Here is a 48,540-nt window from a genome sequence, read left to right on the forward strand (position 1 = left end):
CGCAAGGCGCGCAGCTCCTTGCCGCTGGCCACATCCCACAGCCGCGCCGTCTTGTCCCAGCTTGCGGTCAGCACCGTCTTGCCGTCGGCGGAAAACTGCGCACTGGTGACCACGTTTTCATGCCCGCGCAAGGCGCGCAGCTCCTTGCCGCTGGCCACATCCCACAGCCGCGCCGTCTTGTCCCAGCTTGCGGTCAGCACCGTCTTGCCGTCGGCGGAAAACTGCGCACTGGTGACCACGTTTTCATGCCCGCGCAAGGCGCGCAGCTCCTTGCCGCTGGCCACATCCCACAGCCGCGCCGTCTTGTCCCAGCTTGCGGTCAGCACCGTCTTGCCGTCGGCGGAAAACTGCGCACTGGTGACCACGTTTTCATGCCCGCGCAAGGCGCGCAGCTCCTTGCCGCTGGCCACATCCCACAGCCGCGCCGTCTTGTCCCAGCTTGCGGTCAGCACCGTCTTGCCGTCGGCGGAAAACTGCGCACTGGTGACCGGGCCCTCATGCCCGCGAATGACCAAACGGTAGGGGTAGGCAGTGTTTGCCGACCGAAGAAGCGCCTCCGCATTTGGCACTGGGTCGAATCGATGGGCCTCTAGCGCTAGTAGCAGGCTTTTGTCCGGATAGTCCTTCGCAAGGCTCTCTGCCGTTGCAGCAAGTTCCCCGGCTCGGGCGGTGGTGGCCAACGCTTCGGCGCGTTGCCGTTCTTGGTTGGCTGATATCCCGAACCACAGGATGACCGCGATCGCAATGCCGGCGGCGCTCCACAGCGAGGTGCGAACCAGCTTGCGACGCCCGGCGCTGGCGTTGATGAAGGCATATTCCCGCGTGGAGATGCCCTCACGCCGGCGCTGGAGCCAATCCCGTGCCTCGGCTAGGCGCAGCCCCTGCAACAACAGGCCGGCCTGGCGATGCTGCCTCTCCCATTCGATGACTTCGTCATCCAAGCGTTGCCGCCATCCCATAAACTGACGGTCTGCATCCACCCACTCGCGTAACCGCTTCCAATGGGTGATCAGCGCCTCGTGCGCGACCTCGACGGTTGGCGATTGATTGCCGATTTCGGCCGAGCTGACCAGCAGCCGCGCCTTCGCCAGTTGCTCCACCAGCTTGGTCGTCGGCGCGTCGAAGTCCTCCAACAAAGCGCGGCGACGGGTGTCCAATTCGCCTTCCCCGGGGCGCACCAGGCGCAGGACGATGGAGCGGATGCGCTGCTCGGCCTGGGGATCGCTGCGCGTCAGGTCGTCGTAGAGCGCGTCGGCGCGCTTGGCGATGGCGCCTTCGAGCTGCCCCATGGCGTCGTAGGCCGCGCGATGCATCACGCGACCCTGGCGCTGCTCCCACAGCTCGCGCAGCACGAATTCGAGTAGTGGCAGATTGCCGGGCTCGCCCACCGCGTGCTCGAGAATCAGCTCTACCAGGTTCGGCTCGAACTCCAATCCCACCTGCTTGGCCGGCTTGACGATGGCGCAGCGCAGCTCTTCCTTCGTCATCGGCCCAAGGTTGACCTGGGCGCCTTGTAGTCGGTCGGAGAGATCGCGCTGGCTGGTTACCGCTCGACCGAAGTAGTCGCCGCGCAGCGTCAGCACCACGTTCAGCGCCGAGGTCTGTGTGGCTTCGAGCAGGTTGTCGATGAAGCACTGGCGCTGCTCGGCGTTCTCGGTCAGCGTGAAGAGTTCTTCCCACTGGTCCACCACCAGCAGCAGGCGCTGCGTGCCCGGCTGCAGGTCAAGCAGGCGCTGGACCACATCGCGCAGCTTGGTTCGGCCGGCTTGGAGCTGGTCGGCCAAGCGCTGGATCTTGTCCAAGCGCGCGACTTCGTCCATTTCCGGCTCAAGCAGGGAAAGGAGGGCGGCCGACAGGTTGTACAGCGGCCGATCATCGGGAACCAGCGTCACGATCTCCCAGGCGTCGCCGCGCCGCCCGCGGAGCGTGGGCACCAGCCCCGCGCGCACCACCGACGACTTGCCGCTGCCGGACGCTCCCACCACGGCAACCAACCTGTGGCGGCCTACAGCCTCGACCAACTGCTTGGTGGCCGCTTCACGGCCGAAGAAGAAGGCCGCGTCCTCCTCGCGGAAGTAGTTCAGGCCGCGGTAGGGGCAGACCAGTGCCATCGACTGGGCGACGGCCTCTTGCAACTCCGGCCCCGGAGGCTCGCCCCGAATGGCCTTGGCCAGGATCGCCAGACGCTGCGCGTCGTCGGCGCGCTCGCGCAGATCGACCCAGGTGTTCTGGCGCAGGAAGCCCAGCGGGGCCTCGGCACCCGGCAGCAGCACCGGAATGACGGGAAAGACCTTGCCGTTCCGTTCGTCCCGCACCTGCCGGTCAAGTGCGACACCGGCCTCGCGTTGCTGCCAGGACCCCATCTCGCTGCCGGTGCAGATGGCCACGGCCCGGCAGCGGGCCAGGGTGGCCTCCAGGGTAAGCACCCAGCTTGTTCCCGGCGTCAGATACCAGCGATCGAGGAAGACGTGCAGCCCGGCACCGCGCAGCCGCTGCGCCAACGCATCCACCGCCGCGTGGTCGCGCCAGTGGTAGCTCAGGAATACGTCGAAGTCCTCCATCGCCTCCTCGCAGACACGCGAATTCGGAGCCCATATCGCCTTCGCATTGGGCGCGAGCTTATCGGGCAAGGCGCCTTGGGGAATTTACTGCCGATTCCAACGGACGTGTAGTGAACAGGTCCACCATCAGGTCAGGTTCCTGGCAGCGCCAGCCGTCGTGGGCAGACCGAACCGGCGCCGTTCGGCCTCAGTCAACTCACGACCGACTTTTCTGGCCACTTCGGGCGCGACCTCTTCGGCCGACCGGCACTCGGGACAATCCCAAACCCGCGCGGTCTTGTCGAAGCTTGCGGTCACCACTTTCTTGCCGTCGGCGGAGAACTGCGCGCTGGTCACGCCGCCCTCATGGCCGCGAAAGACGCGAAGCTCCTGGCCGCTGGACACATCCCACAGCCGCGCAGTGTGGTCATCGCAGGCGGTCACAACTGTCTTGCCGTCGGCGGAAAACTGCGCGCTGGTGATTGAGCGCCCATGCCCGTGCAAGACGCGCAGCTCCTGGCCGCTGACCACATCCCACAATCGCGCGGTCTCGTCTTGGCTTGCGGTCAGCACCGTCTTGCCGTCGGCGGAAAACTCCGCGTGTTCGATCTGATGCCCGCGCATGGCGCGCAGTTCCTTGCCGGTGGCCACATCCCACAGCCGCGCGGTCTTGTCCCAGCTCACGGTCAGCACCGTCTTGCCGTCAGCGGAAAACTGCGCGCTAGTGACCGTATCCTCATGCCCGCGCAAGACGCGCAGCTCCTTACCGCTGACCATATCCCACAGCTGCGCGGTGTGATCCCAGCTTGCGGTCAGCACCGTCTTGCCGTCGGCGGAAAATTGTGCGCTGCTGACCCAGCTCCCATGCCCACGCATGGCGCGCAGTTCCTTGCCGCTGGCCACTTCCCACAGCCGCGCAGTCTTGTCCTTGCTCGCAGTCAGCACTTTCTTGCCGTCGGCGGAAAACTGCGCGCTGATAACCTCGTCCTCATGCCCGCGAAGGGCGCGCAGCTCCTGGCCACTTTCCACATCCCACAGGCGCGCGGTCTTGTCTCGGCTTGCGGTCAGCACCGCCTTGCCATCGGGGGAAAACTGCGCGCGAGTGATTGAGCGCCCATGCCCGCGAAAGACATGTAGCTCCTTGCCGCTGGCCACATCCCACAGCCGCGCGCTGTCCGCGCTTGCGGTCAGCATCGCCTTGCCGTCGGCGGAAAACTGCGCACTGAAGACCTCGCGCTCATGTCCGCGCAAGGTATTCAGCGCGTTGCCGCTGGCCACATCCCACAGCCGCGCCGTCTTGTCCCAGCTTGCGGTCAGCACCGTCTTGCCGTCGGCGGAAAACTGCGCGCTGGTGACCTCGCCCTCATGCCCTCGCAACGCACGCAGCTCCTTGCCGCTGGCCACATCCCACAGCCGCGCCGTCTTGTCCCAGCTTGCGGTCAGCACCGTCTTGCCGTCGGCGGAAAACTGCGCGCTGATGACTACGTCCTCATGCCCGCGCAACGCGCGCAGCTCCTTGCCGCTGGCCACTTCCCAGAGCCGAGCAGTCTTGTCACTGCTTGCGGTCAGCACCGTCTTGCCGTCGGCGGAAAACTGCGCAATGTAGACCCCGCCCTCATGTCCGCGCAAGGCGCGCAGCTCCTTGCCGCTGGCCACTTCCCACAGCCGCACGGTCTTGTCCTCGCTTGCGGTCAGCACCGTCTTGCCGTCGGCGGAAAACTGCGCGCTGAAGACCACGTGCTCATGCCCGCGCAAGGTATTCAGCGCGTTGCCGCTGGTCACATCCCACAGCCGAGCAGTCTTGTCAAAGCTTGTGGTCAGCACCGTCTTGCCGTCGGCGGAAAACTGCGCGCTGGTGACCATTTCTGCATGCCCGCGCAAGGCGCGCAGCTCCTTGCCGCTGGCCACTTCCCACAGCCGCGCGGTCTTGTCCTCGCTTGCGGTCAGCACCGTCTTGCCGTCGGCGGAAAACTGCGCGCTGGTGACCATTTTTCCATGCCCGCGCAAGACGTACAGCTCCTTGCCGCTGGCCACTTCCCACAGCCGCGCGGTCTTGTCCTCGCTTGCGGTCAGCACCGTCTTGCCGTCGGCGGAAAACTGCGCCCTGCCGACCGCGTCCTCGTGCCCGCGCAAGACGTGCAGCTCCTTGCCGCTGGCCACATCCCACAGCCGAGCAGTCTTGTCATTGCTTGCGGTCAACACCGTCTTGCCGTCGGCGGAAAACTGCGCGATGTAGACCCTGCCCTCGTGCCCACGCAAGGCCGCGCGATAGGGATATGTGGCACTTGCCGCCCGGAGTAGCCCGTTCGCTTTCGGCACCGGGCTCGTACGACGCGCTTCCAGCGCCAACAGCAGGCTCTGGTCGGGAAAGCTCTTGGCCAGGCTCTCTGCAGTGGTGGCAATTTCGCCGGCCCGGGCGCGTTGCCGCTCGTTGTTCGCGTCAATGCCGAAAGCCGCGATCGCAACGACGGCGGCAATTGCCGCGCCAGCGAACGACCGTATGCGCACCTTGCGACGCATGGCGCTGACCTTGATGTAGGCACATTCCCGCTCGGAAAGGTCCTCGCGCCGGCGCTTGAGCCAGTCCCGCGCCTCGGCCAGGCGCAACCCCTGCAACAACAGGCCGGCCTTGTGTTGCTGCTTCTCCCACTCGGTCACCTCGTCATCCAGGCGTTGCCGCCAGGCCATGAACTGTCGGTCGGCGCCCACCCAGTCGCGCAACCGTTTCCACTGGGCGATCAGCGCTTCGTGCGCGACTTCGACGGTTGGCGATTGGCTTCCAACATCGGCCGAGCTGACCAGTAGCCGCGCCTTCCCCAGTTGCTCGACCAGCTTCTGCGTCGGCGCATCGAAGTCCTCCAGCAAGGCGCGGCGACGGGTGTCCAACTCGCCTTCTCCGGGGCGCACGAGCCGCAAAACGATCGAGCGGATGCGCTGCGCGGCTTGGGGATCGCTGCGCGTCAGCTCGTCGTAGAGAGCCTCTGCGCGCTTGGCGATGGCGCCTTCGAGTTGGCCCATGGCGTCGTAGGCCGCGCGGTGCATCACGCGGCCCTGGCGCTGCTCCCACAACTCGCGCAGTACGAACTCCAGCAGCGGCAGGTGGCCCGGCTCACCCACCGCGTGATCGAGGATCAGCTCCACCAGGTGGGGCTCGAATTCCAACCCCACTTGCCTGGCCGGCTCCTCGATGGCGCGGCGCAGTTTTTCCTCCGTCATCGGGCCGAGAAGAATGACCTGGTCGCCCTGCAGCCGGTCCGTGACGTTGCTTTGGCTGGTCAACGCGCGACCGACATAGTCGCCGCGCAGGGTAAGGACCACGTTCAGCGCCGAGGTCTGCGTGGCTTCGAGCAGGTTGTCGATGAAGCACTGGCGCTGCTCGGCGTTCTCGGTCAGCGTGAAGAGCTCCTCCCACTGGTCCACCACCAGCAGCAGGCGCTGCGTGCCCGGCTGCAGTTCAAGCACGCGCTGGACCACATCGCGAAGCTGTATCTCGCCGGCCTGGATCCGGTCGGCAAGCTTTTTCGTCTCCCCCAGCCGATCAACTTCGCTGACCCCCGGCTCAAGTAGGGGCAGCAGGGCGGCCGACAGGTTGTACAGCGGCCGATCATTGGGAACCAGCGTCACGATCTCCCAGGCGTCCTCGCGCCGTGCGCGAAGCGCAGGCACCAGCCCGGCGCGCACCACCGACGACTTGCCGCTGCCCGAGGCGCCCACCACGGCAACCAGCCTGTGGTGGCCCACCGCCTCGACCAACTGGGCAGTGGCCGCTTCACGGCCGAAGAAGAAGGCCGCATCCTCCTCGCGGAAGTAGTTCAGGCCGCGGTAGGGGCAGACGAGTGCCATCGACCGGGCAATGGCCTCTTGCAACTCCGGCCCCGGAGGCTCGCCCCGAATGGCCTTGGCCAGGATCGCCAGACGCTGCGCATCGTCGGCGCGCTCGCGCAGATCGACCCAGGTGTTCTGGCGCAGGAAGCCCAGCGGGGCCTCGGCACCCGGCAGCAGCACCGGAATGACGGGAAAGACCTTGCCGTTGCGTTTTTCCCTCACCTGCCGGTCCAGCGCGACACCGGCCTCGCGTTGCTGCCAGGACCCCATCTCGCTGCCGGTGCAGATGGCCACCGCGCGACAGCGGGCCAGGGTGTCCTCCAGGGTGCGCACCCAACTTGTTCCCGGTGTCAGGTACCAGCGATCGAGGAAGACGTGCAGCCCGGCACCGCGCAGCCGCTGCGCCAACGCCTCCACTGCCGCATGGTCACGCCAGTGGTAGCTCAGGAATACGTCGAAGTCCTCCATCGCCTCCTCGCAGACACGCGAAGTCGCAGTGGCTCATGCCCGACCGCGAGCGTATCGAGCAAGCCGCCGCAAGGCTAGTGAGTATTCACGACTGCGCCCTGCCGGGCGTCAACAAGGTTGGTGATTCGCCCATCGGCGGCAGGTTCGCCGCCGTGCTGTCCAGGGGTCGAGCTCGACGAGGCGTAGAGGATCAAGTGCGAAAAGGAACGGCTGTTCACGAGGCAAGGGGGAATTCACGATTGTTTCCGCCATGTATCACGCGGGCGCGTACGCGCGCGAGGCTTGAGTGCATCGCGGTCGCCACTTGCCGTTGCTATGCGCCCTCCAGCCCCTTCAGGTAGCTGGCGATCATGCTCACCGGGTCGATCACAGTGTCATCAGCCGCAATCCGATGCAACTCATCGACGATCCGCGTGCGGGTTGCAAGCTCGTGCTTCATCCCGTGGGCGTGGGCGATCTGGTTGATGCGGCGACGAAGTTCGCCGGAGATGGAGACGGTGAAGCGGGGGGATTTTTGAGGGGGCATTGGGGGATTCCTGAAATGTACGCATGCGTGCGTGTACGCGCGCGAGGCTGGAGTTGCCGGCGGGACCGTCTATGCCACTTTTCCCGGGCACAGTTCAGAGCCAGCGGGCGCGAGATCCAACAAAAGCGACATCTGCGTCGAATTTGTGCCGTGGTCGCCGGCCATGACTTCCGACGATTTCGGCGCGCGTTTGGGCAGGGACTTGCCTTGCGCGAGGCGCATATAGCGCCGCACCGAGTCGGCAGGCGCATGAATATTGCTTTCCAGCCATGCGAGCCACTCAGCGCGGGGCAGCGCGGCCTTGACCTCGTGCAGCAGTTGGCCAGCCTCCAAGGCGTGGTTGATGGAATCATTTGCCTTCGTGCAGGCCAGATCATGTTGCCGGTTGATGGCGGCGGCGAGTTTCATGTGGATGGTTTTCATGATTGCGTTCAATGCGGGGTTTGGGCTGCAGGAGATGGCATCTCTAGATGGTTTCCGTGAGACGGCGTAGAGAGTGGTTCAAAAGTGGTGCTGATAGCGCCGCGAGACGGCGTAGACGGGGACGCCTCTACACCGTGAGACGGTGCTATGCCGAGCCTTCCTGCACCGTGAGACGGTCTAAGGCTTGCATTTTTTAGGTTCGCGGCGCCCCGCTGGTACGCGCTGCGCTCGAAGCACTGCATGGCACCCTCGTCGTAGCCGCTCGATTTGTCCAACGCATGCCAGGTGACGGCATACCAACTGGCCTTGTTCGGCCGGCGCCCCTTGACCGTTTCAAAGATGAACCCGGCTTCCATCAACTCGCGCTTAGCGCGGGTGATCACGTCCGCGCTGTTCCAACCGCGCTTTGCGAGGTGTGCGCTGGAGGCCAGCAAGCGCCCGTTGTTGTCGCGGACGAACTGGCGCGCAATCTCCATGAGCAGCGAGCGTGCGGGGTGGCTGAGGGCGCGATAGGAGGCGCTGTCCGTGACGGACCAGGGCAGCGCGATGAAGCCGCCCGAATCGCGCCCGGAATCGCCCCTCTTGCGGGCGTTGCGGCCGTTAGCCATCGGCGCCAACCTCCTGATGGTGGCGGGGCGCGGGCGGCGAGGACAAGCAGCATTCCGGGGTGCTCATGCCGAGCCGCCGATCAGCAACTGGCCGAGGCCATCGAGCACCTTCTTGGCCGCCTGGTAACCCTCGCGGTGATCCTTCGAGTCTTCCATCGCCTTTGCGGCCAAGGTGTTCGCCACCACGAGCAGCGATCGCGTCGTTGCCCCCGCGATGCTGCGCTGGCCGGCTGCAACGCCCACCGCCTTGTTAACCAGCTTGTTCAGGTTCATGTGAAAGCAGCGTGGGTTCGTCGCCGCGGCTGCCAGCTCTTGGGCACGGTCGTGCAGTTGGTGGTAGCCAGGCAGGTACTCGTTGGCGGTGAGGTCTTGGCATGCGCGCGCTTGCTTGAACGACATGACCAAGTTCGCCTTCAGTTTCACCACATGATCGGAATTGCGAGAAAGGGCGAGAAGGAAGAACGACTGGTCTTCGTTGAGGAGGGCAAACTTTTGGGGTCGGCCGCCTTTGTCGTTGGGGGGTTGTTCCGTTTGAAACGGAAGAACCCCGAAGCGCTGAAGGTCGTCCGAGTAGCGTTCGATCAACTCGATCACGTTTTTGTGCTTGTTGCACAGGCCGGTCGCCAGCAAGCGCGAGTCAACGCGAGCCTCGCCCTTGTGCGCGACGAGCGCGAGGGCGGGCGTCGTATCGCGCGTGCCTGCGACCTTGACGCGACGCACGTTGCGGCGGCGGCCCTGCGTAGACTTGGGCTCGGTCGGAGCGCCAGGCGCTGCTTCGGTGGTGTCGGGCGCCAGATAAGGGTGGTCGGACGCGGCGGTCGTGGACTTGCTCCAGAGCAGGGTGGCCTCGGTCGCTGCAGCCTCGTGATGCACTTGCTCGGCCTGCTCGCGGAAGCGCACGGCGTAGGAGGCCGCAGCGCCGTCCTCCGGGTTGCCCTGGATCAGCTCGTGGCCCTTGAGCGTGTATTGCGCCGCCAGCGTGGCATACGCCTTGTTTTTGGTTTGTGCGGTCATGTTGCCGGCGCCCACGCTTGCGCCCGGCGTGACGCCGATCAAATTGCGTTGCATTTAAACCTCCTACTTGGCGGAGGCCAGTTCTGCAATCAGCTTGTCGATGTCGCTGGAGCGCCAGCAGGTGGTTTTCGGCCCCAGCTTGATGGCGGCCGGATACCGGCCTTCCTTCACGCCTTTCCACCAGGCGGCACGGGACACGGGCACGCGACCCAGGACAATGGGGAGACGGACAAGGGTGTCTTGTTCGGGAGGAAGGCTCGTGTTTTTGGACGGCATCAGGGGCTTTCAAAAAAATCAGAAAGTCCCGGGCCCCTGCAAATAGGTCAAGCATGTCAACGGCGCGTTGACGGTAGCTCGCCCTAACCGCTATCCTCTGCGACCTCTGCAACGAGTGACATCAGGGCTTTGGGGTCCGGGTGGTCAAGACGGGGTTCGTGATTTCTCAGATCACGGACCCCGTCGCCTTTTGTGGCCTACCAGATTCCTTCGCGGGCTGCTTGTTCATCCGGTTGTCCACTTGGACGGGGAAATCTTACCGGGTCCGGACTTCCCTGCATCTCCATCTGGGTGCGCTTTGAAGCGTTTTGGACGGCATTTGACGGCCGTTGTTAGCATGATGCTAAATTTGGGCCGCTGAGTGAGTTCCGCAGCAGTTCTTGGCGAGTTGCGGCAAGTTGGCGTCGCCATTGAAATTTTTCTATCGGCCTTATTGGTTTGTTAGATTCACGCTAACAAAGGCTCGGCGAACTTTCGGGGCAAATGTCTTAGTTACAAAATAATACAAATATTGATCCGCTCTGGACAGCGCGGCGGCGAGATCAGTGCGGCCGTCACGTTGCACGCAGTTGTTCCAAATAGTCGGCCCAGGACTGCAGCATCTTTCGGCGTTGCTCCATGAACTCGGTGCGGTTGTAGGCGCGGCCGAGGCTGTCAGTCACGCTGTGGGCAAGCTGCGCCTCGATCACGGGACGGTCGAAGCCCAATCGCTCGTCGAGGATCGTCCGGGCGGTCGCGCGGAACCCGTGCCCAGTGGCGTCGGTCTGCGTGTCGAAGCCCATGCGCCGGATAGCCGCATTCACCGTGTTCTCGCTCATGGCGCGCTCCTGGTTGCGCTCGCCCCGGAACACAAGCCCAGTCTGGCCGGTCAGCGGGTACAGATCGCGAAGGATCGTGACGGCTTGGGTCGGCAGCGGGACCGTGTGCGGATCGCCGTGCAACTTTCCGGCGCGCCCGCGCTTCATGCGCGCGGGTGCAATCGTCCAAGTGGCGGCGTCAAGGTCAAACTCTTCCCAGCGGGCGAACCTCAATTCGCCAGGCCGCAGCATGAGCATCGGCGCGAGTTGTAGCGCAGTGCGGACCACAGGCGTGCCGGCGTAACCGTGAATGGCTCGCAGCAGGCCGGCCAGCTTCACAGGGTTGGTGATGGCAGCGAAGTGCTTGACCACGGGTTTTCGCAGAGCCCCCTTCAGATCACGTGTCGGGTCGCTCTTGATCCTGCCGGTGGCCACGGCGTAGCGGAACACTTGTCCGCAGTTTTCCAAGGCGCGATGCGCCGTCTCGATGGCGCCGCGGGCTTCGATTCTCCGCAAGATGGTCAGCAGGGCAGGTGCGCCAATTTCGGCGATTGGCGTGCGACCCACGAACGGGAACACGTCAACTTCCATCCTGCGCAAGATCTTGTCGCCGTAACTGGGCGCCCATTCATCCTTCTTGTTGGCGAACCATTCGCGCGTGACGACCTCGAAGGAACTCGCTGCATCCACCTCCCGCGCCAGCTTGGCGGCCTTCTTGGATTCATTCGGGTTGATGCCATCGCGCCGTTGGCGGCGTGCATCCCGATGGCGCTCGCGGGCTTCTGCGAGTCCAACGTCAGGATACGCTCCGTAGCTCACGATCGTTTCGCCAGTGGGGGTCTTGATGCGCCACTGCCAGTACATCCCGCCCTTCGCCGTAACCCTGACATAAAGCCCATCGCCATCCGCATACTTGCCGGCCTCAGGCTTCGCCTTCAGTGCGCGCAGCTTCAATTCTTTCAGAGCCATTGCCCCCTCCCGAAAACGCAAAGGGGTAAATTATGGGGTAAAAGATCGTTGAAAAGTTCTAGCATCTAGGATTCATGCGGCCTGCAGCCAATCTTTCGATAGAGCCCCAGCCACCAGATCCAAAGCCCCTGATCCTTTATGGTCAGGGGCTTTTTAGCTTCTGGCTTCGCGCCCAGTGGGCGCTTTTCTGTCGACAAAAGATCATTCGATCAGAAGATGACCTTGTCGCCGATCTTGATGTCCCTGAACCAGGCCTTCTTGGCAGTGAGATTTCCGCTGCTGCCCAGCAAGAGCATCACCGCCGGCGTAGTCGTGGCAAGAGGAACTTCGGCATCCGGGTTCGGCCAGTTGTAGATGCACGCGTTCGGGTAGGCCTGGATAAAAGCCTGGAGGGATCCGCCGGTCGCCGTCTTGTTCGGCATCAACACAACCGTCGTGCCGTCGGTGGCATAGATCGGGTCCTTGAAGTTCGACGACTTCCAGGCCTTGCTGCCCGCCGAGATGTCGGCGGTGTAGGTGTAGTAGCCGTCGGCGTCGGGGCCCGTCGGGCTCATGTCACTCAGGTTGGTGATCAGATTGGCCCAGCCACTGACTACGCCGTCGCACTGCTTGCTAATGGAATAGTTGACGTAGGGAAAGCCTGCGCCAGTGTTCGGACCGGTGCCGTCGTCCTTCGACTTGAAGCTGATTCCGGCAAATTCCGATAGCTTCACGCCATGGAGGATATCCGTGCCCAGAATCGCCCGGTTGCCAGTGATCCCCGTGTGAAAGCTCTTCCGCGGGGCCGGTGATGTGCTGGTGAGCGTCTCGAGCAGGAGAGCGTTGGCGCCGCTGTCCTGGACGAGTGCGACCGATGCGCTGTTGTCCGAGAAATCCATCGCGCAGGCCGGTAGCTTCGTGCCGTCGGTGGAGCAATCGGCGTCTCGCCAGGTGGCGAGCGCCACGGTCACCGTCACGCTCGCCCGCGCGCTGTTCGCCTTGCCATCGTTCACGATGAGGCTGAACACATAGTCGCCGGGTACGTCGGCGCTGAACTCCGGCTTCGCAAGCCTGGGGGACGTCAGTGTCGCTGCGCTCGTGGCCGGCTTCGTCGCCAGGGTCCACTGGTAGGTGAGGACGTCGTTGTCGGCATCCGAACTGGCGCTGCCGTCGAGGTTGAACGGCTTGCCCGTGATCGTGCTCTGCGCGGTTCCGGCATTGCTCACAGGCGCGTTGTTGCTTGTCGCCGGACCTGGTGCCGGTGCTTGCGATTGCGCAACCGCGGGGCCTGCCGGTGCTTCCGCAGCCGGGGTCGGTGCCAAATCGGGAAAGGAACCTGAACCTCCCCCGCCGCATGCGGTGAGGGCGAAGGCTGCCGCGGTTGCGGCAAGTGCTTCGATCAGCGGTTTCGGGCAGGGGGTCAAGGGTAGTCTCATTGGAGCGGGCGATGTTGCAGTAAGTATTAACTGTAACTAAATCGTTTGCATTTCGTCCCATCGCCGCGCACTCCAGACCGTGACTTAGTGCGTAGAACTGCGCTCAACTTGGGGCATACCGGTCCCAATGCCAGTCAACTGGTCGTGTTTTTCGGCGTCGTCGGCAGAGTCTTCGCGAAAGTTCAGGCCTCTTTCATCGAGCGAGGGCTTCGACAATGGCGAAGCCTCCGGCATCGATCACGCCTGCTGCCTGCAATCCCGCCGGCCCCAGCAATGCCTCCAGCTCCTCACGCGTCCGCTCGCGCCCACCCGGTGCCACCAGCATGTTCAGGTCCGAGAATTTCGCATCGCGCCCCTCATTGGGTGGCGCGACGATCCGCTCCAGCATCAACACGCGGCCATCAGCCGCCATCGCCTTGCGCACGGTCGTGAGAATGCGAACCGCATCCACGTCCTCCCAGTCGTGGATCACTGCTCGCAGAACGTAGGCATCAGCCGCTTCAGGCACCCCCTCGAAGAAGCTTCCACCCACGATCCGGCATCGGTCGGCAACACCCGCACGCTCCATGAACGCACCCGCCGCCGCGACGACGTGCGGCTGATCGAACAGGGTGCCCTTGAGCCCAGGGTGCGCACCCAATATCGCCGCCAGCAACGCCCCCGTCCCGCCACCCACGTCAACCACCGTGCGAAAGCGACCGAAGTCGTAGGCGGCGATCAGCGCCGCACTCGATCGCCGCGAAAGCGCGGTCATCGCGCGATCGAAAAGCGCGCTCTCTTCGGGGCGGTTCGTGCGATAGCTCCATACATCGGCGCCATGAATGTGCTGAAACGCGTTCTCACCGGTGCGCACGCTGTGCAGGAGCCCGCTCCACGCCTGCCAATAGCCCGGACTGCCGACGAAGGCGGCCCAGTCCGCTATCGAACCCTCAACGTCCGATCGAAGAGCCTGCCCGAGCGGCGTGAGTTCGAACACGCCGTCATTGCCTTCGCGCAACACCTCGATGCTCGCCAACGCACGCAAAAGCCGATACAGCGTGGGCGCATGCGTGCCGGTTCCCGTTGCCAGTCGGTCGACGCTGCGGCCGCCGTCCGCCAGCAGGTCCGCAATGCCGAGTCTCGCGGCGACATGAATCGCCTGGGAAACCTGGTAGCCGTCGATCAGATGCCGCATGGTGATCGACGGATTCGAATCGCTTTGCATCGCATGTCCCCCATCCCGTTGGGCCGGGCAAACATTGTGAGCCTGGCGCGTCAGCAATTCGAGCCTCTGGCTGGAAGGCTGGAACATGGTGCAAGATGGCGCCTTCCTCGACTCGGTGCAACTCCATGCGTATTTCCTACCTGTGTATTGGCCCTGTTGCGGTCACCTTGTTGTGTGCCACGCAGGCGTTCGCCCAGCCGGCGCCAACGAAGGCCGAAGCCGATTGCTACGCGCAGCAAGCCGCGCTGGAGAAGGACATGCGGGCGGCGCGCTCCAGAGGGCAGATGCTGCGCCGGCGGCAGATCGAGGAGAACCTCCACGCCCTGCAGGCCCGTTGCGAGGAAGCCGCCAAGAAGGACACGCACGAAGCTCGCGTCATGCGCCAGAAGAACGCGGTGATGCAGCTGCGAATCGACCTCGACCGTGCCGAGGAAGACCTGCGCAAGCTGCTGGCCGAAAAGAAGAAGTAACCTCGGCGCGCCAGGGCGCCTTGGTGTGCCCCTGTGCCCGTGTGCCACGTGGGCTGCCACGGAACCGGCTCCGCCGGGCCGCAGGCAGCGCCCCCTGCAAGGGGGTAGGCGAAGCGACGCGAAGTGCGCGAAGCCTGGGGGTGTACTTAAAAGTCCACCAGCGCCAGCCCGATGTTGAACACCGTCCGCTTGCGGTTGTAGTCGACCAGCGTGTCGCCGTAGCCGTAGAAGAGCTGCGCCTGGAATCGCAGGTTGCTCTTGACCGGGTCGCCGATCACCTTGAGCCATTCGAGCCGCACGGCGCCCTTGCCGCCGTGCGCCGAGATGGCGACCTGGTTGAGCCGGTCGACCTGCCAGGCCGCCCGGATATCGGCGTTGCCCAGGTATTTGGTGATATCGGGGTTGTCGTCGTCGGCCCCGTTTTCGGAGATGCGCTTCCAGACGCGCGCGGTGACGACGAACGTGTCGCCGAGCTCCATGCCGCCCATCAGGTAGACGCGGTTCCAACTGCGCGAGTAAGGCAGATCCTGGCCGTTCGACTGGTGCGCCAGGCCAAGGCCGGTGTAGCGCACGCGCCAGCCGCCCGGCAGTTGGTAGTCCGTCGGGTAACTGTAGATCAGTTCCGGCTCGTGATCGGTGGTGCGGAAAGGCCGGGAGAGGTCTTCGTTGAAAACCTGCCAGGTGGAAGCCTGCGAGTACGCAAACCAGAGGCCGTCCTTCTTGATCGGGTCGTCCCCGGTGAGCATCCCCTGTGCGAGCTTGGTACGCACCGACAGGCCGATGCGCATGTCCTGGGCCTGATAGGGCCGGTCGACGCCGTTGCGGCCCGGTGCCGGCGACATCGCAGTTTGAGGATCGTGGGCCGCGACGCCGAGGCCGACGCTGAGCGGGCGGTAGCCGCGGAAGCTGAAGGTGCCGCAACTGCTGCCGGCTTCGAGTTCCCAGAAGCGCGACAGATGCGAATACTGCCGGTCGCGGCAGCCATCCTCGGTGGCGATGGTGACCACGCGCGTTGCCGGTATTTCGGCGTTGACGGGCGGCAGGGTCTCGGCAAGCACCGGCGGGGCGGGCGGCACTGCTGCGGCGGGCAAGGTCTGCTGCTGCGCCCAACGGTCGAAACAGGCGAGCCGCGCTTCGTTGTTGGCGCCGCCTGCGAGCTTTTGGCACTGCTGCCAGGTCAGGTCCGACTCGGCCAGGGGGCTCGGCGGCTTGTCCACGGCCTGGGCCTGGGCGCCGGTGGTGGCGCCGATTCCGGTGAAAAGAGCGGTGAAGAAAAGAGTGTGTCTGTTCATCGATCAGTTCCCGAGTTGCCAATCTTGTTCAACACGAAGGGATGGGTGCTGTCGCTCGCGGCGTCGCGCCAGATGCCGTTCCACTCCTTGCCGCACGATGAAGCCTGCAATTCGCCCAGCCAGACGCCGCTGATGGCTCGGCCGTCCAGCGATTCGTCCAGGCTCAGCATGCCCTCGTCGTCGATGTCGCCGGCCGCTTGGGCGACCGTGGCGGCGGCACCATCGCCGCCACGCGCGATTGTGCCGCGCACGCCGGCGTAATCCGGATGTTGACTGAGCTTGACAAGTGCAACGCCCTTCTGTCCGTCGATACGAGCCTCCCAGGTGCCGAACAGCGCTTCGAGCGGCATTTCGGTGCCGCGGGAGGGGCAGCCCGCGCCGGTCGACGCTTCCGGGCCGCCCGCGCCCACGGCGCAGGCGGACGCGACGCAGGCTGCGGCCAGGCAGGCCACCAGCGCGTGCTTCATGGCGCCGATGCGGCCGCCGCTGCAGCGGCGGCTGCGTTGTCCTGGGCCTTCTTGGCAAATTCCGCGCGCAGCGCCTTGAGCTTCTCGCGTGGGTCTTCCCTCATGGTCTTCTTGTCGAGCGCCATTTCGGCGATGAAACGGCTCGGCTGGGCCGCAATCATCTCGCGGCCCTTTTTCCGGCGCTTGGTCCAGCTCACGGCAAGGCTGCGCTGCGCGCGCGTGATGCCCACGTACATCAGCCGGCGTTCTTCCTGCAGGCGTTCCAGCGTGTTCTCGCTGACCTTCTCCTGCCGACCTTCGTCGTCGTCGAGCTTGAAAGGCAGCAAGCCCTCGGTCACGCCGACGAGCATCACGTGCGGCCACTCCAGGCCCTTGGATGCGTGCAGCGTCGACAGCGTGACCACGTTCTGGTCCTGCTCCCGCTCGCTGATGGTGGACAGCAGCGAGACGGTCTGCGCGACCTCGAGAAGACTCTTGCGTTCGTTCTCGACGGTGGCGCCCGACGCATCGTCGATCTGCCCGCCGCAGCGCTGCGACATCCAGTCGCAGAACTCCATGACGTTGGTCCACCGGCTCGCGGCGGCCTGCTCGCTGTCCTCGCCGTCGTAGAGGTGCTTCTCGTAGTCGATTTCCTTGAGCCATTCGGCCAGGAACGCTCGTGCGTCCTCGGCGCCCATGGTGCGACGGGCCCTGTACTCGAGATCATTGATATAGCGGCCGAACTCGTGCAGGCCTTCCTGCGCGCGCTTGGGCATCACGCTGGGCAGCGAGGGGCTGAACAAGGCCTCGAACAAGCTGAGCTTGTACTGGCTCGCAAACGTTCCGAGGCTGGCCAGCGTGGTGTGGCCGATACCGCGCTTGGGCGTCGTGACTGCGCGAAGGAACGCAGGATCGTCGTCGTTGTTGACCCACAGGCGGAACCAGCCGCAGAGGTCCTTGATCTCGGCGCGATCGAAGAAGCTCTGGCCGCCCGAGACCTTGTACGGAATCTGCGCCTTGCGCAGCGCCTGCTCGAACACACGCGCCTGGTGGTTGGCGCGGTAGAGGATCGCGAAGTCGCGGAACTCCTTGAACTGCGGGCCCTGTGTCGTGGCGTCGCCGGCGCGCAGGCTCTGGATGCGCGCGACGGTGCGCTCGGCTTCGTGCGCCTCGTTGTCGGCGTCGACGATGCGCACCGGCTCGCCTTCGCCGAGTTCGCTGAACAGCGTCTTCGGAAACAACTTGGGGTTGGGCCCGATCACGTTGTTGGCCGCGCGCAGGATCGCGCTCGTGCTGCGGTAGTTCTGCTCGAGCTTGATGACCTTGAGGCTCGGGAAGTCGATCGGCAGCTTGCGCAGGTTGTCGAGCGTGGCGCCGCGCCAGCCGTAGATCGACTGGTCATCGTCGCCCACGGCGGTGAAGCGGCCGCGTTCGCCGACCAGCGCCTTCAGCACCTCGTACTGCGTGGCGTTGGTGTCCTGGTATTCGTCGACCAGCACATGGCCCAGCGCGGCCTGCCACTTGCTGCGCACCTCGTCGTAATCGCGCAGCAGCTTGAGCGGCATGCCGATCAGGTCGTCGAAGTCCACGCTCTGGTAGGCCGCCAGCCGTTCTTCATAGCGGGCCATGATGCGGGCAGTGATGCGCTCGTTGTCGTCGGCAGCCTGCGCTTCCGCCTGCGCGGCGTTCCGGCCCATGTTCTTCCACTTGCTGATGGTCCACTGCCAGATGCGCGCGGTGGCCGCGTCGGTGGTGCCGCCCGCATCCTTCAGGATCTTCGTCACGTCGTCGCTGTCGAGGATGCTGAAGGCTGGCTTCAGGCCCAGCACGGCGCCGTCCTCGCGCATCATGCGCACGCCGAGCGCGTGGAAGGTGCAGACCACCACTTTCTTGGCGTCCCGCCCGATCAGGCCCTTGGCGCGTTCGCGCATTTCGGAAGCCGCCTTGTTGGTAAAGGTGATGGCCGCGATGCGCTGGGGCTCCAGCCCGGCCTGGATCAGGCGCGCGATCTTCTGGGTGATCACCCGGGTCTTGCCGGAGCCCGCGCCCGCGAGAACGAGACAGGGACCGTGCATGTAGTTGACGGCTTCTTGCTGCGCTAGATTGAGACCGGATGACATGGATGGGCGAACGGAGGCGCAAAGCGCGCAATGATACGGGGGCGCTGCGCGCGCCGAAGCCCGCCGATGTGCTAGGCAGGCGCAGATTGGCGTCCATTCGTCGATGTTGCGCGGCCAAGCACAATCGCCGCGTGCTCCAGATATTTCTTGTCACCGTCCCCTTCTTCGCATTGATCGCTGCCGGCTATGCCGCCGCCCGCAGCGGCGCGTTGCCCCTTGCGGCGATCCCGGGGCTCAATGTCTTCGTCCTGTACTTCGCGCTGCCTTGCATGCTGTTCCGCTTCGGCGCGGGCGCGCCGATCGACCAACTGCTGGATGGCGCCGTCGCGCTGATCTGGGGCGTCAGTGCGCTGATCGTCGTCGGGGCCACGGTGGCGTTGAGTCGCAATGAGCGCATCGGTTGGAACGACGCGGCCTTCGGCGCGCTGGTGGCGGCCTTCCCGAACACGGGCTTCATGGGCGTGCCCTTGCTCGTGGCGATCCTCGGCGCACAGGCGGCCTCGCCGACGATCATCAGCATCGCGTTCGACATGATCGCGACTTCATCGCTGTGCATCTTCCTGTCGCGCCTCGACGGTGCCGACGAGCACGGCGCGGCCAAAGCGGTGCGGCAGGCGCTGCGCGGCATCCTGCAGAACCCGATGCCCTGGGCCATCCTGCTGGGGGCCGCGGCGTCCGCCAGCCGGCTGTCGCTGCCGGGTCCGGTGGATCGCACGGTCACGATGCTGGCCGAGGCCGCGTCCCCGGTGGCCTTGTTCACGATCGGCGCCGTGCTGGCACGCTCGGCCCTGCTGGCGCGCGAGCATCGCGCCAGCGCAGTGGTCGCCGAGGCCATGGGCGGCGCAACGTCGCCGACCCGGCAGGCGCCGTTGCGCGACGTGCTGCCGGTGGTGGCGATCAAGCTAGTGGCGCATCCACTGCTGGTCTACGGCGTCGCGAAGGGCGCGATGGCGATGGGGCTGCCGCTGGAGCGACAGGCCCTGGTCACCATCGTGCTGGTGGCCGCATTGCCCAGCGCGAGCAATGTGTCAATGCTGGCCGAGCGCTTTGGCGCCGACAACGGACGGGTCGCCCGCATCATTCTCTGGACGACCGTCGCGGCTTTCTTCACCTTTCCGCTGGCGGTCGGCTGGCTGCAGTAGCGGCGGGCGCTACGGCGTCAGCACGCCGAGCTTGTAGGGGTCCGCGTCGGACAGCAGTTCGCAGCGCGACATGTCGCGGCCCTGCGTGCCATCGCAGTAGAAGCTGTTGTAGACGCGGCCGAAGAGCGTCGGCGTGGAGGTGAAGAGCACGCCCTGGTTCGGCTGCCAACGCTCCTTGGGGGCTGAGGCCGGCATGGCGGCGGGCGTCGCATCGGCGGCCCCGGAGGCAGGGGACTCGGCGGACACTGCGGAAGCACCCGCCGGCGCTGTGAAGTCGGCCAGCGTCCTCAAGCCATCCTCTCCGCTCCAGCGGCTGACCAGATCGGCCGGCCTCGGACGCTGCGACACCGGAATCAGCAGGCCGTTGACCTGGAATCCGCGCCCGAAGCGATGCTCCTTGCCTGCCAGGAAGGCGTAGGCGCAGGCGGCGTGGCACTGCCCTTTCGCTTCGGTGTTGACGTTCGTGGCCCGGATCGCCTGCGCGAAGTCGCGCGCGACCTCAGGCGATCCGCCCAGCGAGTTCTCGAACACCACGGTCCGGATCTTGCCGCTGGCCAGGTGCTCCTCGAACGCCCTGATGGCGCTACCGTCCAGCATGCCGCTGACCACGAGGCGGCTGCCCTCGAGTTCTAGCTCGGCCGCATTCGCGCCCCCGGCCGTAAAGACGAACGAAAGAACCCAGACGATCCCGACCGGCGTTTTCACTTTGTTCCCCCTTATCGCGAAATTCGGTTGAATCCCGCCTTCTTGAAGATTGAACGGCGTCTCGGCCCAACGTCAACCCCTGTTTCAGAGTATTTCCTACACACGGTTCTCGGAAACCGGCCGATAGTTCTAACTATTGCTTTTAGTTAGTACTTAGGTTCTCGGAAGCGCTGATAAAGTGAATCCCTGTCTCGGGAGAGTGGCATGACGACTTGGTTGCGCGGGGTCCTGTGGGTGGTTTGGCTTGCCAGCACCTTCTGGCTTTGGCATGTAGGAGCCCTGGGCGCGGGTAGTGCGCTGGCGGCAGGCATGCTGAGCCTTGTACTTCTGTTCTGGCCTGGCTCGGCTGGCCGACGACGGCGCTCAGCCCTTCAATACGTCGAAATGGGCAAGGAGCCTGTCAGCCTGCGCTGATCCGCTGGCCTTCAGATGCTGTGCGGGTCCACGTCGACCAGCCAGCGAATCACTCCCTTGCCTTCGGGCACGCGCCGCAGTTCGTGCAACAAAGGTTGCCAGCCGGCGAGTACGCGCTGAAGCGCGGCGCGCGATGCGCTTTCAAGCAGCATCTGCGTGCGCTCCACATTTGCCACGCGCTGAATTGCCAGCGGAACGGCCGGATAGCGAGTGACCCGGTCGGCACCTTCCAGCGCATCGGCCGACACGCTCGCGGCGTTCAGGAATGCCTGGGCCGCATCCTGCGTTCGGGCATCGGCTCGCAGCAGCGCCTGGAAGGCGAAGGGCGGCATGCCGGCGGCCGCACGATCGTCGAGTTCCTGTTGCGCGAAAGCCGGATAGTCATGCCGACGCAACGCCGCGAAGAGAGGATGCTGCGGGTGATGGGTCTGGATCCACATCTCCGCCGTGGCCCCCTGAGAGGACAGATACGCCGCATCGCGGCCCGCGCGACCCGCCGATTGCATGAGCAGGCTGAACAGGCGCTCGGGCGCGCGAAAGTCGCTCGAGAACAGTGCCCCGTCGGGATTGATGGCCGCCACCAGCGTGATGCGGCGGAAATCGTGGCCCTTGGCGATCATTTGCGTGCCGACCAGCACGTCGACTTCGCCGGAATGCACGGCCGCCAACTGCGATTCGAGCGCGCCTTGCTTGCGCGTGCTGTCCGCGTCGATGCGCGCAATGCGCACCTCGCTGCCGTCGGGCCGCTTGACGGCAGCGAACAGCTCGCCCAGATGTTCTTCGAGCCGCTCAGTGCCGCGGCCCACCGGCGCAATGTCGAGATTCCCGCAGGCCGGACAGGCGCGCGGCACACGTTCGGTGAACCCGCAGTGATGGCAACGCAGGGTGCGGTCGATCTTGTGGAACACCCGGTAGGCACTGCAGTGCGGGCATTCGCTCTTCCAGCCGCAATCGCCGCAGGCCAGCACCGGCGCGTAGCCGCGCCGGTTCAGGAACACCATGCTCTGCTCGCCGCGCGCGATCCGCTGGCCGATCGCATCGAGCAGCGCGCCCGACAGCACCGTCCTGGGCGGCTGCAGATTCATGTCGACCAGCCGCACCGCCGGCAGCGTGCTGGCGCCGATGCGCGAAGGCATGGGCAGCCGGACATAGCGGCCTCCGGCTTCCGCGCCCTGCGCCGGACGGCTCTGGTGCCAGCTTTCGAGCGACGGGGTGGCGGATCCCAGCATCACCTTGGCGCCTTCGCGCTGCCCGCGCCACACGGCGAGATCGCGCGCCGAATAACGCGCGCCTTCCTGCTGCTTGTAGCTGGGGTCGTGCTCCTCGTCGACCACGATCAGCCTCAGGCCCGGCATCGACGCGAACACCGCCATGCGCGTGCCGAGCACGATGCGCGCCGTGCCGCTGTGCGCTGCGAGCCAGCTCGCGAGGCGCTGCGGATTCGTCATGCCGCTGTGCAGCGACACCACCGCCGCCGCGCCGAAACGGCCGTCGAAGCGCTCCTTGAAGCGCGCTTCGAGCTGGGGCGTCAGGTTGATCTCCGGCACCATCACCAGCGCCTGGGCGCTCGGGTCGCGTTCCAGCAAGGCCGCGACGGCGCGCAGGTAGACCTCGGTCTTGCCGCTGCCCGTGCTGCCGAACAGCAGGAAAGGCCCGGTTTCGGCATCGAAACGGGCGAGTGCGCTGGTTTGCTCGTCGGTGAGCGCCACAGGCTGGGGAATTTCGCCCGTGGCCGCCGGTGTGCCGGCAGCCCCTTGGCGCTTAAGTCGCCGGGCCAGCTGGACCGTGCTCAGGTCCCGGAGTTGCGGCGGCAGGGCGGCGAGCGCGATTTCCCCCAGCGAGCGCTGGTAATAGCGCGCCGCGAAAGCGACCAGGTCGCGCCAGGCATCGCCCAGCGGCGGGAGCCCGTCCAGCACCGCGCCGACGGGCTTGAGTTCCATCGGGGCAGCCTCGTCCTCGTCGGGATGCACCGCCCATGCGACGCCCAGAACCTCGCGACGGCCCAGCGGCACCCGCACCAAGGCCCCGGGAAGCATCGGCACAACACTTGCGTAGCTAAGGACATCCCCTAATGCGCTGTGCGCCGGGGTCTGGACCGCGACGTCCACACGCCATTTCAAAGCAGGCTCCCGCTACGGGCGTTTGTTAAAGCGACTTTGAGCAAAACGACCTAAGTTGTTGATTTGTCTGCGCTTTGCAGTCCATCCAGATTTTCTGTGGATAACTTTGTTGATATCAGGGCTTGACTCGCTGCGAGCCCTTGAGAATCAAGGCTCCGGCTGGAATGCACGCAAAAAAAGCAAAGTTCGAAACCTATATAAATCAATGACTTAGCCGCGCTATCGCTTTAGGAGCAGGGGTGCATGGGCAAAATAAAGTTTTGCGCACCGCAACAGGGGTTTTGTGCATAAGTCAGTCCCTCCTCACGCTTTTTCGTCCTTGACAAACGCTTCGGACTCGTTCTCGTTGCTTACAAGTGATAACAATACGCTCATGCACGCAGTGCGCGGGACTGGGCATGCACCGCTGCAACGAGTGCGGCAACGTGATCCGGCGGTGTGAACTGGCTGATGCCGTGGCCCAGATTGAAGATGTGCGTGGGACCGCTCGTGGCGTGATCGGTGTGCGGCCGGCCGAAGCTTTGAAGCACCTTCGCCACTTCCGTCTCGATCTGCGCGGGCGGTGCGAACAACACGTTGGGATCGATGTTCCCTTGCAGGGCCTTGCCGTCCGGCCCCTCGCCCACGAGTGAGCGGGCGCTGCCCAGGTTGACGGTCCAGTCGAGTCCGAGCACCTCGCAATCGAGCGAGCGCATGTGCTGCAGCCAGAGTCCGCCGCCCTTGGTGAACACGATGCGCGGCACGGGCAATCCGTCGGCGCCTTCGCGCTTCAGTTGCGAGAGCACGCGTGCGGTGTAGGCGAGGCTGAATTCCTGGAAGGCGCCATCGGCCAGTACGCCGCCCCAGCTGTCGAACACCATCACGGCCTGCGCGCCGGCGTCGATCTGGGCATTGAGGTAGCTGGCCACTGAATCGGCGTTCACGGTCAGCAGCTTGTGCATAAGGTCTGGTCGGCTGTAGAGCAGCGTCTTGACCTGCCGGTAGTCGCTCGATCCGGCGCCTTCGACCATGTAGCAGGCGAGCGTCCACGGGCTGCCCGAAAACCCGATCAGCGGCACGCGGCCATCCAGCGCGCGCCGGATCGACGCGACCGCATCGAAGACGTAGCGGAGCTTGTCCATGTCGGGCACGGCCAGCGCCGAAATCGATGCCGCGTCGCGCACCGGGCGCGCAAAGCGCGGACCTTCTCCCGCTTCGAACGAAAGTCCCAGGCCCATCGCATCCGGAACCGTCAGGATGTCCGAGAACAGGATGGCCGCGTCCAGCGGGTAGCGCTCCAGGGGCTGCAGGGTCACCTCGGTCGCGTAGTCGGTGTTGGTGGCCAGGCCCATGAAGCTGCCGGCCTTGGCACGCGTGGCCACGTATTCGGGCAGGTAGCGCCCGGCCTGGCGCATCAGCCAGACAGGGGTGTGATCGGTGGCCTGACGCCAACAGGCGCGCAGGAAGGTGTCGTTCTTCAGGGGTGCGAAAGGCATCCTGCGATTGTCGCAGGGGCTCGCCGCGCGTCGGCCCCGTCTCCCTTCCTAGAAGAGCCTGCTGTGCTCCACCATGATGCAGCGATCCTGCACCACCTCCAGCCCGGCCGCGCGAGCCTTGGCGGCCGCTGCGTCGTGCCGGATGCCGAGCTGCAGCCAGACGGCCGGTGCGCCGATGGCAATGGCTTCGTCGATCACTGGCGGCACGTCCTCGGCATTGCGGAACACGTCGACGAGGTCGATCTTCTCGACCTTGGCCGCCGCGGTGAGGGTGGGGTACGCCTTTTCCCCGAAGACCTCGCTGGCGTTCGGATTGACCGGAATGATCCGGTAGCCGACCGACTTCATGTACTGGGCCACCCCGTGGCTCGTGCGGTGCGGCCTCGGTGAGAGGCCGACGACAGCGATGGTGCGGCTCCGCTTCAGCAGCGGGACGATGGGGGCGTTGGGGATGGCGGTCTGGTCCATGCGGACATGGTGGCCCGGCCATCGCCGAGCGCCAGCCATCGCTGTCCTACGCAGGTAGGCCGGCGGCCGACAGCCTCAACTCTTGTATTTGATCGAGCAGCCGTAGGGCCGGGTGGCCGCGGCGCTGATTGTCTTGCCGTCGAAGGCCTCGCCCAGCGCCTGGTTCACGTAGTTGGTGGCGGACTTGATGTCCTCCGCGCGCGACGAGGGAATGCTGTCGATGCCCCCCGCGTAGACCAGCGTGCCCTTGGGGTCGACGATGAAGATGTGCGGGGTCGTCCGCGCGCCGTAGGTTCGGCCGATCACGCCGTCCTCGTCCATGAGCACGGCCGTGGGGGCGCCGGACTGGTCCTTCATCCAGGCGTCGAGCGCCGGTGGCTTCAGGTAGTCGCTGGCGGCACGTTCGGTGGAATTGATGGCGAGCCACACCACGCCTTTGGCGGTGGCGGCTTTCTGGGTGGCAGGCATGTTGCCGCTGCCGTAGTGCTTGCGCACGAAGGGGCAGCCCGGGTTGGTCCATTCGAGCACCACGAACTTGCCGGCGAAATCGGAGAGACGGTGCTGCTTGCCGGCGGTGTCGACGCCGATGAAATCGGGCGCCGGTTGTCCCACGGCCGGTGCGGCGAGGGCGTGGGAATTGATCAGGAACGTGGCACCGAGTGCCACCGCGGCCGTCATGACCGCCCGGCGCGAAGCCCGGTCGAGCGCGGCGCGGGCGTTGCGCGCGGCACGACGGGAACGCGACTCGGAAGACGACGATGAAGACATGGTCAGCTTGATCTCCTGTGGATAAATCTCAATAACCACCGCAGCTTAGAACGGTTTCTTCATCTGCTTGTGACAACCCGTACCGCTGCATGGTCAAAGATTCTTCAAAGGGCGGCGAGCGCCGCGCGCACCTCGTCCTTGCTGAGTATTTCCGTCAGCACCACCGGCGCCTTGCCGGGCGCCTGCAGCACATAGACCGGCACGCCGCTGCGGCCCAGCGCCATGAGGGCTGCGGTGATCGCGGGGTCCCTGCGCGTCCAGTCGGCGCGGAGCATCGCGACATTCTTCGCATCGAAATCGGCCAGCACCGCGGCGTCGGCCAGTGTGCTTCTCTTGTTGTATTGGCAAGTTACACACCAGGCGGCCGTGAAATCCACGAACACTGGCTGTCCGGCCGCTGCGAGTTCGCTCGCTCGCGCGGCGGACCAGGGCTGCCAGCGCTCGCTCGACGCAGCCGCGACGGGTTCGACGGGCCGGACCACGTTGCCGCCGATCGCGCCGGCCAGCGCCGCGGTGGTCGCGAGCACCAGACCGGTCACCACCATGCGGGTGCGGCCGCGCAACGTCAGCGCCCAGACGATGGCCGCCAGACACACCAGCAGGCCCAGCAGTGCGCCGGCCCCGTCGATGCCGCTTTGCTGGCCCAGCACCCAGACCAGCCAGGCGACCGTCGCGAACATCGGGAACGCCAGCAGGCGGCGCAAGGTGTTCATCCAGGCGCCGGGCTTCGGCAGCAGGCGGGCGACCGCCGGAACGAACCCTGCTGCGATATAGGGAAGCGCGAGCCCCAGGCCAAGCATCGCGAACATCAACAGTGCCTGTGCCGCGGGCAGCCCGATCGCGAAACCCAGCGACGCACCCATGAACGGAGCCGTGCAGGGCGAGGCGATGACGACGGCGAGCACCCCCGACAGGAAGTCATTCGCCACCGGATGCCGTGCCTGTGCCCCGCAGAGCGAGGCCGGTGCCACGTTGCCGAACTCGAAGACGCCCGCCAGATTCAGCCCGATCAGCGTGAACAGCCCGGCCAGCACCGCGACCACCGCGGGCGACTGGAGCTGGAAGCCCCAGCCGAGTTGCGCGCCCGCCGCGCGCAGCGCGAGCATGGCGCCCCCCAGCGCCAGGCAGGAGAGGATCACGCCGCCCGCATAGGCCATCGCGGCCAGTCGGTGGCCGCGCCGGTCCTCCGCGTGCCGGGTGAAGCTGAGCACCTTGATCGCCAGCACCGGAAACACGCAAGGCATGAGGTTCAGCAGAAGGCCGCCAATCAGAGCGCCCAGCAAGGCGGCGACAAAGGTGCCGGTGGTCCGAGCCGGCGGCGATGCGGCGGTGTTGGCTTCGAGCGCGGCCTTCAGCGCCGGCGATACCTGCGCTTTGGGCGCCACGGTGGGCCAGTTGCCGCTCACCGGCGCCTCGGCGCGCCAGGCGATGGGCTGGCCGGCTTGCCGATCCGCCGCCGCCAGCGCGACGACCACAGGCATCACCAAGGGGCTGGCACTGCGCTGGTCGGCGAGCGGCACGTTCGCGGTCCATGTGTCGCCTTGCCACGATTGCGTCCAGTCCTTGCCGAGCACTGCGGCGGTGTGGACCACCTCGGGCGTTTCGGGGAAGAACTCCAGCGTCTTGCCGCGGACAGATGCGGGCAGGCCGTCGAGCCGGATCTGCAGCTTGTCGCCGGCAATGGCGATTTCACCGGGCTTTGAAAGCGCAGCGGGCTGCGCGCCCAGCGCGGCATCGAACTCGGCCTTGTGCAGCGCGGTCGAACCTTGCAGCGGCAGCTTGAGCTGGAACTCGCCCTCCTCGGGGATGCATTCCTTGCGGCAGACCAGCCAGGAGGCTTTGAGGCGCACGTCGAGTTCGGCCGCGCCCGTGAGGGACGTGGGCGCCTTGAAGTCGGGCGCGATGGTCAGCGGCACCGGAAGCAGCACCGTGCCTTCGTAGCCGTAGTTGGCGAGGTTGCCGATCGGGATCTTCCTCGGCACCGGCCACGCGATGTCGCCGTTCGATACGCCCGGCGGCAGCGACCACGTGAGGTCGGTCGGCAGGCCGGAGTCGCCGGCGTTCCTCCAGTAGGTGTGCCACTCGGGCTGGTGCGTGATCTGCAGGCCGACCCAGACCGGCGCGCCGGGGGAGACGCCGTCCGGCGCATGGGCCATCAACTCGGCCCGCACATGGGGCGTCGTGACCACGGACCCGATGCGGGAGGACAACTGCGCGGCCGCCGGCATACAGGCTGCGAGGGTGGCGAGCAGAAGGCCCGCGAGACGAAGAGGGGAGAAGAGTGCCATGCCGTTCAGTCGGAGCGGGTCGGTCGGGTGAAGTTCCGGCCTGCGCTCACATCGCCCACCCAAGCACCACGCGGCGGCTGTTGGCGCTCTTCTTCTCGATCTTGGTCACTACGACCGTGCCGATTTCGCGCGTATTCGCCACGTGCGTGCCGCCGCAGGGCTGGAAATCGATCGATTCGGCCTCGCTGCCGATGCGAATCGTCCGCACCGTGCCCGTGCCGCGCGGCGGCTGCACGCTCATGCTCTTGACCAGCGCCGGGTTGGCGTCCAGTTCGGCATCGGTGATGGCGCCCACGACCAGCGGATGGCCAGCCTCCACCAGGCGGATCAGGCCGGCGGTGAGAGCCTCCTTGTCGAGCGGTTCGGTCATGTGGAAGTCGAGCCGCGCGTAGTCGGGCGTGATCGAACAGCCGTTGACCGGTTGCGGAACCAGGTGGCACAGCAGGTGCGTGGCCGTGTGGAAACGCATCAGCTTGTGGCGGCGCTCCCAGTCGATGCGCGCGGTCACCGTGTTTCCCGGCTTCAGCGCACTCAGCAGGGGGGCTTGCTCGGGCGCCGGGACATGAAGGATCTCGTCGGTCGGCCTGCCCTCGGCATCCTTGGCCTTGCGGGTGTCTGCAATGGCAATTTCACGCCCGTCGGGGAGCGCCAGCCGGCCGCTGTCCCCGGCCTGCCCGCCTCCCAGCGGGTAGAACACGGTGCGGTCGAGCACGATGCCGGCCTCGTGGATGCGCACGATGCGGGCTTCGCACTCGCGCAGGTAGGCGTCGGAACGGAACAGGTCGTCGGTCATCGCCCGATGGTAGCGGCGACGCCACACCGGGGTGCGCCCACGCCGGAAAGCGCCCACAGCCGACAGCCGCCACCCGCTGCGACCCGATCATCGGGAAAGACGCGATCCCCCCTCCCCGCCAATGAAGGACTTGGACCATGACACCCGCCATCCGCATCCTGCGCTGCGCTTCGTTGACCGCCGCCGTGCTGATGGCTGCCTGCGGGGAGACTGCCCGGCTGCCGCCGGAGGCCGGCATCGGCCCCACGCCGCAACTGCCTGCGCCCAACAAGACCCTGATTCCCACGGTGAACATCGCGCCCGCCGTTGGCTGGACCGACACCGCGGGGCCGAATGCGCCCGAGGGCTTCACCGTGACGGCGCTGGCGCGGGGGCTGGACCATCCGCGCTGGGTGTACGTCCTGCCCAACGGCGACGTGCTGGTCGTCGAGAGCAACAAGCCGCCCAAGCCGGAAGGCGCCAAGGACGGCGGCGACGGCCTCTACGCGCGGGCTCGCTCGATGGTGATGGGCTCCGTCATGAAGCGCGCCGGCGCCCAGGTGCCGAGCCCCAACCGCATCACCTTGCTGCGCGATGCCGACGGCGACGGCGTCGCCGAAGTGCGCCAGCAGTTCATGCAGAACCTGAATTCGCCCTTTGGCGTCGTGCTGGTCGGCAACGAGCTGTTCATCGCCAATGCGGACGCCCTGGTCAAGGTGCCTTATGTGGCCGGCCAGACTTCGATCACCGCCTCGCCCGCCAAGGTGACCGACCTGCCCGCCGGCATCAACCACCATTGGACCAAGAACGTCGTCGCCAATCGCGAGGGCACCATGCTCTACGTGACGGTCGGCTCCAACAGCAACGTGGGCGAGAACGGGCTCGCGGCGGAAGAGGGGCGCGCATCGATCTGGGAAGTCGACGTGGCCAGCGGCGAGAGAAGGCTCTTTGCCGGCGGTCTTCGCAACCCCAACGGCATGGGCTGGGAGCCCGACACCAACGTGCTCTGGACGGTCGTGAACGAACGCGACGAGATCGGCAGCGATCTCGTGCCCGACTACCTCACCTCCGTGAAGGAGGGCGCCTTCTACGGCTGGCCCTGGAGCTACTACGGCGGCCATGTCGATGCGCGCGTCAATCCCCAGCGGCCGGATATGGTGGCCAAGGCCGTCGTGCCCGACTACGCACTCGGCTCCCACGTGGCGCCGCTGGGCATGGTCTTCTCCAACTCTCGGGGCATGCCGGCCGAATTCGCGAGCGGCGTCTTCGTCGGCCAACACGGCTCGTGGAACCGCAAGCCGCTGTCTGGCTACAAGGTCGTGTTCGTCCCTTTCATCGGCGGCCGGCCGAGCGGGGCCCCGGTCGACTTCCTCACCGGCTTCCTCGATGCCGACGAGAAGGCGCAAGGCCGCCCCGTCGGCGTAGCGCTCGACAAGAGCGGCGCTCTGCTGGTTGCGGACGATGTCGGCAACACCGTCTGGCGCGTCAAGAGAAAGTGACCGTGGTCAGAACCCGTGATCTGCTCGGACCACTAAGATCGCCGCATGACAGCTCATGCCAGCCGCTTCTGGTCCCAACTCACGACGCGCGATTTCGGTGCGCTCGATCCGGCGACGACGGTTGCGGTGCTGCCGCTCGGCGCCACCGAGCAGCATGGTCCGCATCTGCCCCTCAACGTGGATTCGACCCTGGCCGATGGCATCGTGGCCGCCGCGCTGCCATTTCTGCCCGCGGAGTTGCCTGTGCTCTTCCTTCCCACGCAGCAGATCGGCCTGAGCCCGGAGCACGTGCGCTTTCCCGGCACCTTGACCCTTTCGTCCGAGACCCTGATCCGCCTCTGGAGCGAGATCGGCGCAGGCGTGGCGCGCTCGGGCGTGAGAAAGCTCGTGCTTTTCAACGCGCACGGCGGACACACCGGCGCCATGGACATCGTCGCGCGCGAGTTGCGCGCGACGCACGGCCTGATCGTCTACAGCGTGAGTTGGTTCAACCTGCCGCTCGGCGATGCGGGCGCGCAGTTCAGCGCCGACGAGCATCGGTTCGGCGTGCACGCGGGCGACATGGAAACCTCGATGATGCTGGCGCTCGCGCCGGACCAGGTGACGATGGACGCCGCGCGTGACTTCGGGTCGACCTCGCGCCAGCGTGCCGCCGACTACGCCATCCTCGGCAACGGCCGAAGCGCCAAGCTCGGCTGGGCGATGGAGGACTACAACCCCGATGGCGCCGCAGGCAACGCCGCCGCGGCCACGGCGGAAAAGGGGCATGCGCTGGTCAATGCCGCCGCCGTGCAATTGGCGGCATTGCTCGCCGAGGTTTCGCGGCTGCCGCTGAGCACGGCCCACACGGACCCCTTGCAGCCGCCACGCTGACAGGCCACGCAGTTCAGCCCGCGATCAACGGACCCGAAGGTGCGGCTTCTTCGATCTTGATCGAACCGTCCGGCCGCTCGCACGTGCCGATCAGCAAGCCGCTCGCAATGGCGTGCGCCTTCAGTGCGTCGAACACCTCGTCGCGTCCCGGCGTTGCAGAGAACTCGTGCGCCGTGCCCAGCGCGAAAACCTGGAACGCGTAGCGGTGCACGCCGTGGCCCGGCGGCGGATCCGGTGGCATCCAGGCCGACTGGAGAAAGGAATTGCGGCCCGCATGGAGCCCAATCCCTTCGTGGTCGGCGCTTGGAAGCGCCCCTTCCTGCAGGCTGCCGTCGGCCGCGGGCAGGTCGACAGCGATCGCGTGCACCATCGGGTGCGGCGTCGGCGAATCAGCGTCCTCCACCATCAACACCAGCGAGGCGGCGCCGGGCGGCACGCCGATCCACTGCACGGGCGGCGATACCCCTTCGCCGTCGGCCGTGTAGCGCGGCGGTATTGGCGCGTGATCGGCAAAGGCCAGGCTGGCGACCGTGATGGAAGCCATTCCTTCGCGCAGGCCCAGCGTGTTGAATGCGATTTCGTCCAGGCCCGCGCGCACGTCGTGCAACGCGTGGCCGATGGCGTCAGGGAGCTTTTCCAGCATGGTGCTGGTATAGCGTGGGCGCTTCTAAATGTGTGTAGGACGGGAGCAGGAGCGGCCTGCGCGCAGGCCGCTCCGCTATCATGAAAATCGCGCCTCGATCACAACCAAATACAAAGGGAACCTATGAGCATCGTCTGGACCATTCTGATTGGCTTCGTTGCGGGCCTCGTGGCGCGCGCCATCAAACCCGGCGATGACTCGGCCGGGTTCATCGTGACCACGCTGATCGGCATTGCCGGTTCGCTCATCGCGACCTACCTCGGGCAGGCCATGGGCTGGTACACGGCAGGCCAGGGGGCGGGATTCATCGCGTCGGTGGTCGGCGCGATCGTGCTGCTTTTCATCTACGGGCTGATCAAGCGCAAGTGAGATCGGCAGGCAGCGTTCCGGATGCCGGTTCGCAAGACGCGCAGCCGTCACCATCACTATGTGTACGTGGTCGAGCTGGACGACCGCGTCTGGAACGTGGCGCGCTTCCGGCGGGCCAATCCTGACTACCGCCTGGGCATGCCATTCGTCTACGTCGGCATGACCGGACTGGACCCGGACGTGCGCTTCGACAAGCACAAGGCCGGCATTCAGGCCAACGGCTTTGTGCGCGACTACGGCCTGCGCCTGTTGCCGGCTCTCTATGCGATGTACAACCCCATGCCGTACGAGGCTGCGCGGGACATGGAAGTCGAACTGGGTATTGCGCTGCGCGAGGCCGGTTACGGCGTATGGCAAGCCTGATTCTCCGGAGGTGCGCATGAACCCCATTGCCTGCATCGTGATGACCAGCATCGGCACCGAGGACGAAGCCGAGGCTCTGGCGACCGCCATCGTCGAGGCGCAACTGGGTGCTTGCGTGCAGATTCAGCGCGTGCGCAGCGTCTATGCCTGGCAGGGCGAACTGCGCCGTGAGCCCGAGTGGGTGCTTCACATCAAGACGCTCGCTGCACGCTACGCGGTGCTGGAAGCCTTCATTCGCGAGCGGCACAGCTACCAGACGCCGGAGATCGTGCTGGTGCCGATCACGGCCGGCTCGGCCGACTACTTGCACTGGCTCGCGGCGGGCAGTGCACCGCCCGCTCAGGAATAGGTGACCCAGCCCTCGTACGCCGGCCCGTCCAGGTGCGGCAGCGTGTTGTAGGTCACAAGCATGTGGCGCTTGGGCGTGAACGCGAATTCCGTGACCGCGGTGTTGCGGATGCGAAGGTTCAATTCGATGGTGGTTTCGGGGCTGGTGCCCAGCACGTGCCCGACCGCGGTGCTGATCGGTCCGCCGCTCGACACCACCAGCACTTTCGCGCCGTGGTGCTTGTCGCGCACGTGGTCGAGCGCAGTGGTCACGCCGGCCAGGAAATCGACGTAGCTGGGCATGCCCCGGGGTTCCGTGCGGCCTTGCATCCAGGCGCCGAGGCCGTCGCGCAGCAGCCGGAAGTGATGGCGGTACATCTCCGGCGTGTCCGGCTTCTGCAATTTCTCGGGGTGGATGGTCGCGATCACGGCCTCGCTGTCGTATTCGTTGAGGCCGGGCCAGGGCAGGACATCGTCGCGCTGCAGGCCCAGTCCTTCGGCGATTCCCTCCCAGGTTTGCCGGTGCCGCTTCAGGGTGCCGGTGATGACCGCGTCGAAGGTCATCCCGCGTTCACGCCAGTACTCGCCGAGCCGCACGGACTGCTTGCGGCCTAGTTCGCTGAGGTTGTCGTAGTCGGCCGCGCCGAAGCTGGCTTGGCCGTGGCGCACAAGGTAGAGGGTTCCCATGCGCGGGATTCTGCCAACGGACTTGGCTTGGGTCCGTCGCGGCGGCGACGGGTGCTATCGATTTCGTAGCAAATTCGACGTTGCGTGCGGCACGGGCAACAGAAGTGTAAGAGCATGAGCCATAAAGTTCTCAATATGTAAGAATGAACACTTTAGTTGACGACAAATGTTGCGCGCCGCGCACATATACGTCCGGCATGGAGCCCGAAAAAGGACCGCAGGAGCATGAACAAGTCATATCGCAGCGTCTGGAATCACGCCCTCGATGCGTGGGTGGCCGTCTCGGAGATCACGGCCACGCGGGGCAAGCGCTCCGGCGGCCTCGTCGCTACGACGCTGATGCTCGGACTGGGCGCCTTCCCCGGCCTCGGCGCAGCACAGACGCGCGACTACGCCAATGGCGACAACAATGCGACGCCGCTGGTCGTCACCACGTCGTCGGCCACGCTCAACACCCTCGGCGCCGCCACGGCCGTTGCGACGCAGTCAGGCGACATCAGCGGTGCGGGCGGCATCACCAAGACCGGCGCCGGCACGCTTGTGTTGGGCGGGGCCAATACCTACCGAGGCACGACCACGATCAACGCCGGCACGTTGCAGGTCCGCACCGACGCTGACCTGGGCAATACCGACCCGGCCATCGCAACGGTTGGCACGATCGCCATCGACAACGGCACGCTGCGCATCGGCACCCCGACTCCCAGCCCCGCGCCCTTCATCACGGCTCGCGCCATCACGCTCGGCGCGGGTGGCGGCACGATCGACGTCAAGGACTCCACGTCGAACGCGTTGAATGGCGCGATCTCCGGTGCAGGACAGCTCAGGCTCGTCAACTCCGGCACGAGCAACGCAGAAGACCAGCGTCTGCGCATCGACAACGCGGGCAACAGTTACCTGGGCGGCACCCTCATCGAGGGCAAGGCTGCGGGCGGCCGCATGAGCGTGTCCACAGGGACCACGGGCTCGCTCGGCACGGGCCCAGTCGAGATCTACTCGAACGCGCAACTGGAGTTCCTCGGCGCAAGCGCGGGCAATCTTGCGATCACCGTGAAGACCAGCACGGATTACTTCGGCACGAACAGCGGCATCCAGTTCAACACCGACGTGCTGGGCAACGGCTCCAGTGCCGGCGCGTCGAGACTGGAGCTCAACGGCGCCGGGTCGTACCTGATCTTCGGGCGGAATGCGACGGCCGCCGACTCGACGATCCAGAACAACCACGGGCGCGTCTACTTCAACGTCAACAGCAACGGCGGTAACACCGTCGTGCACAACAACGCCGGACAGGTCTACCTGGCGAACACGCCCGACCTGAGCGGGGCGACGATCGACAACGGCTTGGGCGGCAGGCTCTACGTGCACGAAGTGGCCACGTCCGTGTCGGTCGGTTCGCTGTCCGGCGCCGGCAACGTGACCCTGGGCTCGAAGAACCTGACCGTCGGGGCCCTGAACCGGCCGGACGACGTGATCAACGGAGTGATCTCCGACCAGGGGCCGGCCAACTTTCCCGTCAATCCTCCGCTCGACCCGGCGGCCCCCGTCATTCCGTACAACTACGCGGTCTTCGACACGGGCGGCTCGCTGACCAAGGTCGGCACCGGCACGCTCACGCTGGGCGGTGCCAACACCTACACCGGTCCCACGACCGTCAACGCGGGCACCTTGCGCGCCGGAGCACCGAACGTCCTGAGCGCGCGGTCGGGGCACATCGTGGCGACAGGCGCCACCCTGGACCTCGCGGGCCACAACCAGACCGTCGCCTCCCTGTCGAACAGCGGCACGGTCTCGCTCGTCGGCAATACGCCGGGTACGGAGCTGCGCGTGACCGGCGGCTACGTCGGCAACAACGGCACGCTGCGCCTGGCTTCCAGGCTCGACGCCGCGGGTCCGTCCGACCGCCTGATCCTCGACGGCGGGGCTGCGACCGGAAGCACCAATGTCCAGATCACCAACATCGGCGGCCTCGGTGGCCTGACGTCCGGCAACGGGATCGAGGTGATCTCTGCCATCAACGGCGCCACCACGACCGCGCAGACGACGCGCAGCGCCTTCGCGCTGAGCGGAGGCCATGTGGACGCAGGCGCCTTCGAGTACCGGCTGTACGCGGCGGATGCGGCAGGCACGGGTGAGAACTGGTATCTGCGCTCGCAGGTCATTCCGCCGCCACCACCGCCGCCACCACCGCCACCACCGCCGCCGCCTCCGGCACCGCCAGCACCGCCTGCACCCCCGGCTCCGCCCGCACCGCCTGCACCCCCGGCTCCGCCGGCCCCGGTACCGGCCACAGCATCGCCCTCGGTTGCCGCGCCTTCGGTATCGGCTCCGCTGCCGCCAGCGCCGGCACCCCGGCCAGTGACGGCCTATCGAGCCGAGGTGCCCATGCTCGCGGCGATGCCGGCCCAATTGCGCCAGAACGACATGGCGATGCTCGGAAACGTGCATACCCGCCTGGGCGACGACGACGCCAGCGCCCCAGCTGTCGCGAGCCTGACGCCGGTCGGAGGTGCGTTGACGACCGATCGCCACGCCTGGGCGCGGGGTGTCTACAGCGACGTCGATATCCACCAGGACGGAACCGTGAATCCATCCACCCAAGGCCACCTCAGCGGCGTGCAGGTCGGCACCGATCTCTACGTGTCCCCGCTCGGCGACTGGCGCGCCGGCGTCTATGTCGGCACGCTCGACGGCAATTCCGACGTGAGCGGTTTGGCCAGCGGCCTGTGGCGCGCCGTCGGAAGCACCGACACGCGCTCCCGCTACTTCGGCGCCTATGCCACCTACGCCAACACGACCGGCTTCTACGCGGACACCGTGCTCCAGTACGGATCGCAGCGCTACACGATCCAGCCGCTCGGCGGCTTCGAGGCATCGGGCAAGGGCAACAGCCTGCTGGCCGCGATGGAGGTCGGGCAGGCCTTCGCGCTCGGCAATGGCTGGACGCTCGAGCCGCAGGCGCAGCTGGTCTACAGCCACGCAAACCTCGATGACATGGTGATCCAGGGCGCACTCGTGCAGCAGGACAACCTGGACAGCTGGACGGGCGGGCTCGGCGTTCGAGTGAAAGGCGACTTCGCGACTTCGGCCGGTCGTCTGCAACCCTATGGTCGCGTCGCCGTGATCCATGGCACCGGCGGCAACACCATCGCGCGCTTCATCGGGCCTGCCGCGTTCACCGACATCGCCAGTGCGGCCAGCTACACCTCGATGGAGTTGGCGGGCGGCTTCACGCTGGCGCTCTCGCGGAGCGTGAGCGTCTACGGCGAAATCGGCAGGCTGTTCAGCACCAGCGGCGACACGGAGGTGAAGGCCTCGGTGCAGGGCGCGGTCGGGATGCGCGTGCGCTGGTGAGCTACTTGCGATCGGTCATCGCGATGCGAACGGCCAGTCCCGCGAGCACGCTGCCCATCACGTAGCGTTGCGCGCGCAGCCAGCCCTCGCTCTGCGAGAGAAAGGCCGTGATGCTCGCCGCGGTCAGCACGAGCATCGCGTTGACGGCGCCGCTCACGCCGATCTGCACGGCCCCCAGCGCGAGGCTCTGCAGCAGCACGGAGCCGCGTTCCGGATGGAGGAACTGCGGGAAGAAGGACAGGTAGAACATCGCCACCTTGGGATTCAGCAGGTTGGTGAGGAAGCCCATGCTGAAGAGCTTGGCCGGCGGGTCGTCTGGCAACAGCCGCGCTTCGAAAGGCGCAGTGCCGTTGGGCTTTACCGCCTGCCAGGCGAGCCAGAGCAGATACGCCGCGCCGGCCAAGCGGATCGCATCGAATGCGAAGGGCACCGCGGCCAGCAGCGCCGTCAGCCCGAGCGCCGCCGCCATCAGGTGCACCACGAAACCCAGGAGCACGCCCGACAGCGAGATCAGTCCGGCCGCGCGGCCCTGGCACAGCGTGCGCGACACGCAATAGATCATGTTCGGGCCAGGTGTCAGCACGAGCACCAGTGCCGCAAGTGAGAACCAGGCGAGTTCGGTGGCGCTCAGCATGTTCAGATTCCTCCGGATTCGAGTGTGACGGTGCCGCGCGGCGTGTCGAACACCGCGCGGAGACGGGGTGCGCCGGTTGCCAGCGGCACGCCCGACAGGCCGATGGCACGGAGCGCGACCTCGAGATCCGCCTTGCGCGGATGGGCAAGATCGAGCGAGCGCAGCGTGACTCCGGAGTCGGCCATGCTGTCGGTCGGATGCACCGGACCCCATTCGATGAGCGTCGGCAGCGCACCGTAGAAAAGGCGCTGGCCGTCGTCGCGCACCGTGATCTGCCATGACAGTCGGCCGGCCGACGTGTCGCGCGATGCCTCGAGCACCTGGCCGCGATCGATGCGCACATCGGCCAGTGCCTGAACGGCGGCTCCGGCATCGGGCACCTCGGCGACGAAGTGGACCAGCCGCGGACCGCCGCGCGCCAGCGCCGTTTGCAGCAAGGCGTCGTCCAGGTCGAACCAGCGATGGGCGCCGGCCCCCCGGGTGGGTCGGGCGTTCGGATCGATGGCGATGATTTCCAGATACGCGCGCGGAAAGTCCGCGGTCGCCACCTTCACCAGGCGGTTGTGCGTGCCCATCAGCGGATGCGCGCCGCCGGGGCCTGGCTCGATGCCGAAGGTGGCCTGGCACCAGCGCACGCCTTCGTCGAGGGTGCGGGCTGCGATGACGAGGTGATCGAGACGCGCTTTCATGACAGCGACCTCAGATCGCCACCGTTCCGTCGATGCAGGTCACCGACGATCCGCCGACCCAGACCTGCCCGTCGGCATCGCGCGTGACGTGCACGCGCCCCGACCGGCCCAGGGTCTGGCCTTGGGCGGCAACATAGCGTTCCGGCATCTGGCCGTCGGCGATGAGCCACTGCGCGAGGCTGGCGTTGAAGCTGCCGGTGACCGGATCTTCCTCGATGCCGACCGGCGCCGCGAAGACGCGCACTTCGATCCCGGCGGGCGCTTCCTCGGTGCGCGCAAAGGCGCGGGCCTCGCGGTTCGAGCGAACGATCAGCGGGGGCGAATCGTCCGTCGACCAGATCCCCGCGACGCCGACCTTCTGGCCCAACTCGCGCAGCATGCGATGGTCGGGCTTGAGCGCGAGCACGGTGTCGGCGTCTTCCAGCAGGAGACCGAGCCACACCGGGCCGTTGTCGAGCAATTGCGCCGCGGTGATCTGCTGGGCCTTGAGGCCGAGTGCGGCCGCGACCTTGGCCAGCAGCGTGGGGCTCGGCGCGCTGCGCCGCAGTGGCGGAGCGGCGAAGACCAGTCGTTCGCCTTCGCGCTGGATCAGCACCAGTCCCTGTGCGCACTGCTGCACGATGCAGGCGCCTGACTTCGGCTTGCCGCCGGCCTGCAGCCAGGCGTGGCAGCTGCCCAGCGTGGGGTGGCCGGCAAAGGGCAGTTCGCCGCCGGGCGTGAAGATGCGCACGCGGTAGTCGGCGGTCGGCTCGGTGGGCGGCAGCAGAAAGGTCGTTTCGGAAAGATTCGTCCACTTGGCGAATCGCTGCATCTCGGCGTCGTCGAGGCCGGTGCCGTCGAGCACCACGGCGAGCGGGTTGCCGAAGTAGGGCGTCGACGTGAAGACATCGACTTGCTTGAAGGGGCGGTTGGTCATCGAGGTCATTCCAGTGCGAGGTCGAGCACGCCGCGCGCGCCCGCGCGGCTGCGCAGATCGCCAAACCAGCGTTCGACATTCGGCCAGATGGGCCGGGTGTATTCAGTTTGCGGCAGGCCGAACCAGCGGTGCGCTTCGCAGCCGACCGGAATGTCGGCCATCGTGAAGTTGTCGCCCAGCATGAACGTGCGCGTGGCGAGATGGGCGTCGAGCATCGCGAACAGCGGTTCGGTGGTGGTAACCGATTGCTCGATGACTTCGAGGTTGCGCTGCGCCGCCGGCGTCCGCACCCATTGCCTGAATGCGCCGGCACTGGCCCGGTTGAGCGTGGTCTGCTGCCAGTCCATCCAGCGCTCGGCATCGAAGCGCTCGGACAGCAGATCGGGGTAGAGCCTGCCCATCGAATGCTTTGCGCAGAGATAGCGCACGATCACGTTCGATTCCCAGAGCGTGACGCGCTCCTCGCCCTCGCCGTCGTCGATGGCCGGTACCAGGGCATTCGGGTTCAGCCGCTGGTACTCGGGCGTCTGCACCACGCCGAACTTGCCGCCGGCCTCCGTGCGCTGGAAGTCCAGCCCGAGTTCCTGCGCGCACCACACCACCTTGCGAACGTTGATGGAGCTGATGCGCCCCCAGATGTTGAGCATGTCAGAGTCCTTTGGATGGACGGTCGATGAACAGAAGACGCAGCGCCAGCGCGACCATCACCGTGGCCAGCAGGCCGCGCTGAAATCCCGCGGCGTGACGGCGCTGCAACCAGCGACCGATCTGGCCGCTGCACGCGCCGAGCATGGTATTGAACAGCAGCCCGGCGAGCGAAAGCGCAATGCCGAGTTGCAGCAATTGCATCGGCACACTGCCGCGTGCGGGCGAGACGAACTGCGGCAGAAACACCATGAAGAACAGCAGTGCCTTCGGGTTGACCAGGTTGTTGAGCCAGGCCATGCGCACGACGCGCCCGAAGCTCACGACATCGGCCCTGCCGTGCAGGGCTGCATCGCCGGAGCGGAGGGCCTGCCATGCAAGCCACAGCAGATAGAGCGCGCCCGCGTAGCGCAGCACGTCGAAGGACGGCGGCCACGCAGCCACGAGCGCGGTGACGCCGGTCGCCGCGCAGAGCGTGTGCACCAGATCCGCGCCGGCAATGCCGAGTCCGGCGGCCAAGCCAGCGCGGGGCCCCATGGCGATGCCATGCGAGAGGACGAAGGCCATGTTCGGCCCCGGCGAGAGGAACAACGCCAGCACGGCGAGCAGGAACAGCGAGAGCGTGCCGCCGTCGATCATGGCGTGAAGATCTCGATGTTGTGCACCGCCGCTCCGTGATGGGGCCGGTTCAGGTGGGGCTGGCGGCCAGCAGCCGCTGCACGTCGGCCGCTGCGTTGTGCGCCAGTTGCTCGCGCACGACCTCGGCCAGCGCGGCGATCGCGGTGTCGATCTCGTCGACGCTCGCCGTCACGAAGGACAGCCGCATCGTGCGCGGGTCGCTGGCGCCGGCATAGAACGGTGCGCCCGGCACGAAAGCCACCCCCCGCTCCACCGCCTTGGGCAGCAGCGCGACCGTGTCGATGCCTTCGGGCATGCGCACCCACAGGAACATGCCGCCGGCCGGCTGGGTGAACTCGACCTGCAGCCCCTTCATTTCACGCGTGAGCGCCGCCAGCATGGCGTCTCGCTGGTGCTTGTACAGCTTGCGGATGGTGGGCACGTGACGAGCCAGGAAGCCGTCCTTCATCACTTCGGAGACCATGCGCTGGTTGAAGCTCGGCGTGTGCAGATCGGCTGCCTGCTTGGCCTGCAGCAGCTTGGGGTAGATCGACTTGGGCGCGACCATGAAACCCAGTCGCAAGCCCGGCGCCAGCACCTTCGAGAACGAGCCGAGATAAATGCAGCCCTCGGGATTGCGTGCCGTGAGCGGCGGGGGAGGCGCTTCGTCGAACCAGAGTTCGCCATAGGGGTTGTCCTCGACGATCGGCAGCCCGGCCTTCGCCGCCGCCGCGGACACGGCGGCGCGGCGTTCCTCGGTCATGGTCCGGCCGGTCGGGTTCTGGAAGTTGGGCAGCAGGTAGACGAAGCGGGCGTCCGGGGCCTTGGCGATCAGGTCGTCGACCATCACGCCCTCGTTGTCACTCGCCACGCTGACCGGCTCGGGTTCCATCGGCGAGAAGGCCTGAAGCGCGCCGAGGTAGGTCGGCGTCTCGACCAGCACGCGGCTGCCGGGGTCGAGCAGCACCTTCGCGATCAGGTCCAGGCCCTGCTGCGAGCCAGTGGTGATCAGCACCTGGGCGGGGTCGACCGGCCAAGGCAGCATCTCGGCCACGGCTTCGCGCAGCGGGCCGTAGCCTTCGCTAGCGGCATATTGGAGCGCCGCCTGGCCGTCCTTGTGCAGTACCTCGGCGCAGGCGTCGGCGAAATCGCTGATCGGGAAGGTCTTGGGCGAGGGCAGGCCACCGGCGAGGCTGATGATGCCGGGGCGTTCGGTGACCTTGAGGATTTCACGGATCACCGACGGATTCATCTTTTCGGCGCGGGCGGCGAGTTTCCAGTTCATGTTGTTTCCTTAGAGTGCGATGGGTTATCGCGAGACCGTGGCGAGCGCGGCCGGATTGCGCGGCTGGGAGAGCTTCTTCCCCGCGACCACCGTGGCGACCACGGCGGCGGCGAAGCCGAGGGTCACGGTATCGAGAGGCTCGCCGAGCAGCGGCACCGCGGCGAGGATCGAGAGAAAGGGTTGCAGCAACTGGGTCTGGCTGACACGCAGCGCGCCGCCCATGGCGAGGCCGCGGTACCAGGCGAAGAAGCCCACCCACATCGAGAATACGCCGACATAGACGAACCCGACCCAGGCGGATGCGGCGACCGGCTGCTTCGGCCACAGCCACAGCGTGCCCGGCAGCGAGACGGGCAGTGCGAGCACGCAGACCCAGCAGATCACGCGCTCTGCGCCCAGTGCCGGCGTGACCTGCGCGCCGTAGATGTAGCCCAGCGAGGCGGCAAAGACCGCGCCGACCAGCAGCACGTCCGCCCATTCGAAGCCGAAGCCGCCGCCGTGGGACCCGGCGCGCAGCAGCGAGAACACGACCACCAGCAAGCTGCCGGCGATGGCGCAAAGCCAGAAGCCCAGCCGCGCGCGCTGGTGCAGCACCCAGGCGGCGCACGCTGCCGTCACCAGGGGCAGCAGCGCGGTGATGACCGCCGCGTGGCTGGCGCTGACCACACGCAGCGCAAAGGCCAGGAGCAAGGGGAAGCCGATCGCGTTGCCGAGCACGGCCATGCCCAATGGCTTCCACTGCGGGCGCTTCGGCAGGGGCGAGCGCGTGGCGAGCAGGAAGAGGGCGGACAGCACACCGGCCAGCGCCGCGCGGCCGAGCGTCAGGAACCAGGGCGAGAGTTGCGGCGCGGCCTGCGTGCCCGTGGCGAGCCGCGTCATCGGCAGCGTGACCGCGAAGAAGGCCACGCCGAGCACACCGAGCCACATGCCAAGCGTTTCGTCCTTGATCTTCATACGCTGACCATCCACCAAGCCGTCAGCACGAGAACGGCCGCCATCGCACGGTTGAACCACAGAAGGCGGCGCCCCTGGGCCAGCCAGTTGCGCAGCAACGCCCCGGCGAGTGCGTAGACGAAGTTGCTCGTGAATGCGTACACCAGCATGACCGGTGCAACGATCGCGAAACGCCGCAACGCATCCGGCTGCCCGGCAATCCAGCCCGCGACCAGCGTCAGGGCCAGCAGCCAGGCCTTGATGTTGAGGAACTGCAGCATCACGCCTTGCTTGAAACCGACCCTGAGCTGTTCGCCGTCGGCCTGGCCGAGCGCTGCGCTGCCGCTGAGCTTCCAGGCCAGCCACAGCAGGTAGACGATGCCGAGCGCCTTGATGATCCAACGCAGCGACGGCACGGCGACAACCAGTGCGCCGATGCCTGCCGCGCACAGCGCAAGCAGCAGCGTCCAGCCCACCGGCACCGCGATGACGAAACGCATCGCGCGAGGCAGGCCGACGTTGGCGCCTAGGGCAGTGGAAAGGGTGGTGTTCGGCCCTGGCGAAAAACTCATCGCCGTGGCCAGCACCAGCAGCGCAGTGAATTCTTGCCAGTTCATGGGACACACTTTAAACTGAGGACCATTACAGTTCCAGTACAGATTGCCGAACAAGAGCTGACACTGTATCGGCTTGATGATCGACACAGAGCAGGGACAAGACGCGCATGCTGACACGCACCTCCACCCAGTCGCTGACGGAGCAGCTCGCCGACCGCTTCGCCGAGCGTATTCGCAACCGTCTGCTCGCGCCCGGTGCGCGCTTGCCCTCAGTGCGCGAATGCGCGCGGCAGCAGGGCGTGAGCCCGCACACGGTGGTCGCGGCCTACGACCAGTTGCTGGCGCAGGGGCTGGTCGAAGCGCGGCGCCAACGCGGCTTCTATGTGCGCGACTCGGTCGCGGCTCACGGCGGGCCGGCCTTGTCGAGCATGAACCTGGTCGTCCAGCCGCCGCCCCCCCAGATCGTGGCGGCCGATGCGAGCACCCTCATCCGCGGCATGTTCCACCGCCCGAGCGACAAGCCGCAACCCGGCATGGGCGTTTTCCCGCCCGAATGGCTGGAGTCGACCTTCATGCCGGCCGCCGTGCGCCGCGTGACCAACACCAAGGCCTTGCAGGAGTTCTCGCTGCAGTACGGCGAGCCCGAAGGGGACAGCGGGCTGCGCCGCAGCCTCGCCACCAAGCTGGGAAGCATCAACGTGCCGGCGGGTCCGAAGCAGATCCTGACGACGATCGGCGCCACCCACGCGCTCGATATCGTCAGTCGGACCCTGCTGCGTGCCGGTGATCCAGTCATGGTCGAGGAGCCCGGCTGGGCGCTCGAATTCGCGCGCCTCGAAGCGCTCGGCATGCGAATTCTTCCCGTGCCGCGCAAGGCCGACGGGCCCGACCTCGAGGTCATGGAGCGCTACTGCAATGCAGGCGAGGGCCACAAGCCCAAGCTCTTCGTGAGCGTCAGCGTGCTGCACAACCCGACCGGCTACAGCCTCACGCCGGGCAGCGCGCACCGTGTGCTTCAGCTTGCCAATCGGCACGACTTCCACATCGTCGAGGACGACACCTACAGCCACCTCGCGCCAGAGCACGCGACCCGGCTCAGCGCGCTCGACGGCCTGCAGCGCACCATCTATGTCAGTGGCTTCGCGAAGATCCTCGCGCCCAACTGGCGCATCGGCTTTCTCGCGGCATCGCCCGAACTGGTCGGGCGCCTGCTCGAAACCAAGCTGCTCGCCACCTTGACGACGCCCTCGCTATTCGAAAAGGCCTTGGCCTGGTGCATCGACCAGGGGCAGTTGCGCCGGCATGCCGAGCGCGTCCGGCTGCGGCTCGATGGGGCGCGAGGCCGCACCGTCAAACTGGCGCTGGCCGCGGGCTGCAAGCTCGCCTCGGAGCCGGCGGGGCTTTTCGGCTGGGTTGACACCGGCGTCGATACCGACGCGCTTACGCAGCGCATGCTCGACGAGGGCTACCTTCTGGCGCCCGGCTCCCTGTTTCATGCCCGCAGGCCGCCCAGCACCTTGATGCGCATCAATTTCGCGACCGCGCAGGACGCGACGTTCTGGAAAGTGTTCGCGCGGGTCAGGGATCAGCAGGCCTGAGGTCTGCCGCGCGGGCGGTCACAACAGTCGGTCGGGTGCGAGCGGCCCGAACAGCTTGAGCATCATCCGGAGACTGGTGCTGGCGTCGGGCTCGGTGGTCGTGTCCTGGAGTCCGCTGCCTTGCGGGGCGCGCCAGACGAGTTGCCCATCGTTGCGTTCTACGCGCCAAGCGCCCTCCCGCAGCGCGGTCTCTATCTTGCCGGTCGCCACGCGGGAGAGCTCATCGCTGCGGATCAGCAGCGCGATCTCCGTGTTCTGCAACTGCGAGCGCAGGTCGAGATTCATGGAGCCCACCACCAGCATGCGGCCGTCCATCACCAGCACTTTGGAATGCAGCATCGAGCGCGATTCGCCTGACATGTTGCTGCCGGAGCTGCCGAAGGCGCTGCTGAGGCCAGCCTGCTCGCTGCGGAGTTCGTAGAGCTCGATGCCCATCGCGAGCAGCTCTTCGCGATGCCGAGCGTAGCCGACGTGAGCCACGGGTGCGTCGTTCGAGGCCAGCGAGTTCGTCAGCACCTGGATCCTCACGCCGCGCGCTCGCGCCGAGGCAAACGCTTGCTTCATGTCGGGACCGGGGACGAAGTACGGCGAGATGATCAGGAGGTCGCTGCGGGCCAGGCCGATCAGTTGAAGCAGGCCTTCGACCACGGTGTCACCGCCTGCGGCCGTATCGGCGGCGGCGTCGAGCGAATTTCCGGGGCGCGCGCCGGGCGGTCGCCCGGTCTGTCGTGTCACCACGAGGCCGGGAGCTTTGCCGGTGCCGGCGCTCGGGCCAGCGTCATCCGCCGCGATCTTTCCCGGTCGGTCGACCAGTACGACGGCGGGCGCCCATACGAAGGTCGCAGTGCTCAGGTCCATCGCCTTCTGGTCCCACGCGTGGGCGCGCTGTTCGGCGGTGGGGGCTTCGCCTTGCGGACGCTGTTCGCCGTTTGCCGCCCGCGTCCCGTCTGCGGCCGAGGCGGCACTCTGGGCCGCATCGGCCTTTTTCGCCCGAGCCCGCATTTCGTCGAGTTCCTCGCGCGTCACGAGCGATTGAACCGGATAGGCACGCTCGTTGTTCCAGTAGGCGTCGAAGCTGCGCGACAGGTCCTGCACGAGCGGTCCCGCAACCAGGACGTCGAGATCGATGAAGTTGGCCTTGCTGGCGTTGCCGAAGTACGCGTCGCCCAGGTTGCGCCCCCCCGTCACGGCCAGCACGTTGTCGGCGATGAAGAGCTTGTTGTGCATCCGCTGCTGGATACGCGATGCGTCGTCGAGCGAGTTGAAGAGGCGCCCCACGGTGGACGCCCGCGCGCCGGCGAGCGGGTTGAACATGCGCATCTCGATGTTGGGCTCGAAAGCGAGGCGCATCACGAGCGCGTCGCGGCCGGTGCTGTGGAAATCGTCGAGCAGGATGCGCACGCGCACGCCACGCCGGGCCGCATCGCGCACGCCGATGAGCAGGCGTGCAGTGCTGGCGTCTGCGTGGATCGCGTAGTACTGGAGGTCCAGCGTCTTCTGTGCGCCCTCCACAAGGGCGAGCCTGCTGCCGTAGGCGGCGGGGGGGCCGTCCAGCAACATGAAGCCGGATTCGAAGCGTCCCCTCGCTGCGTCCCGGCGTTTCTGCACCACGGTCGCCAACGGCGTGCCCGCTGGCGATGTCAGCGCGGTGGAAACCGGCCGGTCGACATCCTTCGGAAGCTCGGCGCACGCGGTGAGGCAAAGCGCCACTCCTCCGATCGCGAGGGAGCGTTGCAACAGGAGGGCAAGGTGCCGGAGGAATGAGGACATGCGGCGGGGGTGAGCCTGGGTACCGCATGTATAGCGCGACCCGCGTGCGCCCCGCGTCGGACAAAGGCGCCGTTAGCCCTGGCGCGCTGAGCCGAGTTCTTCCCAGCGCTCGAGTGCGGCAAGCAGTTCGTCGTCGATGCGGGCGTGGCGCTCGCCGAGTTCGGCCGCGCGCGATGCGTCGGTGGCGTAGATGGCGCCGCCGTCGAGTTCGAGGATTTCGGTGATGCGCTTCTGCTCGTCTTCCAATGCGGCGATCTGCGCCGGCAGGGTTTCGAGTTCGCGCTGTTCCTTGTAGCTGAGCTTCTTGCGGATCGTGCGGGCAGCGGGTTCCACCGCAGGCGCCGGCGCGGGCGCCGGGGGCGCGACCGGCGCCGACGCGGCCGCGCGCTGCTCGGCGAATTCTCGCGCGCGCTTCGATTGGGTCAGCCAGTCCTGCACGCTGCCTTCGTATTCGCGCCAGTGGCCGTCGCCTTCGAACGCGATCGTGCTCGTCACGACGTTGTCGAGGAAAGTCCGGTCATGGCTGACGAGGAAGACCGTGCCGTCGTAGTTCTGCAGCAAGTCTTCGAGGAGCTCGAGCGTGTCGATGTCGAGGTCGTTCGTCGGTTCGTCGAGCACCAGCACGTTGGCGGGGCGCGCGAAAAGACGCGCGAGCAGCAGCCGGTTGCGCTCACCGCCGCTCAGCGATCGCACCGGCGAGTGCGCACGGGCGGGCGAGAAGAGGAAGTCTGCCAGGTAGCTCTTGACGTGCTTGCGCTGGCTGCCGATCTCGATCCATTCGCTGCCGGGGCTGATGAAGTCCTCCAGCGTGGCGTCGAGGTTCAGCGCATTGCGCATCTGATCGAAATAGGCGACCTGCAGGTTGGCGCCGCGGCGGACCTTGCCGCTGTCCGGTTCCAGTTCGCCGAGGATCAGCTTGAGCAGGGTGGTCTTGCCGGCGCCGTTCGGCCCGATCAGCCCCACCTTGTCGCCGCGAAGGATCGTCCCGCTGAACTTCCGGATGACCGTCTTCTCGCCGAACGCCTTGGTGGCGTCCGTCAACTCGGCAACGATCTTGCCGCTGGCCTGGCCCGAAGCGACATCCATGTTCACGCTGCCCAGGACTTCGCGCCGCGTGGACCGGTTGGCACGGAGCGCCTCGAGCCGGCTGATCCGGCTTTGGCTGCGCGTGCGGCGGGCCTCGACGCCCTTGCGGATCCAGATTTCTTCTTGCGCCAGCAGTTTGTCGGCCTTGGCGTTGATGACGGCCTCCTGGGCCAGTTGTTCTTCCTTCTGGATGAGGTACTGCTCGAAGTTCCCTGGGTAAGAGCTGAGCTTTCCCCGGTCCAGCTCGACGATGCGTGTAGCCACCCGATTCAGGAAGCTGCGGTCGTGGGTGATGGTCACCACGCTTCCCTTGAAGTCGATGAGCAACTGCTCCAGCCATTCGATGGAATCGAGGTCGAGGTGGTTGGTGGGTTCGTCGAGCAGCAACACGTCAGGCGCTGCGACGAGCGCCTGAGCGAGTGCGACGCGCTTGCGCGTGCCGCCAGATAGAGAGCCGATGCGGGCGGTGCCGTCCAGATGCAGGCGATGCAGTGTCTCGTCGACGCGCTGCTCCCAGTTCCACGCGTCGAAGGCTTCAATCTGCGACTGGAGCGCGTCCAGGTCGAGCCCTGGAGCGCCGGACAGGTACTGGTCGCGAATCGCGACCACCGCTGCAAGCCCTGCACTTGCCGCGGTGAATACGTCGGCATCCATGTCCAGAAGAGGTTCCTGCGCGACGTAGGTGACGCGCAAGCCCTGCTGGACCTGCAGCGTCCCGTCATCGGGCTTCTCCAGGCCCCCCAGGATTTTGAGGAGCGATGACTTGCCCGCGCCGTTGCGGCCGATCAGGCCGATGCGCTCCGATTCAATGAGAGAGAAGTCCGCATGATCGAGCAGCGGGACGTGACCGAACGCGAGTTGGGCGTCGAGGAGTGTGATGAGTGCCATGTGGCACGAATTATCCGGTCGAGCACTGGATTCTTGGCATATACTCGTAGGCTCGGCTGAGATCGCGAAGGCGTCTCCTTCCAGGCCAGCCCCCCGGGGCCGCCTGGCGAAGTCAAGAAAAAGTCCGAGGAAGTTTGACGAGCTTTGAAAAAGCTAGTCATAATCCAAGGCTCAGCAGAAAACGACTCGCTGAGTGGCTCCTGAAGAGGGGGGTTGCGGGGAGTCGGAAGAGGTTGAGAAAAAAGTCCTTCGGGCTTGACGGGATTG

At 66.3% G+C, this 48,540-nt stretch carries 41 protein-coding genes; 9 read left to right on the forward strand and 32 right to left on the reverse strand.

From position 1 onward, the window contains the following. The 10 genes from QTI04_RS32105 to QTI04_RS32150 all read right to left on the reverse strand — a co-directional run. Positions 1-2,501: TIR domain-containing protein (locus QTI04_RS32105; protein WP_286619269.1), on the reverse strand; the 2,501-nt coding region annotated here is incomplete at its 3' end. A gap of 186 nt (positions 2,502-2,687) precedes the next feature. Further along, positions 2,688-6,833, reverse strand: a complete 4,146-nt coding sequence (locus QTI04_RS32110) for a TIR domain-containing protein (RefSeq protein ID WP_286619271.1) — start codon at positions 6,831-6,833, stop codon at positions 2,688-2,690. A 313-nt stretch (positions 6,834-7,146) separates the two neighbouring features. Next, positions 7,147-7,359 carry a hypothetical protein gene (locus QTI04_RS32115; RefSeq protein WP_286619273.1) on the reverse strand — a complete coding sequence of 71 codons (213 nt, stop codon included), beginning with the start codon at positions 7,357-7,359 and terminating at the stop codon, positions 7,147-7,149. Between the two features lie 69 nt (positions 7,360-7,428). Next, on the reverse strand, positions 7,429-7,782 hold the full coding sequence (locus QTI04_RS32120; protein WP_286619275.1) for a DUF3102 domain-containing protein: 354 nt from the start codon (positions 7,780-7,782) through the stop codon (positions 7,429-7,431). Positions 7,783-7,790: 8 nt separating this feature from the next. After that, positions 7,791-8,390, reverse strand: coding sequence for a hypothetical protein (locus QTI04_RS32125; protein ID WP_286619276.1), 600 nt, complete (start codon positions 8,388-8,390; stop codon positions 7,791-7,793). Positions 8,391-8,453: 63 nt separating this feature from the next. Next, the gene (locus tag QTI04_RS32130) at positions 8,454-9,458 is read right to left on the reverse strand and encodes a Rha family transcriptional regulator (protein ID WP_286619278.1); all 1,005 of its coding nucleotides are present in this window, start codon (positions 9,456-9,458) and stop codon (positions 8,454-8,456) included. A gap of 9 nt (positions 9,459-9,467) precedes the next feature. Then, positions 9,468-9,680, reverse strand: a complete 213-nt coding sequence (locus QTI04_RS32135; RefSeq protein WP_286619279.1) for an AlpA family transcriptional regulator — start codon at positions 9,678-9,680, stop codon at positions 9,468-9,470. 554 nt (positions 9,681-10,234) lie between these two features. Then, positions 10,235-11,467 carry an integrase arm-type DNA-binding domain-containing protein gene (locus tag QTI04_RS32140; RefSeq protein WP_336621922.1) on the reverse strand — a complete coding sequence of 411 codons (1,233 nt, stop codon included), beginning with the start codon at positions 11,465-11,467 and terminating at the stop codon, positions 10,235-10,237. 188 nt (positions 11,468-11,655) lie between these two features. Continuing rightward, a complete protein-coding gene (locus QTI04_RS32145) occupies positions 11,656-12,651 on the reverse strand; it encodes a hypothetical protein (RefSeq protein ID WP_286619281.1) in 996 nt (331 codons plus the stop codon). A gap of 403 nt (positions 12,652-13,054) precedes the next feature. Then, positions 13,055-14,122: a methyltransferase gene (locus tag QTI04_RS32150; protein WP_286619282.1), complete on the reverse strand. Its 1,068-nt coding sequence runs from the start codon at positions 14,120-14,122 to the stop codon at positions 13,055-13,057. Between the two features lie 68 nt (positions 14,123-14,190). On the opposite strand from QTI04_RS32150, the gene QTI04_RS32155 reads away from it, so the two are divergent. Continuing rightward, positions 14,191-14,535, forward strand: coding sequence for a DUF1090 family protein (locus QTI04_RS32155; RefSeq protein ID WP_286605238.1), 345 nt, complete (start codon positions 14,191-14,193; stop codon positions 14,533-14,535). 146 nt (positions 14,536-14,681) lie between these two features. On the opposite strand, the gene QTI04_RS32160 is transcribed toward QTI04_RS32155, so the two are convergent. Genes QTI04_RS32160 through QTI04_RS32170 form a run of 3 tightly spaced genes read right to left on the reverse strand, consistent with a single transcriptional unit; the run spans position 14,682 to position 18,393 of the window. Continuing rightward, complete coding sequence (locus QTI04_RS32160) at positions 14,682-15,827, reverse strand: phospholipase A (protein WP_286605237.1); 1,146 nt, start codon at positions 15,825-15,827, stop codon at positions 14,682-14,684. Beyond that, the gene (locus tag QTI04_RS32165) at positions 15,824-16,279 is read right to left on the reverse strand and encodes a hypothetical protein (RefSeq protein ID WP_286619283.1); all 456 of its coding nucleotides are present in this window, start codon (positions 16,277-16,279) and stop codon (positions 15,824-15,826) included. Before QTI04_RS32165 ends, QTI04_RS32160 begins: the two co-directional genes overlap by 4 nt. 11 nt (positions 16,280-16,290) lie before the next feature. Continuing rightward, positions 16,291-18,393, reverse strand: coding sequence for an ATP-dependent helicase (locus tag QTI04_RS32170; protein WP_286619284.1), 2,103 nt, complete (start codon positions 18,391-18,393; stop codon positions 16,291-16,293). A gap of 131 nt (positions 18,394-18,524) precedes the next feature. Here QTI04_RS32170 and QTI04_RS32175 point away from each other — a divergent pair, with 131 nt between their 5' ends. After that, complete coding sequence (locus tag QTI04_RS32175) at positions 18,525-19,535, forward strand: AEC family transporter (protein ID WP_286619285.1); 1,011 nt, start codon at positions 18,525-18,527, stop codon at positions 19,533-19,535. 9 nt (positions 19,536-19,544) lie between these two features. Here QTI04_RS32175 and QTI04_RS32180 read toward each other — a convergent pair whose 3' ends face one another. From QTI04_RS32180 to QTI04_RS32210, 7 genes are all read right to left on the reverse strand, one after another. Next, positions 19,545-20,240, reverse strand: a complete 696-nt coding sequence (locus QTI04_RS32180; RefSeq protein WP_286619286.1) for a hypothetical protein — start codon at positions 20,238-20,240, stop codon at positions 19,545-19,547. 425 nt (positions 20,241-20,665) lie between these two features. Beyond that, positions 20,666-22,774, reverse strand: coding sequence for a primosomal protein N' (priA, locus tag QTI04_RS32185; RefSeq protein ID WP_286619288.1), 2,109 nt, complete (start codon positions 22,772-22,774; stop codon positions 20,666-20,668). A gap of 371 nt (positions 22,775-23,145) precedes the next feature. After that, positions 23,146-24,249 carry a uroporphyrinogen decarboxylase gene (hemE, locus tag QTI04_RS32190; RefSeq protein WP_286619290.1) on the reverse strand — a complete coding sequence of 368 codons (1,104 nt, stop codon included), beginning with the start codon at positions 24,247-24,249 and terminating at the stop codon, positions 23,146-23,148. A 48-nt stretch (positions 24,250-24,297) separates the two neighbouring features. After that, positions 24,298-24,717 carry a CoA-binding protein gene (locus tag QTI04_RS32195; RefSeq protein WP_286605230.1) on the reverse strand — a complete coding sequence of 140 codons (420 nt, stop codon included), beginning with the start codon at positions 24,715-24,717 and terminating at the stop codon, positions 24,298-24,300. 75 nt (positions 24,718-24,792) lie between these two features. Next, positions 24,793-25,485 (reverse strand): redoxin domain-containing protein, encoded by a 693-nt coding sequence (locus QTI04_RS32200; protein ID WP_286605229.1) that lies wholly within the window; start codon positions 25,483-25,485, stop codon positions 24,793-24,795. Positions 25,486-25,589: 104 nt separating this feature from the next. Next, a complete protein-coding gene (locus QTI04_RS32205) occupies positions 25,590-27,713 on the reverse strand; it encodes a protein-disulfide reductase DsbD (protein WP_286619315.1) in 2,124 nt (707 codons plus the stop codon). Between the two features lie 106 nt (positions 27,714-27,819). Next, positions 27,820-28,566, reverse strand: coding sequence for an alanyl-tRNA editing protein (locus QTI04_RS32210; RefSeq protein ID WP_286619292.1), 747 nt, complete (start codon positions 28,564-28,566; stop codon positions 27,820-27,822). A 137-nt stretch (positions 28,567-28,703) separates the two neighbouring features. On the opposite strand from QTI04_RS32210, the gene QTI04_RS32215 reads away from it, so the two are divergent. Together QTI04_RS32215 and QTI04_RS32220 are read left to right on the forward strand one after the other, a co-directional pair. Next, entirely contained in the window at positions 28,704-30,044 is a 1,341-nt protein-coding gene (locus tag QTI04_RS32215) for a sorbosone dehydrogenase family protein (RefSeq protein ID WP_286619293.1), read from the forward strand. A 45-nt stretch (positions 30,045-30,089) separates the two neighbouring features. Further along, positions 30,090-30,917, forward strand: coding sequence for a creatininase family protein (locus tag QTI04_RS32220; RefSeq protein ID WP_286605226.1), 828 nt, complete (start codon positions 30,090-30,092; stop codon positions 30,915-30,917). Positions 30,918-30,930: 13 nt separating this feature from the next. On the opposite strand, the gene QTI04_RS32225 is transcribed toward QTI04_RS32220, so the two are convergent. Further along, positions 30,931-31,560 carry a YbhB/YbcL family Raf kinase inhibitor-like protein gene (locus tag QTI04_RS32225; protein ID WP_286605225.1) on the reverse strand — a complete coding sequence of 210 codons (630 nt, stop codon included), beginning with the start codon at positions 31,558-31,560 and terminating at the stop codon, positions 30,931-30,933. Positions 31,561-31,683: 123 nt separating this feature from the next. On the opposite strand from QTI04_RS32225, the gene QTI04_RS32230 reads away from it, so the two are divergent. Genes QTI04_RS32230 through cutA form a run of 3 tightly spaced genes read left to right on the forward strand, consistent with a single transcriptional unit; the run spans position 31,684 to position 32,641 of the window. After that, positions 31,684-31,929, forward strand: a complete 246-nt coding sequence (locus QTI04_RS32230; RefSeq protein WP_286605224.1) for a GlsB/YeaQ/YmgE family stress response membrane protein — start codon at positions 31,684-31,686, stop codon at positions 31,927-31,929. A 21-nt stretch (positions 31,930-31,950) separates the two neighbouring features. Then, positions 31,951-32,292 carry a hypothetical protein gene (locus QTI04_RS32235; protein ID WP_286605223.1) on the forward strand — a complete coding sequence of 114 codons (342 nt, stop codon included), beginning with the start codon at positions 31,951-31,953 and terminating at the stop codon, positions 32,290-32,292. 16 nt (positions 32,293-32,308) lie between these two features. Beyond that, positions 32,309-32,641: a divalent-cation tolerance protein CutA gene (cutA, locus tag QTI04_RS32240; protein WP_286619294.1), complete on the forward strand. Its 333-nt coding sequence runs from the start codon at positions 32,309-32,311 to the stop codon at positions 32,639-32,641. Here the strand turns inward: cutA and QTI04_RS32245 are convergent. Continuing rightward, complete coding sequence (locus QTI04_RS32245) at positions 32,632-33,306, reverse strand: histidine phosphatase family protein (RefSeq protein ID WP_286619296.1); 675 nt, start codon at positions 33,304-33,306, stop codon at positions 32,632-32,634. The two genes, cutA and QTI04_RS32245, sit on opposite strands and share 10 nt — an antisense overlap. A gap of 225 nt (positions 33,307-33,531) precedes the next feature. On the opposite strand from QTI04_RS32245, the gene QTI04_RS32250 reads away from it, so the two are divergent. Continuing rightward, on the forward strand, positions 33,532-36,654 hold the full coding sequence (locus tag QTI04_RS32250; RefSeq protein WP_286619298.1) for an autotransporter outer membrane beta-barrel domain-containing protein: 3,123 nt from the start codon (positions 33,532-33,534) through the stop codon (positions 36,652-36,654). Position 36,655: 1 nt separating this feature from the next. On the opposite strand, the gene QTI04_RS32255 is transcribed toward QTI04_RS32250, so the two are convergent. From QTI04_RS32255 to QTI04_RS32290, 8 genes are read right to left on the reverse strand one after another with little or no spacing between them, the layout of a single operon-like run. Beyond that, complete coding sequence (locus tag QTI04_RS32255; protein WP_286605219.1) at positions 36,656-37,288, reverse strand: LysE family translocator; 633 nt, start codon at positions 37,286-37,288, stop codon at positions 36,656-36,658. A 2-nt stretch (positions 37,289-37,290) separates the two neighbouring features. Further along, a complete protein-coding gene (locus QTI04_RS32260) occupies positions 37,291-37,977 on the reverse strand; it encodes a VOC family protein (protein WP_286619299.1) in 687 nt (228 codons plus the stop codon). A 10-nt stretch (positions 37,978-37,987) separates the two neighbouring features. Continuing rightward, positions 37,988-38,893 (reverse strand): PhzF family phenazine biosynthesis protein, encoded by a 906-nt coding sequence (locus QTI04_RS32265; RefSeq protein ID WP_286619301.1) that lies wholly within the window; start codon positions 38,891-38,893, stop codon positions 37,988-37,990. A 5-nt stretch (positions 38,894-38,898) separates the two neighbouring features. Continuing rightward, complete coding sequence (locus tag QTI04_RS32270) at positions 38,899-39,540, reverse strand: glutathione S-transferase family protein (RefSeq protein ID WP_286605216.1); 642 nt, start codon at positions 39,538-39,540, stop codon at positions 38,899-38,901. A gap of 1 nt (position 39,541) precedes the next feature. Beyond that, entirely contained in the window at positions 39,542-40,177 is a 636-nt protein-coding gene (locus QTI04_RS32275; RefSeq protein ID WP_286619303.1) for a LysE family translocator, read from the reverse strand. A gap of 49 nt (positions 40,178-40,226) precedes the next feature. Beyond that, the gene (locus QTI04_RS32280) at positions 40,227-41,441 is read right to left on the reverse strand and encodes a PLP-dependent aminotransferase family protein (RefSeq protein WP_286605214.1); all 1,215 of its coding nucleotides are present in this window, start codon (positions 41,439-41,441) and stop codon (positions 40,227-40,229) included. A 24-nt stretch (positions 41,442-41,465) separates the two neighbouring features. Further along, the gene (locus QTI04_RS32285) at positions 41,466-42,395 is read right to left on the reverse strand and encodes a DMT family transporter (RefSeq protein ID WP_286619305.1); all 930 of its coding nucleotides are present in this window, start codon (positions 42,393-42,395) and stop codon (positions 41,466-41,468) included. Further along, positions 42,392-42,991 carry a LysE family translocator gene (locus QTI04_RS32290; RefSeq protein ID WP_286619307.1) on the reverse strand — a complete coding sequence of 200 codons (600 nt, stop codon included), beginning with the start codon at positions 42,989-42,991 and terminating at the stop codon, positions 42,392-42,394. Before QTI04_RS32290 ends, QTI04_RS32285 begins: the two co-directional genes overlap by 4 nt. Positions 42,992-43,098: 107 nt before the next feature. Between QTI04_RS32290 and QTI04_RS32295 the strand changes: the two genes are divergently transcribed. Further along, complete coding sequence (locus tag QTI04_RS32295; RefSeq protein ID WP_286619309.1) at positions 43,099-44,529, forward strand: PLP-dependent aminotransferase family protein; 1,431 nt, start codon at positions 43,099-43,101, stop codon at positions 44,527-44,529. 18 nt (positions 44,530-44,547) lie between these two features. On the opposite strand, the gene QTI04_RS32300 is transcribed toward QTI04_RS32295, so the two are convergent. Both QTI04_RS32300 and QTI04_RS32305 read right to left on the reverse strand, forming a co-directional pair. Then, positions 44,548-46,299, reverse strand: a complete 1,752-nt coding sequence (locus QTI04_RS32300; RefSeq protein ID WP_286619310.1) for a phospholipase D family protein — start codon at positions 46,297-46,299, stop codon at positions 44,548-44,550. Between the two features lie 72 nt (positions 46,300-46,371). After that, positions 46,372-48,273, reverse strand: coding sequence for an ATP-binding cassette domain-containing protein (locus QTI04_RS32305; RefSeq protein WP_286619312.1), 1,902 nt, complete (start codon positions 48,271-48,273; stop codon positions 46,372-46,374). Between the last annotated feature and the right edge of the window lie 267 nt (positions 48,274-48,540).

This window comes from Variovorax sp. J22R115 (genome assembly GCF_030317005.1).
Lineage (GTDB): Bacteria > Pseudomonadota > Gammaproteobacteria > Burkholderiales > Burkholderiaceae_C > Variovorax.

Excerpts from the sequence above, each read along its gene's own strand:
- QTI04_RS32245 (WP_286619296.1), bottom strand. The coding sequence starts at position 33,306 with ATGGGAACCCTCTACCTTGTGCGCCACGGCCAAGCCAGCTTCGGCGCG.
- QTI04_RS32255 (WP_286605219.1), bottom strand. The coding sequence starts at position 37,288 with ATGCTGAGCGCCACCGAACTCGCCTGGTTCTCACTTGCGGCACTGGTG.
- QTI04_RS32200 (WP_286605229.1), bottom strand. The coding sequence starts at position 25,485 with ATGTCTTCATCGTCGTCTTCCGAGTCGCGTTCCCGTCGTGCCGCGCGC.
- hemE (WP_286619290.1), bottom strand. The coding sequence starts at position 24,249 with ATGCCTTTCGCACCCCTGAAGAACGACACCTTCCTGCGCGCCTGTTGG.
- QTI04_RS32230 (WP_286605224.1), top strand. The coding sequence starts at position 31,684 with ATGAGCATCGTCTGGACCATTCTGATTGGCTTCGTTGCGGGCCTCGTG.
- QTI04_RS32265 (WP_286619301.1), bottom strand. The coding sequence starts at position 38,893 with ATGACCAACCGCCCCTTCAAGCAAGTCGATGTCTTCACGTCGACGCCC.
- QTI04_RS32270 (WP_286605216.1), bottom strand. The coding sequence starts at position 39,540 with ATGCTCAACATCTGGGGGCGCATCAGCTCCATCAACGTTCGCAAGGTG.
- QTI04_RS32135 (WP_286619279.1), bottom strand. The coding sequence starts at position 9,680 with ATGCCGTCCAAAAACACGAGCCTTCCTCCCGAACAAGACACCCTTGTC.
- QTI04_RS32305 (WP_286619312.1), bottom strand. The coding sequence starts at position 48,273 with ATGGCACTCATCACACTCCTCGACGCCCAACTCGCGTTCGGTCACGTC.
- cutA (WP_286619294.1), top strand. The coding sequence starts at position 32,309 with ATGAACCCCATTGCCTGCATCGTGATGACCAGCATCGGCACCGAGGAC.
- QTI04_RS32225 (WP_286605225.1), bottom strand. The coding sequence starts at position 31,560 with ATGCTGGAAAAGCTCCCTGACGCCATCGGCCACGCGTTGCACGACGTG.
- QTI04_RS32235 (WP_286605223.1), top strand. The coding sequence starts at position 31,951 with ATGCCGGTTCGCAAGACGCGCAGCCGTCACCATCACTATGTGTACGTG.
- QTI04_RS32295 (WP_286619309.1), top strand. The coding sequence starts at position 43,099 with ATGCTGACACGCACCTCCACCCAGTCGCTGACGGAGCAGCTCGCCGAC.
- QTI04_RS32205 (WP_286619315.1), bottom strand. The coding sequence starts at position 27,713 with ATGCCGGCGGCCGCGCAGTTGTCCTCCCGCATCGGGTCCGTGGTCACG.
- QTI04_RS32285 (WP_286619305.1), bottom strand. The coding sequence starts at position 42,395 with ATGAAGATCAAGGACGAAACGCTTGGCATGTGGCTCGGTGTGCTCGGC.
- QTI04_RS32275 (WP_286619303.1), bottom strand. The coding sequence starts at position 40,177 with ATGATCGACGGCGGCACGCTCTCGCTGTTCCTGCTCGCCGTGCTGGCG.
- QTI04_RS32115 (WP_286619273.1), bottom strand. The coding sequence starts at position 7,359 with ATGCCCCCTCAAAAATCCCCCCGCTTCACCGTCTCCATCTCCGGCGAA.
- QTI04_RS32300 (WP_286619310.1), bottom strand. The coding sequence starts at position 46,299 with ATGTCCTCATTCCTCCGGCACCTTGCCCTCCTGTTGCAACGCTCCCTC.
- QTI04_RS32210 (WP_286619292.1), bottom strand. The coding sequence starts at position 28,566 with ATGACCGACGACCTGTTCCGTTCCGACGCCTACCTGCGCGAGTGCGAA.
- QTI04_RS32160 (WP_286605237.1), bottom strand. The coding sequence starts at position 15,827 with ATGAACAGACACACTCTTTTCTTCACCGCTCTTTTCACCGGAATCGGC.
- QTI04_RS32125 (WP_286619276.1), bottom strand. The coding sequence starts at position 8,390 with ATGGCTAACGGCCGCAACGCCCGCAAGAGGGGCGATTCCGGGCGCGAT.
- QTI04_RS32215 (WP_286619293.1), top strand. The coding sequence starts at position 28,704 with ATGACACCCGCCATCCGCATCCTGCGCTGCGCTTCGTTGACCGCCGCC.
- QTI04_RS32110 (WP_286619271.1), bottom strand. The coding sequence starts at position 6,833 with ATGGAGGACTTCGACGTATTCCTGAGCTACCACTGGCGTGACCATGCG.
- QTI04_RS32290 (WP_286619307.1), bottom strand. The coding sequence starts at position 42,991 with ATGAACTGGCAAGAATTCACTGCGCTGCTGGTGCTGGCCACGGCGATG.
- QTI04_RS32280 (WP_286605214.1), bottom strand. The coding sequence starts at position 41,441 with ATGAACTGGAAACTCGCCGCCCGCGCCGAAAAGATGAATCCGTCGGTG.
- QTI04_RS32120 (WP_286619275.1), bottom strand. The coding sequence starts at position 7,782 with ATGAAAACCATCCACATGAAACTCGCCGCCGCCATCAACCGGCAACAT.
- QTI04_RS32250 (WP_286619298.1), top strand. The coding sequence starts at position 33,532 with ATGAACAAGTCATATCGCAGCGTCTGGAATCACGCCCTCGATGCGTGG.
- QTI04_RS32155 (WP_286605238.1), top strand. The coding sequence starts at position 14,191 with ATGCGTATTTCCTACCTGTGTATTGGCCCTGTTGCGGTCACCTTGTTG.
- QTI04_RS32220 (WP_286605226.1), top strand. The coding sequence starts at position 30,090 with ATGACAGCTCATGCCAGCCGCTTCTGGTCCCAACTCACGACGCGCGAT.
- QTI04_RS32130 (WP_286619278.1), bottom strand. The coding sequence starts at position 9,458 with ATGCAACGCAATTTGATCGGCGTCACGCCGGGCGCAAGCGTGGGCGCC.
- QTI04_RS32170 (WP_286619284.1), bottom strand. The coding sequence starts at position 18,393 with ATGTCATCCGGTCTCAATCTAGCGCAGCAAGAAGCCGTCAACTACATG.
- QTI04_RS32195 (WP_286605230.1), bottom strand. The coding sequence starts at position 24,717 with ATGGACCAGACCGCCATCCCCAACGCCCCCATCGTCCCGCTGCTGAAG.
- QTI04_RS32260 (WP_286619299.1), bottom strand. The coding sequence starts at position 37,977 with ATGAAAGCGCGTCTCGATCACCTCGTCATCGCAGCCCGCACCCTCGAC.